The 57,671-nt window shown below is 60.1% G+C and carries 46 protein-coding genes and 2 pseudogenes (1 of these 48 running past the window's edge); 26 read left to right on the top strand and 22 right to left on the bottom strand.

All coding sequences use genetic code 11. The annotated features are described in order from the left end of the window. The first annotated feature begins 446 nt into the window (after nucleotides 1–446). The 5 genes from ACIPL2_RS18605 (at nucleotide 447) to ACIPL2_RS18625 (ending at nucleotide 5,833) form a co-directional block, all read left to right on the top strand. The gene (locus ACIPL2_RS18605; protein ID WP_401358444.1) at nucleotides 447–2,450 is read left to right on the top strand and encodes an aminotransferase class I/II-fold pyridoxal phosphate-dependent enzyme; all 2,004 of its coding nucleotides are present in this window, start codon (nucleotides 447–449) and stop codon (nucleotides 2,448–2,450) included. A 28-nt stretch (nucleotides 2,451–2,478) separates the two neighbouring features. Continuing rightward, nucleotides 2,479–3,261, top strand: coding sequence for a transporter substrate-binding domain-containing protein (locus ACIPL2_RS18610; RefSeq protein ID WP_401358445.1), 783 nt, complete (start codon nucleotides 2,479–2,481; stop codon nucleotides 3,259–3,261). Between the two features lie 150 nt (nucleotides 3,262–3,411). Beyond that, nucleotides 3,412–4,125 carry an ABC transporter permease gene (locus ACIPL2_RS18615; RefSeq protein WP_401358447.1) on the top strand — a complete coding sequence of 238 codons (714 nt, stop codon included), beginning with the start codon at nucleotides 3,412–3,414 and terminating at the stop codon, nucleotides 4,123–4,125. Between the two features lie 5 nt (nucleotides 4,126–4,130). Continuing rightward, nucleotides 4,131–4,829 carry an ABC transporter permease gene (locus tag ACIPL2_RS18620; protein WP_401358639.1) on the top strand — a complete coding sequence of 233 codons (699 nt, stop codon included), beginning with the start codon at nucleotides 4,131–4,133 and terminating at the stop codon, nucleotides 4,827–4,829. Continuing rightward, entirely contained in the window at nucleotides 4,829–5,833 is a 1,005-nt protein-coding gene (locus ACIPL2_RS18625; protein ID WP_401358449.1) for a DMT family transporter, read from the top strand. Before ACIPL2_RS18620 ends, ACIPL2_RS18625 begins: the two co-directional genes overlap by 1 nt. Here the strand turns inward: ACIPL2_RS18625 and ACIPL2_RS18630 are convergent. Beyond that, a pseudogene (locus tag ACIPL2_RS18630) lies at nucleotides 5,789–6,328 on the bottom strand (TetR/AcrR family transcriptional regulator); the annotation flags it as partial. The gene ACIPL2_RS18625 and the pseudogene ACIPL2_RS18630 sit on opposite strands and share 45 nt — an antisense overlap. A gap of 108 nt (nucleotides 6,329–6,436) precedes the next feature. Here ACIPL2_RS18630 and ACIPL2_RS18635 point away from each other — a divergent pair. Next, nucleotides 6,437–7,453, top strand: coding sequence for a succinylglutamate desuccinylase/aspartoacylase family protein (locus ACIPL2_RS18635; protein ID WP_401358450.1), 1,017 nt, complete (start codon nucleotides 6,437–6,439; stop codon nucleotides 7,451–7,453). A 130-nt stretch (nucleotides 7,454–7,583) separates the two neighbouring features. Here ACIPL2_RS18635 and ACIPL2_RS18640 read toward each other — a convergent pair whose 3' ends face one another. The 7 genes from ACIPL2_RS18640 to ACIPL2_RS18670 form a co-directional block, all read right to left on the bottom strand. After that, nucleotides 7,584–9,008 carry a gamma-aminobutyraldehyde dehydrogenase gene (locus tag ACIPL2_RS18640; RefSeq protein ID WP_401358452.1) on the bottom strand — a complete coding sequence of 475 codons (1,425 nt, stop codon included), beginning with the start codon at nucleotides 9,006–9,008 and terminating at the stop codon, nucleotides 7,584–7,586. A gap of 256 nt (nucleotides 9,009–9,264) precedes the next feature. Next, a complete protein-coding gene (locus tag ACIPL2_RS18645) occupies nucleotides 9,265–10,800 on the bottom strand; it encodes an APC family permease (protein WP_401358453.1) in 1,536 nt (511 codons plus the stop codon). 256 nt (nucleotides 10,801–11,056) lie between these two features. Then, a complete protein-coding gene (locus ACIPL2_RS18650) occupies nucleotides 11,057–12,097 on the bottom strand; it encodes a heme-dependent oxidative N-demethylase family protein (protein ID WP_401358455.1) in 1,041 nt (346 codons plus the stop codon). 17 nt (nucleotides 12,098–12,114) lie between these two features. After that, complete coding sequence (locus tag ACIPL2_RS18655; RefSeq protein ID WP_401358456.1) at nucleotides 12,115–13,083, bottom strand: PDR/VanB family oxidoreductase; 969 nt, start codon at nucleotides 13,081–13,083, stop codon at nucleotides 12,115–12,117. After that, nucleotides 13,080–13,682: a dimethylamine monooxygenase subunit DmmA family protein gene (locus ACIPL2_RS18660; protein WP_401358458.1), complete on the bottom strand. Its 603-nt coding sequence runs from the start codon at nucleotides 13,680–13,682 to the stop codon at nucleotides 13,080–13,082. Before ACIPL2_RS18660 ends, ACIPL2_RS18655 begins: the two co-directional genes overlap by 4 nt. Nucleotides 13,683–13,926: 244 nt before the next feature. Continuing rightward, nucleotides 13,927–15,363: a sigma-54 interaction domain-containing protein gene (locus ACIPL2_RS18665; RefSeq protein WP_401358459.1), complete on the bottom strand. Its 1,437-nt coding sequence runs from the start codon at nucleotides 15,361–15,363 to the stop codon at nucleotides 13,927–13,929. Next, nucleotides 15,360–16,490 (bottom strand): PAS domain-containing protein, encoded by a 1,131-nt coding sequence (locus ACIPL2_RS18670; RefSeq protein WP_401358461.1) that lies wholly within the window; start codon nucleotides 16,488–16,490, stop codon nucleotides 15,360–15,362. Before ACIPL2_RS18670 ends, ACIPL2_RS18665 begins: the two co-directional genes overlap by 4 nt. A gap of 532 nt (nucleotides 16,491–17,022) precedes the next feature. On the opposite strand from ACIPL2_RS18670, the gene ACIPL2_RS18675 reads away from it, so the two are divergent. The 8 genes from ACIPL2_RS18675 to ACIPL2_RS18710 all read left to right on the top strand — a co-directional run bounded on the left by ACIPL2_RS18675 (nucleotide 17,023) and on the right by ACIPL2_RS18710 (nucleotide 25,511). Beyond that, nucleotides 17,023–17,916 carry an amidohydrolase family protein gene (locus ACIPL2_RS18675; RefSeq protein WP_401358463.1) on the top strand — a complete coding sequence of 298 codons (894 nt, stop codon included), beginning with the start codon at nucleotides 17,023–17,025 and terminating at the stop codon, nucleotides 17,914–17,916. 35 nt (nucleotides 17,917–17,951) lie between these two features. Then, entirely contained in the window at nucleotides 17,952–18,926 is a 975-nt protein-coding gene (locus tag ACIPL2_RS18680) for an alpha/beta hydrolase family protein (RefSeq protein ID WP_401358464.1), read from the top strand. A gap of 249 nt (nucleotides 18,927–19,175) precedes the next feature. Next, entirely contained in the window at nucleotides 19,176–20,171 is a 996-nt protein-coding gene (locus ACIPL2_RS18685; RefSeq protein WP_401358466.1) for a GlxA family transcriptional regulator, read from the top strand. A 345-nt stretch (nucleotides 20,172–20,516) separates the two neighbouring features. Next, a complete protein-coding gene (locus tag ACIPL2_RS18690) occupies nucleotides 20,517–21,206 on the top strand; it encodes an ABC transporter permease (protein WP_401358467.1) in 690 nt (229 codons plus the stop codon). Continuing rightward, nucleotides 21,203–22,201 carry an ABC transporter ATP-binding protein gene (locus ACIPL2_RS18695; protein ID WP_401358468.1) on the top strand — a complete coding sequence of 333 codons (999 nt, stop codon included), beginning with the start codon at nucleotides 21,203–21,205 and terminating at the stop codon, nucleotides 22,199–22,201. Before ACIPL2_RS18690 ends, ACIPL2_RS18695 begins: the two co-directional genes overlap by 4 nt. A gap of 2 nt (nucleotides 22,202–22,203) precedes the next feature. Continuing rightward, the gene (locus ACIPL2_RS18700) at nucleotides 22,204–22,872 is read left to right on the top strand and encodes an ABC transporter permease (protein ID WP_401358469.1); all 669 of its coding nucleotides are present in this window, start codon (nucleotides 22,204–22,206) and stop codon (nucleotides 22,870–22,872) included. Between the two features lie 53 nt (nucleotides 22,873–22,925). Then, entirely contained in the window at nucleotides 22,926–23,807 is an 882-nt protein-coding gene (locus tag ACIPL2_RS18705; protein ID WP_401358470.1) for a glycine betaine ABC transporter substrate-binding protein, read from the top strand. Nucleotides 23,808–23,966: 159 nt separating this feature from the next. Then, a complete protein-coding gene (locus ACIPL2_RS18710; RefSeq protein WP_401358471.1) occupies nucleotides 23,967–25,511 on the top strand; it encodes an amidase family protein in 1,545 nt (514 codons plus the stop codon). Between the two features lie 3 nt (nucleotides 25,512–25,514). Here ACIPL2_RS18710 and ACIPL2_RS18715 read toward each other — a convergent pair whose 3' ends face one another. Then, nucleotides 25,515–26,399, bottom strand: coding sequence for a LysR substrate-binding domain-containing protein (locus ACIPL2_RS18715; protein ID WP_401358472.1), 885 nt, complete (start codon nucleotides 26,397–26,399; stop codon nucleotides 25,515–25,517). A 159-nt stretch (nucleotides 26,400–26,558) separates the two neighbouring features. On the opposite strand from ACIPL2_RS18715, the gene ACIPL2_RS18720 reads away from it, so the two are divergent. After that, nucleotides 26,559–29,582 carry an FAD-binding and (Fe-S)-binding domain-containing protein gene (locus ACIPL2_RS18720; protein WP_401358474.1) on the top strand — a complete coding sequence of 1,008 codons (3,024 nt, stop codon included), beginning with the start codon at nucleotides 26,559–26,561 and terminating at the stop codon, nucleotides 29,580–29,582. A 48-nt stretch (nucleotides 29,583–29,630) separates the two neighbouring features. Here the strand turns inward: ACIPL2_RS18720 and ACIPL2_RS18725 are convergent, their stop codons facing one another. The 3 genes and pseudogenes from ACIPL2_RS18725 to ACIPL2_RS18735 all read right to left on the bottom strand — a co-directional run bounded on the left by ACIPL2_RS18725 (nucleotide 29,631) and on the right by ACIPL2_RS18735 (nucleotide 31,555). After that, on the bottom strand, nucleotides 29,631–29,897 hold the full coding sequence (locus tag ACIPL2_RS18725; RefSeq protein WP_401358475.1) for a FecR/PupR family sigma factor regulator: 267 nt from the start codon (nucleotides 29,895–29,897) through the stop codon (nucleotides 29,631–29,633). A gap of 145 nt (nucleotides 29,898–30,042) precedes the next feature. Then, nucleotides 30,043–30,534, bottom strand: a pseudogene (locus ACIPL2_RS18730) (sensor histidine kinase); the annotation flags it as partial. 334 nt (nucleotides 30,535–30,868) lie between these two features. Beyond that, nucleotides 30,869–31,555, bottom strand: coding sequence for a response regulator transcription factor (locus ACIPL2_RS18735; RefSeq protein ID WP_401358477.1), 687 nt, complete (start codon nucleotides 31,553–31,555; stop codon nucleotides 30,869–30,871). Nucleotides 31,556–31,808: 253 nt separating this feature from the next. Between ACIPL2_RS18735 and ACIPL2_RS18740 the strand changes: the two genes are divergently transcribed. Next, a complete protein-coding gene (locus ACIPL2_RS18740) occupies nucleotides 31,809–32,114 on the top strand; it encodes a hypothetical protein (protein WP_401358478.1) in 306 nt (101 codons plus the stop codon). Between the two features lie 169 nt (nucleotides 32,115–32,283). Continuing rightward, the gene (locus tag ACIPL2_RS18745) at nucleotides 32,284–32,964 is read left to right on the top strand and encodes a class I SAM-dependent methyltransferase (protein WP_401358479.1); all 681 of its coding nucleotides are present in this window, start codon (nucleotides 32,284–32,286) and stop codon (nucleotides 32,962–32,964) included. Nucleotides 32,965–33,112: 148 nt separating this feature from the next. On the opposite strand, the gene ACIPL2_RS18750 is transcribed toward ACIPL2_RS18745, so the two are convergent. Beyond that, nucleotides 33,113–35,620, bottom strand: coding sequence for an ELM1/GtrOC1 family putative glycosyltransferase (locus ACIPL2_RS18750; protein WP_401358480.1), 2,508 nt, complete (start codon nucleotides 35,618–35,620; stop codon nucleotides 33,113–33,115). Nucleotides 35,621–35,716: 96 nt separating this feature from the next. Here ACIPL2_RS18750 and ACIPL2_RS18755 point away from each other — a divergent pair, with 96 nt between their 5' ends. Next, a complete protein-coding gene (locus ACIPL2_RS18755; protein WP_401358482.1) occupies nucleotides 35,717–36,526 on the top strand; it encodes an NTP transferase domain-containing protein in 810 nt (269 codons plus the stop codon). Nucleotides 36,527–36,545: 19 nt separating this feature from the next. On the opposite strand, the gene ACIPL2_RS18760 is transcribed toward ACIPL2_RS18755, so the two are convergent. The 7 genes from ACIPL2_RS18760 to ACIPL2_RS18790 all read right to left on the bottom strand — a co-directional run bounded on the left by ACIPL2_RS18760 (nucleotide 36,546) and on the right by ACIPL2_RS18790 (nucleotide 43,835). Continuing rightward, a complete protein-coding gene (locus ACIPL2_RS18760; RefSeq protein WP_401358483.1) occupies nucleotides 36,546–37,382 on the bottom strand; it encodes a metallophosphoesterase family protein in 837 nt (278 codons plus the stop codon). 46 nt (nucleotides 37,383–37,428) lie between these two features. Next, nucleotides 37,429–38,403, bottom strand: a complete 975-nt coding sequence (locus tag ACIPL2_RS18765; protein WP_401358485.1) for a hypothetical protein — start codon at nucleotides 38,401–38,403, stop codon at nucleotides 37,429–37,431. After that, on the bottom strand, nucleotides 38,396–39,580 hold the full coding sequence (locus tag ACIPL2_RS18770; protein ID WP_401358486.1) for a CDP-alcohol phosphatidyltransferase family protein: 1,185 nt from the start codon (nucleotides 39,578–39,580) through the stop codon (nucleotides 38,396–38,398). The genes ACIPL2_RS18765 and ACIPL2_RS18770 overlap by 8 nt, the downstream gene beginning before the upstream one ends. Nucleotides 39,581–39,656: 76 nt before the next feature. Next, the gene (gene lptG, locus ACIPL2_RS18775) at nucleotides 39,657–40,739 is read right to left on the bottom strand and encodes an LPS export ABC transporter permease LptG (protein ID WP_401358487.1); all 1,083 of its coding nucleotides are present in this window, start codon (nucleotides 40,737–40,739) and stop codon (nucleotides 39,657–39,659) included. Beyond that, on the bottom strand, nucleotides 40,736–41,806 hold the full coding sequence (gene lptF / locus ACIPL2_RS18780; RefSeq protein WP_401358489.1) for an LPS export ABC transporter permease LptF: 1,071 nt from the start codon (nucleotides 41,804–41,806) through the stop codon (nucleotides 40,736–40,738). Before lptF ends, lptG begins: the two co-directional genes overlap by 4 nt. A 72-nt stretch (nucleotides 41,807–41,878) precedes the next feature. After that, a complete protein-coding gene (locus ACIPL2_RS18785; RefSeq protein ID WP_401358490.1) occupies nucleotides 41,879–42,709 on the bottom strand; it encodes a nucleotidyltransferase family protein in 831 nt (276 codons plus the stop codon). After that, nucleotides 42,693–43,835, bottom strand: coding sequence for an N-acetyltransferase (locus tag ACIPL2_RS18790; RefSeq protein ID WP_401358491.1), 1,143 nt, complete (start codon nucleotides 43,833–43,835; stop codon nucleotides 42,693–42,695). The genes ACIPL2_RS18785 and ACIPL2_RS18790 overlap by 17 nt, the downstream gene beginning before the upstream one ends. Before the next feature lie 421 nt (nucleotides 43,836–44,256). Here ACIPL2_RS18790 and ACIPL2_RS18795 point away from each other — a divergent pair, with 421 nt between their 5' ends. From ACIPL2_RS18795 to treS, 6 genes are all read left to right on the top strand, one after another. Then, on the top strand, nucleotides 44,257–46,002 hold the full coding sequence (locus ACIPL2_RS18795; RefSeq protein ID WP_401358492.1) for a fatty acyl-AMP ligase: 1,746 nt from the start codon (nucleotides 44,257–44,259) through the stop codon (nucleotides 46,000–46,002). Next, on the top strand, nucleotides 45,999–46,916 hold the full coding sequence (locus tag ACIPL2_RS18800) for an NAD-dependent epimerase/dehydratase family protein (RefSeq protein ID WP_401358493.1): 918 nt from the start codon (nucleotides 45,999–46,001) through the stop codon (nucleotides 46,914–46,916). Before ACIPL2_RS18795 ends, ACIPL2_RS18800 begins: the two co-directional genes overlap by 4 nt. Nucleotides 46,917–46,953: 37 nt before the next feature. Next, a complete protein-coding gene (locus ACIPL2_RS18805; RefSeq protein ID WP_401358495.1) occupies nucleotides 46,954–47,217 on the top strand; it encodes an acyl carrier protein in 264 nt (87 codons plus the stop codon). Then, nucleotides 47,204–48,406, top strand: coding sequence for a serine palmitoyltransferase (gene spt / locus ACIPL2_RS18810; RefSeq protein ID WP_401358496.1), 1,203 nt, complete (start codon nucleotides 47,204–47,206; stop codon nucleotides 48,404–48,406). Before ACIPL2_RS18805 ends, spt begins: the two co-directional genes overlap by 14 nt. A 57-nt stretch (nucleotides 48,407–48,463) precedes the next feature. Continuing rightward, entirely contained in the window at nucleotides 48,464–50,161 is a 1,698-nt protein-coding gene (locus ACIPL2_RS18815; protein ID WP_401358498.1) for an ABC transporter ATP-binding protein, read from the top strand. 124 nt (nucleotides 50,162–50,285) lie between these two features. Then, on the top strand, nucleotides 50,286–52,352 hold the full coding sequence (treS, locus tag ACIPL2_RS18820) for a maltose alpha-D-glucosyltransferase (protein ID WP_401358500.1): 2,067 nt from the start codon (nucleotides 50,286–50,288) through the stop codon (nucleotides 52,350–52,352). Between the two features lie 67 nt (nucleotides 52,353–52,419). Here treS and ACIPL2_RS18825 read toward each other — a convergent pair whose 3' ends face one another. After that, a complete protein-coding gene (locus ACIPL2_RS18825) occupies nucleotides 52,420–53,709 on the bottom strand; it encodes an MFS transporter (protein WP_401358501.1) in 1,290 nt (429 codons plus the stop codon). A gap of 304 nt (nucleotides 53,710–54,013) precedes the next feature. Between ACIPL2_RS18825 and ACIPL2_RS18830 the strand changes: the two genes are divergently transcribed. Both ACIPL2_RS18830 and ACIPL2_RS18835 read left to right on the top strand, forming a co-directional pair. Beyond that, nucleotides 54,014–55,141 (top strand): MFS transporter, encoded by a 1,128-nt coding sequence (locus ACIPL2_RS18830; RefSeq protein WP_401358641.1) that lies wholly within the window; start codon nucleotides 54,014–54,016, stop codon nucleotides 55,139–55,141. A gap of 56 nt (nucleotides 55,142–55,197) precedes the next feature. Beyond that, nucleotides 55,198–56,313 carry a LacI family DNA-binding transcriptional regulator gene (locus ACIPL2_RS18835; RefSeq protein WP_401358502.1) on the top strand — a complete coding sequence of 372 codons (1,116 nt, stop codon included), beginning with the start codon at nucleotides 55,198–55,200 and terminating at the stop codon, nucleotides 56,311–56,313. Between the two features lie 103 nt (nucleotides 56,314–56,416). Here the strand turns inward: ACIPL2_RS18835 and ACIPL2_RS18840 are convergent, their stop codons facing one another. Beyond that, nucleotides 56,417–57,671, bottom strand: partial view of a GMC oxidoreductase gene (locus ACIPL2_RS18840; RefSeq protein ID WP_401358504.1) — the 3' portion only. It continues 356 nt past the right edge of the window; 1,255 of the gene's 1,611 nt are visible here — the last part of the coding sequence; the start codon falls outside the window, past its right edge; its stop codon occupies nucleotides 56,417–56,419.

The raw sequence follows: 57,671 nt of genomic DNA on the forward strand, positions 1-57,671 counted from the left end.
CAAGCCAAACACGCATCAAAAACAGTATTGCAGAAAAGGGGGTAACCATAGATGTAGCAGCTGGCGAAGCCTGCGTTCGGCTGCGCAGCAGTCGTCAAACCTGAGCACGCGGTAATGCTGAAGGACCGCGTTGCTCGATTTCACGACTGCTGCGCAGCCGAACGCAGGCTTCGCCAGCTGCTACAGGGGGATGCGTTGCTGGTGAAATTGCTTGGCGGATCGCAGGGGAAAATAGCCTCGGCGACCTGTGCGCGCAGCGGGGTCGTGTGAACGAGCCGCTACGCAAAAAACGGCACCACTGTCTTGAAAACGACCTGTTTACGCTGAACGCGAACCTTCATCAGTTTTCTGTTGAACGAGTGTTCAGCTTGGTCTATGTTCGTTTTCACATTCTCTCTCCCGGTTGGTTGCGGGCTTGCGCTCTTCACTTCGAACGAGGCACTGGCATGCGGTTTTCACCCTTTGTTGAGCGGATCTCAGGGCAAGGCGTTGCTGCCTGGGATATCCATTACGCCGCGTTTGAAGCACGAGGCCGTGGCGAGGATGTCATCATTCTGAGTGTCGGTGATCCGGACTTCCCCACGCCCGACTTCATCACCGACGCCGCCATCCAGGCGTTGCGCGAAGGTGACACCCACTACACCGAAATCGCCGGTCGCCTGGCCTTGCGCGAAGCCATCGCCGCGCGCTACGGCAAGCTGTTCGATCGCCCATTGCACGCCTCAAACGTCATCGCCGTGGCCGGGGCGCAAAACGCACTCTTTGCCGCGTCGATGTGCCTGCTCAGTGCCGGCGACGAAGTCATCGCCTTCGATCCGATGTACGTGACCTACGAAGCAACGCTCAAGGCTTCCGGCGCCACGCTGGTGCGGGTGGCCTGCTCGGCGGACGATGATTTCCGCATTGATGCCGCCGTGCTGGCTAAGGCAATCACCCCGAAGACCCGGGCGATTTTCTTCTCCAACCCGAACAATCCCACGGGCGTGGTGATGAACCGCGAAGAGCTGCAAGCGATCGCCGACTTGGCCATCGCCCATGACCTGTGGGTGGTGGTCGATGAAGTCTATGAAAGCCTGACCTTCGAGCGCGACCATCTGAGCCTGGCGGCGTGGCCCGGCATGGCTGAGCGTTGCGTGGTGATTGGCAGCCTGTCGAAATCCCATGCCATGACCGGTTGGCGCATCGGCTGGATCGTTGCCAATGAAGCCCTCGTTGCGCACGCCGAAAACCTGGTGCTGAGCATGCTCTACGGCTTGCCGGGGTTTGTCATGGAGGCCGCGCTCAAAGCCGTCGAGTCCCACGATGAAGTGACCCACGGCATGCGCGGCATCTATCGTCGGCGTCGTGACCTGGTGGTGGCAGGGCTGTCGGATTGCCCGGGCATCAGCGTGCTCATACCGGATGCCGGCATGTTCGTGCTGGTGGACGTGCGCGCCACCGGCCTGACTTCGCTGGAGTTCGCCTGGCGGCTGTTGCGCGAGGCCCGCGTCTCGGCGCTGGACGCCGCCGCGTTCGGCGAACCCGCACAAGGTTTTGTGCGCCTGTCTTTCACCCTGGATGAAGAGCGGTTGGCCGAGGCCTGTCGGCGTATCCGCGATTTCGTCCTGGTGCTCAGCGGCGAAGCGCCGCGGCCCGTCATCGCACGCGTGGCCCGTGAAGCCGTGGCGGCGCCCGTTGCGGCGCGGACCATGATCGAGGTCGACCAACTGCACAAACGCTTTGGCAATATCGAGGTGCTCAAGGGCGTATCCCTGACTGCCTGCGAAGGCGAGGTGATCTCGCTGATCGGCGCCAGCGGTTCGGGCAAAAGTACCTTGCTGCGCTGCATCAACATGCTCGAAGTGCCGGACCAGGGACGCATTCTGGTCGACGGCGAAAGCATTCACCTGAACCATACCCGCCCCGGCGCGCCGCTGGTGTCCGATGCCAAGCAACTGGTTCGTATCCGTTCGAGCCTGGGCATGGTGTTCCAGAACTTCAACCTCTGGCCCCATCGCACGGTGCTGGAAAACCTCATCGAAGCGCCGACCCAGGTCCTGCGTGAAAGCCGTGCCGAAGCCACTGAACGAGCCGAAGCCTTGCTCGAACGTGTCGGGCTTGCGGCCAAGCGTAACGAGTACCCGGCGTTTCTTTCCGGGGGACAGCAACAACGGGTGGCTATCGCCCGGGCCTTGGCCATGCGGCCCAAGGTCATGCTGTTCGATGAACCCACCTCGGCACTCGACCCGGAACTGGTCGGCGAAGTGCTGCGGGTGATCCGCTCTCTCGCGGAAGAAGGCCGGACTATGATCCTGGTGACCCATGAAATGGCCTTCGCACGCGATGTCTCTTCCAAAGTCGCTTTTTTGCATCAAGGGCTGATCGAGGAAACCGGTTCGCCGGATGAAGTGTTCGTACACCCACGCAGCGAGCGTTGCCGACAGTTCGTCAACGCTCATCAGACTCGCTAATACATCATAAAAAGACGGGGAAAAAATCATGGGGCATCGACGTTTTGCAAACTGGTTTACCGGCGTGGCCTGCGTATTGCTGGCCGGCATGAGCGCGGCACAGGCTCAGCCGATCAGGTTCGCGGTGGCGGCCGAACCTTATCCGCCGTACACCGAGAAACAGGCCAACGGTGAGTGGAAGGGCTTTGAGGTCGACCTGATCCACAAGCTGTGCAGTGAAATGAAAGCCGAGTGCGAGATCAAGGAAGTGGCGTGGGACGGGATCATTCCGTCGCTGCTGGCGAAGAAGATCGACGTGATTTTCTCCTCGATGTCGGTGACCGAAGAGCGTGAAAAACAGATCGCCTTCAGCGACGCCTACTACGACTCGGTGATTGCCATTGTCGGGCCGAAGGATGCTTCAGTGAAAAAGTACCCCGACGATCTCAAGGGCAAGACCATCGGCGTGCAGAACTCGACGGTGAGCGCCAGCTACCTGAAAACGTATTACGAGAAAATTGCCGACGTTAAGTATTACGACACTCAGGACTCGGCCAACGCCGACATGATTGCCGGTCGAATCGACCTGATGATGGCCGACGGCACGGCCATGACCGCCTTCGTCAAGACGGCGGATGCGAAAGACCTGGCCTACCTCGGCGCCGTCCCGTACGACCCGATTTTCGGCAAGGGCGTGGGTGCCGGCCTGCGCAAGGACGACGCTGAACTCAAGGCCAAACTCGACAAGGCGATCAAGACCTTGCTGGCGAGCAAGGACTATGACGACCTGTCCCAACACTACTTCGGTACCAGCGTAAAACCGGCGTTCTGACCTCAGCACAAATCCCTGTGGGAGCGGGCTTGCTCGCGAAAGCGGTCAGACATTCAGCAATGATGTTGACTGACACTCCGCCTTCGCGAGCAAGCCCGCTCCCACAAAGGTGCGCAGCAGGCAGATGAAGTATGCCAACGGGAGAGTGAAATGCCAGCAATGTTCGATTTGATCAATTTCACCGAACAGGGATGGGGCGGGGCGCTGTTGAAGGGGCTCTGGATGACCCTGCAGATATCGGCCGGGGCCTTTCTGGTCGGGTTGGCCATCGGCTTGGCGGTCGCTTGCCTGAAACTGGGCGGGCCAAAACCGATCGCGGCCCTGGCGCGCGGTTACACCACCGTGTTCCGGGCGGTGCCGGAGTTGTTGCTGATCCTGCTGCTGTACTACGTCGGTTCCATGCTGCTCAATTCCTTGATGGCATCGCTCGGCTACGACGCGGTGAACGTCAGCGGTCCGCTGGCGGCGATCCTGGTACTGGGCCTGGTGCAGGGCGCCTACGCCTCGGAGATTTTTCGCGCGGCGATCCAGGCCATTCCCTACGGCCAGATCGAAGCGGCCAAGGCATTCGGCCTACACGGCTTCGGGCTGTTCCGGCGCGTCACGCTGCCGATCATGGCGCCGTATGCGATGGCGGGGATGGCCAACCTGTGGATCAACCTGATCAAGGACAGTGCCCTGATCAGCGTGGTCGGCACCAACGAGTTGTTGTACACCGCCAAGCAAGGCGCGGGTTCGACGCGTCACTACCTGTTGTTTTACCTCACGGCTGCCGCGCTGTATTACGCGGTGACGTTGCTGTCCAACTATCTGTCGGGCCGGCTAGAGCGACGCATTCGTCGCTGGATGCCATTGGCTGAGTGAGTGAAATGATTCCAGCGTGGATAGTTGAATACGCGTCGTTGCTGGTCCGCGGACTGCAGACGACCATTGCCATTCTGTTGATTTCCAGTGTGTTCGGTTTTGTGCTCGCGGTGTTGGTCGCGCTGGCGCGGATCTCGAAGAACAGGCTGATTGCCAAGCTTAGTCTGTTCTACACCAGCGTGACGCGCGGTACGCCGTTGCTGATCCAGATCTACATTTTCTACTACGGCCTGGGCAGCTTGTTCGCGCAATTTCCGCTGATACGCGGCAGTTTTTTCTGGCCCTATCTGCGCGACGGTTACTGGTACATCGTGTTTGCCTTGGTGATCTCGGTAGGGGCGTACGTGGGCGAAGTGATTCGCGGTGGCCTGCTGGCGGTGCCCAAAGGTGAAATGGAAGCCGCTTCGGCGTTTGGCATGACGGCGCGCCAGGCGTTGTTACGGGTGCGTTTGCCCCGGGCCCTGCGTTTGCTGTTGCCGACCCTGGCCGGGGAGACCGTGATGCTGCTCAAATCCACGGCACTGGCCTCGACCATCGCCGTGATCGACTTGCTGGGCGCGGCCAACGTGGTGCGGGCGCAGACGCTGCAGGTGTATGAACCGTTACTGCTGGTGGCCGGTGTGTACGTCTGCCTGACGTTCCTGATCGAGGCGTTGTTTGCGTTTGCCGAACGGCGGGGAACGCCAGTGCGCAGGTCCGCATGATGAATAAGCCCGTGGTTGACCGCTCGCTGCAAGGCATCGGCCTGTGCACCTTGGGCTACGCATTTCTGTCCTTGCAGGACGCGGGCATCAAGTGGCTGGTGGACGATTATTCGGTGTTCACGATTCTGTTCTGGCGCGCGGTGGTGGTCGCGGTGGCTTGTTTGCTGGTGGGCCGCCTGGCATTGGTTCGGCGGGCGTGGTGCTCGTCCAGTCGGCGGTTGCTGGTGGTGCGCGGCTTGCTGTCGATCGCCGCCTGGCTGATGTATTACACCGCCGCACGGGACCTGACGCTGGCGGAAATGACCACCCTGTATTTTTCGGCACCGATCATGGTGACGGTGCTGGCGACGGTGATTCTCAAGGAGCGCGTCACCGGTTGGCAGTGGTTCTCCCTGATGATCGGCTTCGTCGGCGTGGTGATTGCCTGTCGCCCCAATAACCTCACCGCCCCGTTGCCGATTGTTCTGACGTTGCTGGCGGCGATGTGCTGGGCGATTACCTACATCCAGTTACGCCAGGTGGATGACCAGACCTCGGTGCTGGAACAGATGCTGATCACCAATGTGGTGTTCGTCATCTGCATGACGGTGGCGTTGCCGTGGACCTACACCCCGACACCGACGCCTGCCTGGTTGGGCATGCTCGGCGCAGGGCTTTTGGGCGGTATCGGGCAGTTTCTGTTGTTCGCCAGTTTCCAGCGCGCCACCGCGACCGTGCTGGCGCCGTTCGAGTACACCGGGCTGATCTGGGCGTTCCTGCTGTCGAGCCTGATCTGGGGCACGCTGATGGATGTGTCGCTGATGATCGGCGCCGGTCTGATCGCGGTCAGCGGCACCCTGGCGATGATCTTCGGTCGGCACCCGTCACAGGACGTCGTCGGCTCCGAATGCTCCGTGTCGCAGCCCCTTTATCCAGCAGCGGCAGATGTGGAGGCCGTTGGCGGGGCTGAAGGTCTCGGGGTTCAGGCACCACTCGATCCAGAGGCCGTCGAGCATCGCCGATAAACCGATGGCGGCAAGGCGCGTGTCGTGGATCGTGAAACCTTCGCTGGCCGCCAAGTCATCGAGCAACTGGCGCAGCAGGTCGAGGTAGGCACCGTAGCTTTTTTCGTGGGCCTTGCTGACGTGATCGGAGTGGCGGATCAGGCTCCAGAACACCACCCAGGCACCCAGCAGTTTCGGGTCCATGACCCTCGGTGAAAAAGAACCGACCAGGAAGGCGTCCATCTTCTGCGCCGGTGTTCCGGCCTGGTGGATTTCGTGGAGCAGAGCGGTGGTGAGTTCGCTGGCGAGCTTTTGGTAGGTGTCGGCGATCAGCGCATCGATGCTGCCGAAATGGTGATTGAGCAGGCCGACGGACACACCGGCCTCGGTCGCGATGCGCCGCACGGAAATCCCGGAGTGGCCATCGCGAACCAGACAGCGCAAGGTCGCGGCAATCAGCAGTTCGCGGCGTTCGTCGGGTTCGGCACGGCGGTTTTTCGGGGCAACGGTGGTCACAAAGAGTTCCTTGGCGTAGTTCCACGTTGGCGAGCTTAGTTGAACAGATGTTCAATCTCCAGTATCGGCAGCGACGATGTTTAACGGTCATCACGGGAGGGCAAACACATGGTGCAGGACGTTTCGTTCAACATCCCCAACAATAACGGCGACGCGGTGCAGGTCAGTGCCTGGCGTTTCGTCGGCGACGGCCACGGGCCGACAGTCCATCTACAGGCCGGGGTGCATGCCGACGAAATCGCCGGGATGCTGGTCTTGCATGTGTTGATGCAGCGTCTTCACGTGGCGCACGCGCAGGGCCGGCTCAAGGGCAGTGTGACCGTGGTGCCACAAGCCAATCCGCTCGGCATCGGGCAGTTTTCCCAGGGGCGGATCCTCGGGCGATATCACCATGCGACCGGCCAGAACTTCAATCGCGGATTCGACCGGTCGGCGGCGATGGAACGACCTTCGACCAACGTTCAGCAGTGGCAAAAAAAACTGGTGCAACTGGCGGCGCAGTCGGACCTGATGCTCGACCTGCACACCGACGACGCAGCGCTGCCCTACCTGTATGTACACCGCAGTTTCTGGCCCCGTGGCCGTGAATTGGCGGCGGCGATGAAGATGGACGTGGCGATCATCTGGGACGACGGTGACGATGGCTCTTTCGAGGAAACCATCATTGCGCCGTGGTTGCGCGACGGCACCACCGATCAGCACATGGCCGCGACCCTGGAGCTGCGCGGGCAGGGCGACGTCAGCGATCGATTCGCCGAGCAGGACGCCGAGGGACTGTATGCCTGGCTCTGTACAATCGGGGTCATCGATGATGCGGTGTCAGCGGCAGACTGGCCCGTCGAAGCCGTGGAGATGGGGCACATGGAGACCATTCTTGCACCGCAACCGGGGGTGCTGATCTTTGAAAAAGAACTGGGTGATGTCGTCGAAGAAGGACAGCGTTTTGCGCGCATCCTGCGTCGCCCGGGTGACCCGGACTCCGAAGTGGTGCTGTTGGCCGAACAGACCGGGCGGCTGGTTACCTGCTGTCGGGATCGATTCATTTCCCAGGGCATGGGGGTGGCGAAGTTCACGGGTACACGCCCGTCGCGGAACTGGAGCGGAGGGTTGCTGGACCCGAACTAGGTCGATTATTTCTGCCTTGAAATAGCGGTGACGCCTTCGCGGGCAAGCCTCGCTCCTACAGGTTTTGTGGTGCGCGCCGATCATGTGAACGACACAAAACCTGTAGGAGCGAGGCTTGCCCGCGAAGCTTTTAATGCTTGAACATCACATGCCGCACGACGGTGTAATCCTCCAATCCATACACCGACATGTCCTTGCCATAACCGGACAGTTTCTGACCGCCATGGGGCATTTCGCTGACCAGCATGAAGTGCGTATTCACCCACGTGCAGCCGTACTGCAACCGCGCTGAAAGACGATGCGCACGGCCGACGTCCGCGGTCCAGACCGACGACGCCAAGCCATAGTCCGAATCGTTGGCCCAGCCCAGCACCTGGGCTTCATCGATGAATCGGGTCACCGACACCACCGGCCCGAACACTTCGCGACGGACGATTTCGTCGTCCTGTTGTGCGTCGGCCAGCACCGTCGGCTCAAAGAAGAAACCATTGCCTTCAACAGCCTTGCCACCGGTGATCAAGCGGATATGCGGCTGCGCCACGGCGCGCTCGACGAACCCGGCGACGCGGTCGCGGTGTTGCGCGGTGATCAACGGCCCCAGTTCGGTCGAGGGATCATCCTGCAAGCCGTACTTGATGCTGCTGACCGCTGCGCCAAGCTTCTCGACGAATTTTTCGTAGATGCCGGCCTGGGCGTAGATGCGGCACGCGGCGGTGCAGTCCTGGCCGGCGTTGTAGAAACCGAAGGTGCGAATGCCTTCCACGGCCGCCTCGATGTCGGCGTCGTCGAAGATGATCACCGGGGCTTTGCCGCCCAGTTCCATGTGCATGCGTTTGACGCTGTCGGCGGTGCTGGAAATGATATTCGAGCCGGTGGCGATCGAGCCGGTCAGCGACACCATGCGCACTTTCGGGTGCGTGACCAGCGGGCTGCCGACCGTAGGACCCCGGCCGAATACCAGGTTGAGCACGCCGGCCGGGAAAATCTCCGACGCCAGTTCGGCCAGGCGCAGGGCGGTCAGCGGGGTTTGTTCCGACGGCTTGAGCACCACGGTATTGCCGGCGGCGAGGGCCGGGGCGATTTTCCAGGCGACCATCATCAGCGGGTAGTTCCACGGCGCGATGGAAGCGATCACGCCGACCGGGTCACGACGGATCATCGACGTGTGCCCGGCCAGGTATTCACCGCCGGCCGAACCGCTCATGCACCGGCTGGCACCGGCGAAGAAGCGGAACACGTCGGCAATCGCCGGGATCTCGTCGTTTAGCGCGGCGCTGTAGGGTTTGCCGCAGTTGTCCGATTCCAGTTTGGCCAGCTCTTCGCCATGGGCTTCGATGGCGTCGGCGAGTTTGAGCAGCAGCAGCGAGCGTTCTTTCGGCGGGGTTTGCGACCAGCTGTCGAACGCCGCATCGGCGGCCCGCACGGCGGCATCGACCTGGGCTTCGCGGGCTTCGTTGATTTCGATCAACACGCGGCCGAGGGCCGGGTTGAACACCGGTTGGGCGGGGCCGTCGCCGTCAATCAGTTGGCCGTTGATCAAGAGTCTGGTTTGCATCTCAATATCCTCGCGATGCCCTTGTAGGAGCTGTCGAGTAAAACGAGGCTGCGATCTTTTGATCTTGCTTTTTGAAGACAAGATCAAAAGATCGCAGCCTCGTTTTACTCGACAGCTCCTACAGGGGGATTGTTTTTGTTCTGTAGGAGCGAGCTTGCTCGCGAAAAACGTTAACGATGACAAGGGCTATCTGGATAAACGCGGCGCCCTTACGTCCTTCGCCAGTTCAAGCTCGCTCCTACAGGGATGGTTGTTATCAGATCGAGGTTCGGCTGGCCGATGCGCCGGAAACTCCAGCGGGTTTGGCAAGCGGTTTGGAGAACTTCCAGGCATCACCGGCCGGCGCCGTGCCTTTGTCGTAAGGCTTGCCGAGCAGCATGTACACCAGGCCGGCGCCCATCACCACCAGTGTGGTCAGGATCATCGAATAATTGATGTACCACGGCGCATCCGGCGAACGCGGCCAGACCATGTTGACGATGGCGCACACGCCATACACCAGCGCTGCCAGGTTCACCCAAAGACCCCAGGCGCCGAGGGTGAATTGACCATTCGGGCGCCAGCCCTTGGCGCGAGCGATCAATGCCGCGACGACGATCAACTGGAACGCGACGTAGATCCCGATCGCCGCGAAGCCGACGATGGTCGCCACGGCATCGGCCATGAACATGCCCAGGCAGACAATCGCCGCGGGCACCAGCCCGCTGATCAGCAAGGCGAACGACGGCACATGGTTGCCCGAGAGGCGCTTGAGCAGCGAACTGCCAATGATCATTTCGTCGCGGGCATAGGCGAACAACAGACGGCTGGCCGCTGCCTGCAGGCTCAAGACGCAAGAGATAAACGACACCATCACCACCGCCATGACCAGCCGCGAACCGACCGGGCCAAAGGCGTTCGCGAGGATGGTGGCCACCGGATCGGTGTCTTCACCGGCCAGCACCTTGGCCATGTCCGGCACTGAAAGAATCAGCGCCAGGCAAGCGAACATCGCCGCCGCACCGCCGATGTAGATCGTCATGCGCATGGCTTTGGGGATGCGCTTGCCTGGGTTCGGGGTTTCTTCGGCGACATCACCGCAAGCCTCGAAGCCGTAGTACTGGAACAGGCCCGCCAGGGACGCCGCGAGGAACGCCGGCAAGTACGAGCCATTGACTTCAAGGTTGAAGGTGTCGAACAGCACGCTGAATGGCTGATGACGCTCGAAAATCAGCAAGTAACCACCGACGAGAATCGCCCCGACCAACTCGCAGAGAAAGCCGAACATGGCGACGCGTGCCAGCAGTTTGGTGCCCACCAGATTCAGGCAGGTCGAGAGCAGGATGATCGTCAGGGCAATATAGATATTGGCCTCGGGACCCGGATTGAAGCCGAGCATAATCGCCAGATAGGGCCCGGCACCGACCGCTACGCCAGCGATGGTTGCACACAAGGCCCACGCATAGACCCAGCCGACCATCCACGCCCAGCGCTTGCCGACCAAACGGCGAGCCCACGGATAGACACCGCCGGAAATCGGGAATTGCGAAACGATTTCACCGAAAATCAGGCACACCAGCAGTTGGCCGGCACCGATCAGCAGGTACGACCAGAACATCGGTGGGCCGCCGGCGGCCAGGCACAAGCCGAACAGGGTATAGACACCGACAACCGGCGACAGGTAAGTGAAGCCCAGGGAAAAGTTCTCCCACAGACTCATGCTGCGATTGAAGTCCGAACTGTAGCCGAGGGCGCGGAGTTGTTCCGCGTCCTGATCGGCGACGCTTGCACGCGCGTTGGGTAAGCCACTCATTTTATTTCCTCATTATCAATGGCAGTTGATTTGCAGTACTGGCGGGTGGTCCCGCCATTGCTCGTTTGAGCTTGTTGTTTTGTTCAGGCCTCGCACCTGTAGCAGCTGCCGAAGGCTGCGTCCGGCCGCGAAGCGGTCGTAAAACCTGGGTGCAGGGTGCTCATGAAACACCGCATCGTCTGATTTCACGACCGCTCCGCGGCCGAACGCAGGCTTCGCCAGCTGCTACGTTCAGTGGCGCAGTGGGCCCGCATTTTCAAGCCTGTTTTTTGGTCTCGGCGTCACGCCCGTCGTCGTAGTGGGAGAGCCATTCGACGGCCGCATCGCGGTAGCGGCTGAAGCCCTTGTAGTCGACCAGTTGCTGGTTCAGATCCCGCAGGACCCGATGCATGCGTCGGGCCCACGCCGGGTTGGTGGCGATGTCTTCGAGGCTCAACAGGTAGGTACGAATCGGGAAGACGATGGCGTTACTGCGCGGCAAGCGATGCAGCGGCTGCAACTCGATACGCAGGTAAACCAGCTTGCCGGCGTTTTCCGCGGTCACGATGGTGCGGTCCGGTGCCCATTCCGGCAGGCTTTCGGCCGACACTTCGAGGCGCGGGTTGACGGTCAACGACCAGTTCAGGCGACGCACCGGGTGGCCCGTGCGCAGGCGCAGCAGAAACTTCAGGGCGCGGTCGAGCATGCCGATTTCCTTCACCAGCGGCACCGGTCCGTGGAACTCTTCCCAGCTCATGCCGAGGTTGAAACGCAAGGAGTAATCGGCGCGCTGGGTCGCGATCCCGGCCCCCCAGTACAGCGTGCCGTCGCGTTCTTCCTGCAGCACCCAATCGCCCTGCGCCTGACGGGTCACATACTCCATGGGCTCATAGGGCAGGGTGGTCGGATCGCCGAAGGTAAAGTGGTCGTCGATGTCCAGCAGACGGTTGGTCCAATGCCACTGCCGACCTTCACGCGCCAGGCTGAAGTACTGCGGATAATCCCGGGCGTAGGACTCCATGATCAACTCAAGCAAGTCCCATTGCGCCTCCATCATGTGCGGGGCCGAGACGTAGTGCATGCCCGGATCTTTTTCGAGGGTGATCGCACGGTCGCGGCACTCGCTGATGTAATGCTCATCGAAGTCGAAGGCGGCGCGAAACGCACCGTCGCCGACCGAGACATGCGGCTCGAGGTTCATCGAGTACATGTAGTCGTCATCAGGGAACGGGAAGGGCGCCCGCGCGATCGTTTCCGGACGGTTGGCGAAGGTGTAGTCGTCGCGGTAGGTTTCGTCGGGATTGAATTGGATATTCATTGTTATGTCTCCGTCGATCAGAGGTCGATGACCAGGCGATTGCATTTGGCGCGGGATACGCAGGGCATGATTTTCTTGCGGCTGGTTTTGTCTTCGTCGGACAGCCAGTCATCGGTGTGCAGCAGCTCGCCGTCGAGTTCCAGTACCTCGGTTTCGCAGTGACCACAGGCGCCGCCACGACACAGGTAAGGCATGCTGTAGCCGGCGGCCTCCACGGCTTCGAGCATGGTCTGGTCCGGTGAGACGTCGATGGTTGCGCCACTGCGGCCGAGGGTGAAACTGAAGGCTTCGCCGCCGCTGCTTTGTTCAAGGAAGCGCTCGAAGTGCACATGACTGTCGGTCCAGCCAAGGTCGCGGGCACAGGCCAGGGTGGCGTCGATCATGCTGTCCGGACCGCACGCATACACGTGGCTGCCCAGCGGACGGTCCGCGAGGATCCGGCCTATGTCCATGCGCGACTCGATGCCTTTGCGGTACAGGTGGACCTGCTCGCCGTAGGTGGCTTGCAACTCTTTGCCGAGCTGCGCGTGCGCTTCGCCGCGAACCGCGTAATGCAGTTCAAACGGCACCTTGCTCAGCCGCAGTTCTTCCAGTTGGGAAATCACCGGCGTGATGCCGACGCCGCCGGCGATGAACAGGTGCAGGCGTGCCTGTTTGATCAACGGGAAGAGGTTGACCGGTGGCGTGACTTCGATCAGATCGCCTTCTACGACGTTGTCGTGCAGCGAGACCGAACCGCCGCGACCGCTTTCTACCCGGCGCACAGCAATCTGATAGCTGCTGGTGTCGTAGGGTGAACTCAACAGCGAGTAAGGGTTGCGCAAGGTGTTGTGTTGATTGCCGATCAGCACCACAACGTGGCTGCCACCGGAGAACGCGGGCAAATGCGCGCCGGTCGGCGACACCAGGGTGAAGCGTTTGATTTCCGGGGTGACCGATTCGATTCGGGCCACGCGCAGATTCAACGTCCCATTGTTCTGGCTCATGTGTCGAGCTCCTCGGCTTCGGGCAATTCACCCGGGACTTCGGCATCGGCCTTGACTGCCTGAAAGGCCGCCAGCCGCCGGGAATAGTGATCGCGCACCACCAGCGTCAAACCGCAACCGGGGCAGTCGTAAACGCGTTGGGTGACATTTTCGGTGTAGGTGTCGCAATGCACGCACCAGACTCGGCGGACCAACGTCCCGGAGTGTTCGCGCAGCACTTCGTCGCGATTCAGGTCGAAATGCGTGGCCACTTGCATGGCACTGCCCAGGAAACTTTCAGAACCGGCGAGGTAAAGACGGGTGCCCATACGCGCTTCACCGAGCAGCGTCTTGAGCTCGTCGATCAGTGCCTGGTTGGACGCATGCACGTGCAGTGAGTGTTCGCGGTGCTGCTGCAATTGGGCCAGGTAGTCCTGGCCGGAAAACGACTCCTGGGAGTACAGCAAGGTGATCGGTCGATCCAGCCCTGCCATATCGCCCAACAAGCGCAACATGGCGCGACCGCCGCTGCCTTGCCCGGCAATGATGTGCCGAAGGCCTCCCGGCAGCGGTTGCAACTGGTCATAGACCGGTCGGCTTTTGATCCCGGTGATCAACATTTTTATTATTCCTCCTGGCTACCGGCTCGGCTGATGGAAGCCGGCCCTGATGCAAAGCCCAATGATGATGGGGTGCAGATAGCAGGAGCACAGGTCGTGCCAGATTATTAACCAATTGAATTTAAAGGTTTTTATAGTTTTGTGAGTGTGAGGTGCAGGCAGGAATGGCCACGGCTGTATGCGTTTTTGCAGCGCTTCAGGCGAAAAAGAAGGGGCATTGGACACATCCCTGTGTCGGGGAGATTCAGTCGCGTTGGAGCTTGCGGATCAGCGTACCGATGTCGATACCCAGGTGCTGCGCTGCTTTGCGCTTGCTGCCGCACAGGTGCACGGCCCGGAGGATGACCTGGCGTTCGAAATGCTGGACTTGAAGCTTGAGATTGCGCTCTGGATTGTCCTCCGGTTCTTCGTCCGCAACCTTGGTTTTCAAACGCTCCTGAGGGCGCACCGGCTCGAGCAATTCGGCCGGCAGATGATGCTCCTGTGCTTCATCGTCGGCGAGTACCGCCAGCCGTTCAAAGATGTTCACCAACTCGCGGATATTGCCCGGATAGTCATAGCTCATCAGCCGCTGCCGGCAACCGGCAGACAGGCTCAGGGAGGGCTCGCGATCACCGTTGATACGGCTCAACAGAATGTCGATCAGAAACGGCAAGTCATCGCGGTGCTGGCGCAACGGCGGAATTTCTACCGGCAGGACGGCCAGGCGGTAGTAGAGATCGGCGCGAAACTCACCCAGGCTCACCAGGTGACGCAGGTCCTTGTTGGTGGCCGCAATCACTTGCACCTGAACCGTTTTACTCAGCGGCGAACCGACCGACTGGATCGTACTGTCCTCAAGGAATTTCAGCAGTTTGGCCTGGACATGCAGGGGGATTTCGCCGATCTCATCGAGGAACAAGGTTCCGCCCGAAGCGGCCTCGATGTAGCCTTGCTTGCCGCCCTGCAATGCGCCGGTAAAGGCGCCTCGTTCATAGCCGAACATCTCGGATTCGAACAGGCTCTCCGGAATGCTCCCGCAGTTAACGTGAATAAAAGGGCGATCACCCCAGCCGGCTGCACGGTGGATATGCCGTGCGATGGCCGTCTTGCCGACGCCCGGCTCGCCCAGCAACAACAACCGTGCACGACGTCGAAAGGCGCGCACGCCGGTGTCGGCGATGCTCGAGAGTTGAGGAGACAGATGCAGGGCGCTGTCCTGCGGATCGCGCAGACCTTGCGGCTCCACGGGCCGGTTGCCTAGCGACGCTCGACGCTGCGGCTGACTGCCGTCGAAGTCTTTCTGGGTCAACATCCTGAACGGTTTTTCGTAGGCGCCCGTGGGGATGGCATGGGTGCTGCTGAGTAGCACCCGACCTTCCCGTGAGCGGGTCAAGGCGCTGTTGCCGCCTCGGTTTAGCGCCGTGATCAAGTCGTCGTAATTCAATGCCGAGCGTTGGTAAAACTCTTGGTCGGACAGCCCGACGGCTTGCTGTTTGGACAGTCGATTAACGCGCTCGGCGGCCAGATTGAGAAAGCGCACCCGGCCTTCACCGTCGGTCACGATCAGCGCTTCGCTGAAGCTATCGAGCAAGGCGTGCAGCGAGGGTGTTTCCAGCAAGGCGCCGAGCACCTCGCTGCTGACATTGACCGATGAGCGCATGCCCATTTGCAGCGTGGGTGGCAGGTTCTTGTCGTTCATGGGTGCAACTCTTGCGCACGGCGTACGCCCTGGCTTTCACGAAACACCGCCACTCGCCACGCCACGCCTTCGCGAATCAGGATGCGCGAACAATGCACATTGAAGTTCAAGTCTCGCCCGCTCAGATCCGGCAACGGCAAGCTGTGCCAGGTGCGCTCGGGCAGGGCGTTATCCATCAGCAATCGAGCGATGCCGGCGCCATGGGTAATGCCAAACGTCTCTTCGAAGGCTGCGTTGCGCCATTGCGGTTGCAGGTGTTCGTCGATCACCAGCACCGCGTCCGGCACCGCATCGAAGACCCGGCGCAAGGCATCGATGCGCTGCTCGGCGTCGTGTTGCATGCGCAATTCCTGGCTGACGTCGCGAATGCTGCCCCACATGCGCAGCAGATGGCCGTTGACGATGGTCGCGCGGACATCGTTTTCGACGTAGGCCGGTGAGCCATCGTGACGACGGTCCACGGAGAGTGCGCAGTCGACGCTGAAACCGGCTTCGATCAAGCGCCGCACAAACTCCTCGTTGGCCGGGCTGCGAGGCCAGTACAGACGAACCGGTTGCTGGTTGAAATCGACATCCGACGGCATCTCATAGACGTCGGCCATGGCCCGGTTGCACAGCCGCCAGTGCGAGTCGTTTTCGAAGACCTGGCGGACGATTTCATCAGGCGACGTGTTGATGTCCACCGCCTCGGCGAACTCGATGCACCAGTAGGCCACCTTGGCGCTCTGCAGCATCTGGCTCATGACTTCATTGGCGTTGTGCATTTCCCGCAGCCGATGGCCCAGCGATCCGAGCGCAATTTTCAGCAGGTGCAGGCGCGCCGGTTGCACCGAGCGCCATTCCAGCAGGCCGCTGGCGACGACGTGCAGCAGACCGCCGTTATGGCGAATCAGCGTCAACTCCAGGCTGTGGACCTGCTCGTCGGCAGAAGGATTGGCGAACAGCAACTGCAAGGCCCGCACCGACTCGACGCTGTAGATACGTTCAATCGGCTGATTCAGCAGCTCCTCTGGCGCATAACCCAATTGATCGCTCAGGCTGGCGGACAGGCTGACGAGTTGCCCGTCAGCGTTCACGGTGCTTGAAAGGGGCTGGATTTTGTTGACCAGTAAATTCAGGGTATCCATCGATTGATCGGCTCGATTTGGCTTATGGGTACCTGATTGAAAACACTCAGGCTTTTGAAGCAAGGGGCATATCGCATGCCAACTCATCGGCTGGTAAACATTGAGGTTCGAGGGCGTGAGCGCGAACCTGTGCTGTGATAGTGCAGCATGTTATGCATTGTTGCAGCGCTTAACGCCCGATGGCTTGCTCGCGATGGGACTGAAAACACCGCGGGTGGTCAGGTTTTCAGCGTTATCTTTGACGACCATCGCGAGCGAGCTCGCTCCTACAGGTGCTACAACAAAATTTCGCCATTTCTCACATCTGACCGATTTAGCGAAGTTTCATTTCTGCGACGGTGAACCCCCGAAAACTCTGTAGTAGAGCGGCTCATGGACTATTCAGGCCATTCAAACCTGAGCCGCAATCCCCAAATCCTCCCCACCCAAACATCGCACATGGCGAAATTTTGATACTACACGTCGAGTTGGCGGGAGCGACGGAGCGCTGGCGACGATTATTGTTTTCGCACAAAAGCAGGAAACAAAAATCATGCTGCCGTCGACCAAAAGAATAGACAGTCACGTTCATTTTTATACCGCGCAGGATCTGCATCGGGTGGCCGGTTCGCTGCCCTATACGTTGCCTGAGCCATACCCGCTGACGGCTTATCTGGATGCATTGATCGATGCCGGAATTGCCCCGACGCTGATCAATAACGTCCATCTGAGTATCCTGCCGGATTCGGAAAACGTGTTCGCCTCCTTCGAGGAGCTGAAGAACCTCCAGGCGACAAACCCGCTGCGTTACGGCGGCGTCAAACTGGTGGGCACGATCAAGGCAGAGCCTGCTTACGCAACCTCGCAACGGCTCGCACATCCGCAGGTGATGGGCGCCCGCATCGTCCTTCACGATGCACGGCCTGAAACGGTTTCCGATACGCAGTTCAGCGATGGGCAATGGTCGGCGTTTTATGCCCGCCTGCTGCCGCATCAGCACCTGCATATCTACGCCAAAGAAGCCGAGACCAATCTGCGGGTGTTGCGCCAGATCCCACGCGACGTGCGGGTCATCATCGATCACCTGGGCACCTGTCACCCCGAGCGGGACATCACCGAGCCGGCTTACATCGCGCTACTCACCGAAGCGCGAGAGCGGGGCAACGTGTGGTTCAAAGGCCCCGGCTATCGCACCTCTGTGCACCCCGAGGAAACCGCCCGATTCGTCATGCAGATTGTGTGCGCGGTCGGCGCTGACAAGCTCCTTCTGGAAGCCACCGATGCCCCTCATGTCGGCACCGACAACCAGGGTGCGCCGTATGCCGGACGGTTTGATCCGAGCAACGCTTTTAACTTCGTTGATGCCGTTGCACAGCATGTTTCCAAAGAAACCCGAATTCCTGTTGACCAGCTTCTCCGAGGAGCCGCTGGCCAATTGGCAAGTTGATCTACGCCCACGCTCCCACTTCGAGATATTTAGCGATGACGACCATTACAACAAAAGAAATCAACTTTACCGTCAAGTACGGCGACGACACCCTGAGCCTCAAAGGCACGGTGTTTCAGCCTGGACAATCTGACGCCGCGTCGAAAAAACTGCCACCCGTTATTTTCAACTCCGGCTTCACCGGCGGCGTGACGATGTACGGCCAGCTGTTCGGTCGCGCCTTGGCGGCCCGTGGTTATCGCGTCATGACCTACGACGTGGCGGGTTTCTTTTCCAACAAGCACATCCGCAATACGATCCAGGCTGGAGACATTGAGATCACCAATGTCATCCTCGAAGACCAGAAAGACGAGGTTCTGGGTGCCGTTGAATGGGCGCGTGAGCATTTCGGCGAGATGCCGGTGGTCGCCTCGTGGGCGATGGGCTCGGTCGCGAGCCTCGGTGCAGTGGCTGAGCTGGCCGCGGCCGGTGGTGAACAGATCCGTTTCTGGGTGCCGATGAGCTACACCAGCATTCGCAAGCTGCAAGCCTTGCGTGCTGATCAGGTGGCTGCTGACGCCGCCATCCACCTGCTCGCGGATGACGCGCCGATCCCGCCGTTCGACACCGGGACTGACGCGACCCGCCTTGGCTACTATCCGCTGGACCCGGAAACCCAGGCCTATGTTGATCAGCAACTGGGCGGCTACACCGAAGCGGGCGGCGCTGACCGCTGGCCGGGCTGCACCCACGTGACGGCGAAGTCCTACAAGTCCTACGTGGCGTATGACCCGGAGCAGTCCATCGAAGGTGCAACAGGCTTCCCGCCGGCACTGATCATCCATGGCGCCGACAACACCCTGCACATGCCTTCGGAATCGGTGCGTCTGCACCAGAACTATCCGGGCGATGCCGGCCCGAGCGCACTGATCATTTCGCACATGCAACATGGCCAGCAGAATCAGGTCGACAGCCCGGTGTTCCAGTCGATGATCCAGAGCATCGATGAGGCCATCCGCGCACGCGGCTGATCCTCCGGGCAATTGCCTGTGAGACCTCGTGTGCCGAGGTCTCACAGCGATTGTTCACCTTCCCCGAGCGACGTTTACCCGATCGCTGCGAGCCATCGCACGGCGTCGGGTTTACCCTGCGCTGTCCCAAAGATCAATCTGGCTGAATGCGTGCCCAGGCCCTAACATAGCGTGTCCAAAGCCACTCCTCCGGGCTGGCCTAAGCGGTTCACTTGAACGGCTGGAACCACCCATGACAAGGATCTGGCAATGACGGCCCCCGGTGAATCAGCGACGTCTGTGAATAGCTACACCACCAAGCGAATCGGGCTGCTCATTCTCCCTCAGTTCTCCATGATGGCCCTGGCCGGCGCCAGCGAGCCGTTGCGGGCGGCGAACCGGCTGTTTGGCAAAACCCTGTATGAGTGGACCCTGCTCACGGAATCCGGTGGGCCGGTCAGCTCCAGCAGCGGTATCGAAATCCAGACCGTGCCGGTTGATCAGGCCCCGGAACTGGATCGGGTTTTTGTCCTGGCAAGCCTCGACATCGAGCACCAGAAACCACCGAAAATGCTGCGCTTCCTGCAACGCGCGGCGGCGCGCGGGATCACCGTTGGCGCACTGAGCACCGGTACGTTCATCCTCGCACGCGCCGGCTTGCTGGAAGGCAAGCGCTGCACCTTGCACTGGGAATCCATCGGGCAGTTTTCGGAGGAATTTCCGACCATCGAAGTGACCAAAGAGCTGTATGTCAACCATGGCAATCGCTGGACATGTGCCGGAGGGACGGCGGCCATCGACCTGATGCTGGCGCAAATCGCGCTTGATTTCGGCAATCAACTGGCCGCGAGCATCGCCGAGCAATTCCTCCACGCCCGCATCAGAGCCCCGGAAGAACATCAGCGGATGTCGATTCAGTGGCGGTTCGGGATTCACGATCGCCGGCTGACGGCCGCCATCGCCTTCATGGAAGACAATCTGGAGAACATTGTCGGCATCGAAGAAATCGCCGGCCGCTGCAACCTGTCCCATCGTCAACTGGAGCGGCTGTGGCATCAGCACTTCGGCATGACGCCGAAGAAGTTTTACCTGGAGCTCAGGCTGAACGAAGCGCGGCGCCTGTTGCGTGAAAGCACCCAGCCCATCGCTTCCATCGCCTACAGCTGCGGATTTGTCTCGGCGTCACACCTCGGTGCTGCCTACCGTCGAGTATGGGGATGTACGCCCGGTGAGGAACGGCGGAAATTTGATGATGCGCATTCCTGAGGGCCGTCGTTGAACAGGCGGGTCAATCAACGCCAATCCCCTGAAAAACCACACAGTCGGTCCGCGTTATAAAACCGCATAGCAAGCTAATGACTCGGCCCGACAGGCGGTGCGCTCCGGCCAACCTTGGGAAATGGGCGATCCTGCATACTTCCTTCCTCAATCAACGCTTCACCTGGCATTGCATGCTTGAGTGCCACGTGACGTCGATTTTTTGATAGAAATCGTCGGGCGCAAAGCTCAGGCTGCCGACGGTAGCGCGGTAATGTTTCCTACAGATCCGGCGTTCACTTCCAGATGCACGACCGATAAAAATAACAATGACGTACAGAAGGCATATCAACCATGGAAACCTTGAGTTTCATTCTGGAAAACGGCGGGCTGATCAGTCTGCTCCTCGGGCAGCACCTGCTCATCGTGGCGATAGCGGTGGGGCTGGCGATTCTGACCGGCGTGCCTGTCGGGATCGCGATCTCCCAGCACCCCAGAACGCGCCGTTGGGTCCTGGCGTTCGCCGCTGTCCTGATGACCATTCCTTCTGCCGCGCTGTTCGGCCTGATGATTCCGGCCCTGTCGCTGATCGGCTACGGGATTGGCATCGTACCGGCGGTGATTGCGCTGTTTCTCTACTCCCAATTGCCCATCATCCGAAACACCACCACCGCGATTTCCAACATCGATCCTGCCTTGCGTGAAGCGGCGATCGGCATGGGCATGTCGACCTGGCAGCGCTTGCGCAAGGTTGAGCTGCCGATTGCGGTGCCGCTGATCATGGCGGGCGTCAGGATGGCCACCGTCATCAACATCGGCATTGCAGCCATCGCGGCCTACATCGGCGCCGGCGGCCTCGGTAGCCTGATCATTCGCGGCATCGCGCAATCGGATACCCGCCAGCTGTTGGCCGGCGCAATCGTCATCAGTGTCATCGCCATTGCGGCCGATTACGCACTGTACGGCTTGCAGCGCCTCCTGACGCCAAAAGGCTTGAACAAGAACAAAGTGGCCACTGGCCGAATGAAGGAAGCGACGACGTGATCCAGATCGAAAACCTGAACAAGCAATTCGGCTCAATCACTGCGGTAGAGGATGTCTCTTTCAATGTTGAAGAAGGGCAGATCTGCGTACTGCTGGGGCCGTCGGGCTGCGGCAAAACCACGACGCTGAAAATGATCAACCGACTGATCACGCCCACCTCCGGCACGATCAGGATCGGCGGGCGCGACACCTCCGAACTGGACAGCGTCACTCTCAAGCGTTCAATCGGCTATGTGATCCAGCAAGTCGGGTTGTTCCCGAACATGACCGTCGAGGAAAACATTTGCGTCGTGCCTAATCTGTTGGGCTGGGACAAAACCAAGAGCCGCAAGCGCGCGGCGGAGTTGCTCGAAGTGGTCGCACTGGACCCGTCCAAATTCCTCAAGCGCTACCCGTGCGAACTGTCGGGCGGCCAGCAGCAGCGCGTCGGCGTGGCCCGGGCCTTGGCCGCGGATCCGCCGGTCATGTTGATGGATGAGCCGTTCGGCGCGATCGACCCGATCAACCGGGAAGTGATCCAGGACGAATTCATGCGCATCCAGCGCCTCGTCAACAAGACCGTGCTGTTTGTCAGTCACGACATCGATGAAGCGGTGAAGATGGCGGACTGCGTCGCGCTGTTCCACAACGGCAAAATCCAGCAGTTCGGCACCTCGGATGATTTGCTGGCACGGCCCAACAGCGAGTTCGTGGCGAACTTCATGGGCGGCGACCGCATCATGAAACGCTTGCGTCTGCTGCGCGCGGTTGACGTGGCCAGCAAGGTCCCGCCACGCGAACACATGCAGGTCGTCGGCGGCAACAGCAGTGTGACGTCGCACACGCACTTGATCGTCAAGCCCGGGGATGACCTGCGCCAGGTGCTCTCGCAACTGTTGGGACGCGGTCAGGACTGGGCACTGTGCAACGACAGCGACGGACGCTTTATCGGCTATGTCCACCAGGCCGACATCCTCGCACGACTTGTTGAAAACATTACGCCGGTGGTGCACTGACGATGTCTGACTTACTGAGCAGAGTGTGGCAAGGGCTGCAGTTTTACTGGGGCGACATCAGCTACCTGACGGTCCAGCATCTGCAAATCGTGGCGATCAGCGGGGCGCTGGCGTTGGCCGTTGCGCTGCCGTTGGGCGTGTGGATGAGCCGTCCGGCGAACCAGCGTTACGCCATGGTCAGCATGCAGGTGCTTAACGTCGGGCAGGCGATTCCCAAGCTCGCGTTGCTGGCATTGGCCATGAGCTTCATTGGTGTTGGCAGCGGCTCGGCCATCATCGGTTTGTTTGTCGCCACCTTGTTGCCCGTGGCGGTCAACACCTATGAAGGCCTGCGCGCCGTGCCGCAGCACCTGGTCGAAGCGGCCGAAGCCATGGGCATGACGCCACGGGAAACGCTGTGGAAAGTCGAAATTCCCAATGCGATGAACGTGATTTTCGCGGGCATCCGCACGGCGCTGGCAATCAACGTCGGCACCGCACCGCTGGCCTTCCTGGTCGGTGGCGGCGGGCTGGGCGAGTTGATCTTTACCGGAATCGACCTGAACGACTTCGGCATGATGCTGGCCGGCGCCGCAGCGACGGCGCTGTTGGCGATTGCCGTCGATCTGGGTTGCGGCTTGATCCAGAACGTTGCCGTGTCACGGGGCTTGAGGCTGGCCGGGCGCGAATGAATCTGCAGACCAACGACAAAAACCAATAATAGAGGTGCACGATGATTTATCGAATGCTAGCCAGTCTGATCTTTACCCTGAGTCTTGTGTCAGGTGTCGTGGGCAGCGCGTCTGCCAACAGCACCATCGTGGTTGGCGGCAAGAAGTTTACCGAGCAACAACTGGTCGCCGAGATGACCGCTCAACTCTTGCGCGCCAATGGCTACAGCGTCGATAAACGCCCGGACCTGGGTTCGTCGGTATTGCGCGCGGCGCAAGAGAACGGCCAGGTCGACGTGTACTGGGAATACACCGGCACTTCGCTGATTACTTACAACAAGGTCACGGACAAACTCGACGCTGAGCAGACGTACAAGAAGATCAGCGAGCTTGACGCGCAGAAGGGCATCACTTGGTTGAACCCTTCAAAGGCCAATAACACCTACGCTTTTGCCATGCGCAAGGAAGAGGCCGAGAAAGATGACGTCGTCTCCATCAGCGATCTGGCGAAGAATATCCAGGGCGGCAAATCCTATAAATTCGCCTCCAACGCCGAGTTCTTCTCGCGCCCCGATGGCCTGCGTCCTCTGCAAGACACCTACAAGTTTGAATTCGAGCGCAAGAACATCGTTCGTATGGACGGCGGGCTGACCTATCAGGCGCTCCGGGATGGTCAGGTCGATCTGGCTTTGGTGCTGTCGACGGATGGGCGGATTCCGGCCTTTGGCTTCGTCGTGCTGAAAGACGATAAAGGCTTCTTCCCCAGCTACGCGCTGACGCCGGTGATTCGCACTGAAGTGTTCAAAGAGAACCCGAAGATCGGCGAGTTGCTCAACGCGCTTTCTTCCACGTTGGACGATGACACCATTGCCGGCCTCAACTCCCGGGTCGACGTTGGCCGTGAATCCATCGAGAGCGTGTCCAAGGAATTTCTGCAAAAGAACAAGCTGCTCTAGTGATTGCGCGGTGGCGGTGACGTCACCGGGTTTGATCACGACTGTCCGGGCCAGCTGAAAATCGCTGGCCTCTTTTTATCCTGCCTATTTGTATCGCTCGCCCCAATAGCCTGGGGCCTGAGCTCATTCCGTTCGCCTGTACTTACTGGAGAATTACCCATGCAGTTGAATAAAAAGTTTGTGGCGTGTTCGTTGCTGGTGTTGGCGGCAAGTGCTCAGGCGGATGACGGTATCGAGCGCATGACCCTCGCCGATATGCGTCAGGCGTTGAATAACGGGACCCTCAGTTCCGAGCAACTGGTCCAGCACTACCTGGATAACATTCAGGCGAACAATCATCAGGGCCAAAAGATCAATGCGCTGGTGACCCTCAATGAACAGGCGCTCGATCAGGCCCGAAAGTGGGATGCGCAACGGGCGAAAAACCCCACTGCCCAGTACGCACCACTGGCCGGCATTCCGTTCGTGGTGAAGGACAACTTTGACACCGCCGGTATGGTGACCTCCGGCGGTTCCTACGTGCTGCGTTCGTCGGTGCCGAGCCAGGATGCGTTCACCGTCAAGAAGCTGATCGACGGCCAAGCGATTCTGCTGGGCAAAGCCAACCTGTCGGAACTGGCCGCATCGTTTGGCTGGTTTGGCTACAGCTCGTTTGGCGGCCAAACGCTGAATCCGAAAAACACCCGGCGTGATGCGTCGGGCTCCAGCAGCGGTTCTGCGGCGGCGGTGGCGGCAGCCTTTGCACCGTTTGCATTGGGCTCGGACACCAGCGGCTCGATCCGCGCACCGGCCAGCGTCACCGGTACGGTGGGGTTTCGCCCTTCGCTGGGGCTGATCAGCCGTAGCGGCATTATTCCGCTGTCGCTCGCGTTCGATACCGGCGGCGTCATTACCAACAGCGTGCTGGATCAGGCCATCGTGCTGGACGCGATCAAGGGCCAGGACAACACCGATCCAGCCACCCTGGACATTGTCGCGGACAAAATACAGTTCGAAACCGCCCTGAGCCGTACCTCGCTGCAAGGCAAAACCATTGGGGTGATCACTAACTTCAAAGGCGCCAACCCGGAAGTGGATGCGGTGTTCAAGTCGGCGCAGGAAACCCTCGGCGCACGCGGTGCACACATTGTCTCCATCGAGCTGCCCAAAGCCTTTGAAACCCTATGGAGCGACGTACTCGGCCCGGTGGGCGAGAGTGAATTCAAACCGCAATTCGAACGTTACCTGGCCACCCTCAACCCGAGCCAGCCGCGAACGCTTGCGCAGTTTCTCGACCTGGCCAAGAAAAATCAGGCGCAAAACGGACCGCATGGCATGAACCCGGCGCGCCTGGCCGGACTGGAAACAGTCGCGAATGCCACCAGCACCGATTCGCCGCAGTACATCTCGATCCTCTCGCGGAAGATCCCGCAATTGCGCCAGCAACTGATGGGCATCATGAAGCAGAACAACGTCGACAGCCTGTTCTTCGCGACGATCAATTGCCCGGCGTCGGTAGTGCACGGGGTGACCGATGACAGTTACGTGTGCAAGTCAGGCGATACCTACGCCTCGTCGTACATTGCCTCCGCGACCGGATTCCCCGAGATCACCGTTCCGGCCGGCACCATCAAGGGCAACCTGCCGGTCGGTGTTTCGTTCCTCGGCGGCTACGGCGAAGACGCCAAGGTGGTCGGTTTTGGCTACGCGTTCCTCGGGCGCTGATCGTTAGATCTGTTGCAGCAACCAGGTACGGAACGCCACCAGCGACGGCAGCATTTCGTTGCGCGGCGGATAGGTCAGGTAGTAACTGCGCTGGCTGGCGAAGGGCTGATCGAGGCTGATCAGCTCGGCGTTGGCCAGCTCGTCGGCCACCAGGATTCGCGGCACCAGGCCGATGCCGATGCCGGCCCGGACGGCCTGGATCAAGTGCGAGGTGAGTTCGAAACTCGGCCCCAGCCGCATCATGCGATGGGGCAGGCGGTGGTGGCTGAACCACTCGCCCCAGACGTTGGCGTTGCTGGCGACGTTGAGCAGCGTCTGGCCGCCGATGCGTTCCGGAGTCCATGCGTCATGGGCCTGGGCGGCTTCTGGAGAGATGATCACCATCAGTTCTTCGGTGTGCAAACGATGGCTGATCAACCCTGGCACGTCGGCGCTGCCCACGACGATGGCGGCATCGATGCCGCTGGTTTCGAAGTCGATGGCGTCGATCCGCGAGTTGATGTGCACCAGCATGCCGGGGTGGGTTTTGTAGAAGTCATGCAGGCGCGGCAACAACCACTTCGAGCCGAAAGTTGGCAAGGTGGCCAGGCGCAAAGTGCCGCTGCCGGACTGATAGGCCATCGCCTGCAACGTGGCGCTGCGGATGCGTCCGAGCGCTTCACTCATTTCCCGCTGATACAGGCGACCGACGTCGGTCAGTTGCACTTGCCGGCCTTCACGGCGAAACAGCGTCAGACCGAGTTGCTGCTCCAGCGCCTGGACCTGCCGGCTCACGGCACTTTGGGTCAGCGACAGTTCCATCGCGGCGCGGGTGTAGCTCTCATGGCGGGCGGCGGCTTCAAAGGCCAGCAGCAACGACATCGAAGGGGTGAGGTGACGGTAATTCATTCGTAAAAGTCATCGATAGCGGCAGGATTATCCGTTTGTCCCACGCCAGGACCTGCAGGATCATTGGCGTAGCCGACGACCTGAGGCTGACCCATTAATGCTCAGGCGACAAGTGTTTTGATTTTTCCCGTGATTAGACCGACAAGAGAACAGCCTGCGATGATCGCCCAGTTGCCCACCGTTGCACTCGCGGCAGACTACCCCGAATTCCTTCAAGCCCTGCGTGCCAGCGGCTTTCGCGGCCAGCTTAGCGCCGACTACGCCACCCGCACCGTGCTGGCGACCGACAACTCGATTTACCAGCGCCTGCCGCAAGCGGCGGTATTCCCGCTGGACGCAGACGACGTCGCGCGCATTGCAACCGTGATGGCCGAACCGCGCTTTCGCCAGATCAAACTGACCCCGCGCGGCGGTGGCACCGGCACCAACGGCCAGTCATTGACCGATGGCATCGTGGTCGACCTGTCGCGGCACATGAACAGCATCCTCGAAATCAACGTCGCCGAACGCTGGGTGCGGGTGCAGGCGGGCGTGGTCAAGGACCAGCTCAATGCCGCGCTCAAGCCTCATGGTCTGTTTTTCGCCCCGGAGTTGTCGACGTCCAATCGCGCCACCGTCGGCGGCATGATCAACACCGACGCCAGTGGCCAGGGCAGTTGCACCTACGGCAAGACCCGCGATCACGTTCTCGAATTGCACAGCGTACTGCTCGGCGGTGAGCACCTGCACAGCCAGCCGCTGTCCGATGCGGAGCTGGAAGTTGCCTGCGCGCAACCCGGTCGAATCGGCGAGGTGTACCGGGTGGCGCGGCACATTCAGGAAACCCAGGCCGACCTGATCGAGTCGGTATTCCCCAAACTCAACCGCTGCCTGACCGGCTACGACCTGGCGCACCTGCGCGATGAACACGGGCGTTTCAACCTCAACAGCGTGCTGTGCGGCGCGGAAGGTTCGTTGGGTTACATCGTTGAGGCCAAGCTCAACGTGCTGCCCATCCCGAAGTATTCGGTGCTGGTGAACGTGCGTTACGGCAGCTTCATGGATGCACTGCGTGACGCCAATGCATTGTTGGCGAACAAGCCGTTGTCCATCGAAACCGTAGACTCCAAGGTGTTGCTGCTGGCGATGAAAGACATCGTCTGGCACAGCGTTGCCGAGTATTTCCCGAGCGATGCCGGGTGCCCGACGCTGGGGATCAATCTGGTGGAGTTCAGCGGCGACGACGTGGCTGAAGTGAACCTGCGCGTGGCGGCATTCGTCGCACATCTGCAAGCCGACACGACCATCGAGCGCCTCGGTCACACATTGGCTGAAGGGGCCGACGCGGTGAGCCGTGTCTACACCATGCGCAAGCGTTCGGTCGGGCTGCTGGGTAACGTCGACGGCGAGATTCGCCCGCAACCTTTCGTGGAAGACACCGCCGTGCCGCCGGAAAAACTGGCGGATTACATCGCCGAGTTCCGTGCATTGCTCGACAGCTATAACCTGGCGTATGGCATGTTCGGCCACGTCGATGCCGGCGTGTTGCACGTGCGCCCGGCGCTGGACATGAAAGACCCGGCCCAGGCCGCGCTGGTCAAGCCGATTTCCGATGCCGTGGCCGAGTTGACCCAACGTTACGGTGGGCTGCTGTGGGGCGAGCACGGCAAGGGTTTGCGCTCGGAATACGTGCCCGGGTTTTTTGGCGAGCTGTACCCGGCGTTGCAGTCGCTCAAGGGCGCGTTCGACCCGCACAATCAGCTCAACCCCGGCAAAATCTGCACTCCGCCGGAGGCCGCCCAAGGCTTGCTCAAGGTCAATGAAGTAACGCTGCGCGGTGATCTCGATCGGCAAATCGACGAGCGCGTCTGGCAAAGCTTCGGTACCGCGATGCACTGCAACGGTAACGGCGCTTGCTACACCTACGACCCCAACGATGCGATGTGCCCGTCGTGGAAAGCCACCCGTGAACGCCAGCATTCGCCGAAGGGCAGGGCGTCGTTGATACGCGAATGGTTGCGCCTGCAAGGCGCGGCCAATGTCGATGTATTGCAAGCAGCGCGGGGCAAGTTGGCGTGGCTGAGCGGGTTGCCGGAACGCTTGCGCAATAACCTGGCGCGCTCGCGTGGCGAGGCGGATTTCTCCCATGAAGTCTACGACGCGATGGCCGGCTGCCTGGCCTGTAAATCCTGTGCGGGGCAATGCCCGGTCAAGGTCAATGTCCCGGAATTCCGCTCGCGTTTTCTCGAGCTGTACCACGGTCGCTATCAGCGCCCGCTGCGTGACTACCTGATCGGCTCGCTGGAGTTCACCATTCCCTACATGGCCTGTGCGCCGGGCCTGTACAACGCGGTGATGGGCTCGAAATGGGTGAGCCGCCTGCTTGAGCGACAAGTCGGCATGCTCGACAGTCCGCTGATCCATCGCCATGACTTGCAGGCCACCATGACCCGCTGCAAGGTCGCGGTCGCGAGCGTGCCAGCCCTGCGCGAACTGACCGCGGCCCAACGTGAGCGCAGCGTGGTGTTGGTGCAGGACGCCTTCACCCGTTACTTCGAAACCCCGTTGCTGGCGAACTTTATCGAGCTGGCGCATCAGTTGGGTTTCCGGGTATTTTTGGCGCCTTACAGCGCCAACGGCAAGCCGTTGCACGTGCAGGGTTTCCTGGGTGCCTTCGCCAAGGCAGCAATTCGCAACGCCACTCAGCTCAAGGCGCTCGCCGATTGCGGCGTGGCGCTGGTCGGGCTGGACCCGGCGATGACGCTGGTCTACCGCCAGGAATATCAGAAAGTACCGGGGCTCGACGATTGCCCGAAGGTCTTGCTGCCTCAGGAATGGCTCGTCGACGCATTGCCCGAAAATCCGCGTACCACGACCGAGACCTTCCGTTTGCTGGCGCACTGCACCGAGAAAACCAATGTCCCGGCCAGTTCTGCGCAATGGCAAACGGTGTTTGCCCGGCTAGGGCTCACGCTGGTGACGGAGGCCACCGGCTGCTGCGGCATGTCCGGAACCTACGGCCACGAAGCGCGAAACCAGGCCACCTCGCGGACCATTTTCGAGCAGTCATGGTCCGGCGCGCTGGATAAAAAAGGTGAGGCGCTGGCCACGGGGTATTCCTGCCGCAGTCAGGTGAAACGCTTGGCCGACAGGCAGCTGCGTCATCCGCTGGAGGTGGTGTTAGAGCATGTGCGCGTGAAGTAGCTGCATTCATTCCGCAACGGGTGGGCCCGCCGAGCGTGTGCCTTCAAGTTACATTTTGCGGACGCCGTTACGCGGAGTCGAAGGGTCGGTCAGCAGCTTTTTCGATGTGCTTTGCTTGTTCGGCAGTTCGTCGCTGAGGTCCCAGATCTCCAGCATTTTGGCGTATTCGAACGGGTGGCGAGGATCGTCTTGAATCCACCTCTGAAAGTCCAGACGCTCTTCGGTCGTACAGGTGTCATCCTGCAACCGCATGCACCAATGGGCGGCTTGAGTGAGGATTTCGTCGTCCAACGCGCAAGGGTGTGGCGGTGTCATTGGCAGCTACCTGTATGGCTGGGCAGGCCACTCTACGAGGCAGTTTGGTAAAAAAACGTCAAAAAGAAGTAGACATTGTCGTGGTCGTTCAGTGAATCAGGAGCGTGAAGTCAGCCCTGCACAGGGGATTCAACGCTTGCCTGTTTCACTCTACCGAAACACATAATCCACGCTTGTTCATCTCGTCCGCGTAACTTAATCGAACGCGTGTTCCCGTACGATCGGCTATCGCTTTGACGATCGAAAGGCCCAACCCGGAGCCTGCTTCATCAGTGCCCAGGCAGCGATAAAACGGATCGAACACACGCGATTGTTCCTCTGCCGTGATACCTGGGCCTGAGTCCTCGACCTGCAGGATTGCGGCCTCTTGTTCCCGCTCGACCGAAAGGTCGATCCGTCCGCCATGGGGCGTGTATCGGATAGCATTGTCCACCAGATTCCTGACCAGGATTAACAGGTCCGTTTCGTTAAGGGTGACCTGCACGTCCTCGACACTCTCGACGCCAATGTCGATGTGTTTGCGTTCTGCCAGGGGTAATAAATCTTCCAATACACGTCGATAGACTTCATGGACTGAAACGGCTGTCTGTGGTCGGTCCGCGTTCGATTGTGCGGTTGCCAGAGTCAACAGTTGATCGTTGCTGCCGTCGGCCAGGTATTGCACGATGACCCGGGACTCTTCGTTGTCGTCATCGACCGCATTACCTGCGCGATAGTGCAGGGTCATCTGCTGTGGATCAAACAAGACGGCCACCTGACGCAAGGTCTCGTCCTGCATTTCGTGGGTAGCGCGCGATGCGCGCGGGAGAGAAGGTATGCAACGAAACTTAGCTGAGCCTGGGGGAAACAAATTGGCGGAACAGGGCTTTCTCTGGTTCAGCGAATCGGTCACAGGCAGAACGGGCGAGTGGCGCTCTCGAGTCTTGAACCCAACGGCTGTTGTTTTACCGTTGAGCTGACACGGGCCGGGGCTATTGAAGTGCAGTGTTCAGGGCGCAGAGCTTGTACCCAATCCCGTGTACGGTGTGCAGCAGTGGTTCCTCAAAGGCTTTATCCAGTGCGCGTCTCAACATGTGGATATTACTGCGAAGGCTGTCGCTGCTCGTTGGATGTCGCCCCCAGATGAGATCCTCGAGTTCGGTCCGTTTGACAACATGCGGGCTTCTGCGCATGAGGGTTTCCAAGAGTTTCATGCACGTAGGATTCAACTTGATGGGGATGCCGGCGCGAGAGATTTCCATGGTGTCTAAATTGAATTGCAGATCGGCCACAACCATCGTCCGATTCATTTTGCCAACGCGGCGTGATACGACGGCTTCGATCCTGGCAAGAATCTCGGACATGGCAAAGGGCTTGGTGACGAAGTCGTCAGCGCCGACCTTGAAACCGGCCAGGCGATCTTCCAGTTGGTCTCGTGCGCTCAACATCACAATGGCAATGTCGGATTTTGAATGCTCGCGCAAACTTCGGCAGATCTGGTTGCCGTCGATGCCCGGGAGCATGACATCCAGAACAATGGCATCGAACTCTTTCGAAGCGGCTAGATGAAGCCCGCTGAGTCCATCCAGTGCGCCTTCGACGGCGTGGCCCTTGAGCGCGAAAAACTCCATCAGATTGTCGTGAATGTCGCGGTTGTCCTCGATAATCAATATCTTCATTGCATAGCCTTTGGGCGTCTCATCAAGTTGGACAATCTCTGACTATCGTGGAGGGAAAGTGGATCTTCCTTTCGGGTCACGATATACGCGGGAAAGCCTCAATCTTGTATTCTGCCGCGTTTCAGCGGCCGCTAGCGAATGATTCGAGTAAACTTTTCGCGCTCACATTGGGGGTGACAAACCGTTATTTAGCACAATGGCTACGCTTGAGACGGTGAGCAGTAAGAGCGCATTTTAAAAAGGAGAAGTGGGTATGCATGGATACGGAATGGTGGGGGATTTGCTTCATCTAGCCCTTTATTTGGCGACCATTGCTTTTTGGGCGCTGTTTTGGATGGTCTGCATTTTCAATGCCAAGGGGCGCTTGAAACGTCTCTTGGGTGCTCACGCATTGATGATTTGTATTGTCTTGTTCCCGCTGTTGCCCGCGACGTTTATAGGTGGGGCGTTGATTGCCTTCGGTGCCGAAGGCTTGATCTGGAGTCTGTGTATTACAGGGATAGGATTGCCGATTGCGGGCATGCAATGGGTCCAGCGCTATGTAAAGAATCGACCCTGACAAGAAGGGAAAAATCAATTCTGTCGCCGGGCTTAGACCGCAACAACAATGCGCGCAAGACTAGCATTTGGCCGGCCTTAGAGTCTGTTTTACGGAAAATTCACATCTCGTTGACCTTCCAGCGACAGGCAGGTGATTAACCTGAAAGTCTGGCCACTGGAGAACGCCAATGAGCGCCCCTGTCAAACTTAAATTTTCCGAAAAATACGATAAAGATCACGCGAAACAGTACTACCTGAAGCATCAGGATGGTCTGTCACGCAAGTTGTCCCATTATCGGGATGTTCAGATGGCGCGCGCGGCGTTACACAAGGCAGGAGACCCAGGGCTGGTTCTCGACCTTCCATGCGGTGCAGGGCGGTTCTGGCCTTTGCTCGCAGAAAACCCTAATCGAATCATCATTGGCGCCGATAATTCGCCGGACATGATTAACACTGCACTTGAGAACCAACCCGCCGACATCGTCAAGCGTGTGAAGCCACTTGAGACTTCTGCGTTTGCCATCGATCTGCCGGCTAATTCAGTCGACAGTATTTTCAGCATGCGGTTGATTCATCACATTGGTGAATCTGCGCATCGATTGGCGATGCTGCGAGAGTTTCACAGGGTCACGCGCGACACCGTCATCCTGTCGATGTGGGTCGATGGAAACTTCAAGTCATGGAAGCGCAAGCGCCACGAACAGCGGCGTAAGGCCAGGGGCGAGCAGACTGAATACCAGAACAGGTTTGTTATTCCTCAATCCGTCGCAGAGGCTGAGTTCAAGCAGGCCGGTTTCGTCATTGACAGCAAGTCGGACTTTATCCCGCTGTATGCAATGTGGCGTGTTTACGTCCTGCGCAAGATTTAAGCGCTGGGCGAGGTGCCCGGCTGTCTCGGTGCAAGCCGAACAACGCAACTGCGGCGTAGAGCTGAGCGTGACATAACGATGATTGTGGTTGTTGCAATCAGCCCGCTTGCCGACAGGGGTTTGAGAGGGCCAACGTAAACGCCAGCCTTCACTCTCGGCTTGCGCCGCAAGAACGTTCTCCGGTCATCAAGCCGCGAATGGCGCTGATGGCACGTTCGCGGGCGTTTTCCAGTAACTGCGTGGAGAGCGTCGGCGGTTGGTCGAGGCCCTGTGGCAACGGGCTGACGCCGAGCGCGATATGGGCCTGGTCGAACTGCCGTTCCCGTCGTATGACTCCGGCCGACACCAGTTTGAAATAGAGCCTTGCCAAGCGATCCTGCTGCCTGGGCGTCCCGCGCGCACTCAAGGTCCGCTCGATCACCCCCAGTCGCTGCTCCAGCGCGTGACGGAGCCGGGCTTTGCCCTTGCGTTGGATCGGCAAAGGGAATACCGCGACGGGACGCCCTGTCATGCACGCCTCGGTCAGCATTGAAAGGCTGTCGCCGGTGACGATAAAGCGATCCGCCAGCGCCAGAAACGCGGGATAAGGATTGTCTTGCGCGCCATCGAATCGGTAACAAAAGCATGGGACGTCGATGGCCGACCGTATCGCATCGAGGGTCTTCGCGGAGGAGCGCGGACTGCTCGACAACAAAATCGAACCCCCCAGTGCCTTGACCGCCGCAGCGGCTTCAGTGCCGAGCCGAGCGCCCGCGCTCGGGTCCAGGCAATAGGGTGTGCTGCTGGCGCCCACGAGAACCGCTACCCAGGGTCGAGGCAAGTCGGCGAATTGCTGGCGCCAACGCTCCAGTTGCGGCGGGTTCAGGGACCTGGGGTTTATGTAAGGGGCCGGTAGATCCACCACATTGTCGTTCAGCGCAAGGCCGTATTGCGGGGTCGACAGGACGAGGTCGAAGCGCCACAACGGGGCTTGGGCGCGCCCGACATGGACGAGTCGTGTCTTCCCGGCGGAGCGCTGTTTGATCCATTGGGCAACCTGCGCGCAACGCCGCCCCGAACTCAAGACCATGTCAGGCCAGGGCTCGCTCAGGCCTGGTATCGGGCTTCGGGGCGACAGGGGCCCGAATAAAGCGTCCAGCAGGTAAGGGCGAGGTTTGACGGCGATGCGCTTGCATTCGTAAGGCCAGGGCAGTGCGTCGGCCATGGCCAGTAGCTGCGCGTTATCGCCGGCATGTTGACTCAACAGGACCCAGATTTTCGGACTCTCGGCCGTCTGAGCCTGCAACGCAAAGTCGGCGACGAAGCGATGGGTGTGTCCTGTTTCATCCTCGCAATCGAGCCTCCAGCAACGATCCGGATAGCGCTGCGCCACGCGGTGCAGGAGTCTGCGCCAGCCGGCGACGGAGCTGATCATCGAACCGTCACGGCTCACTTTGGCCTGGATGTACAGCAAGCGGGTGGCCAGGCTGAACAGGCGATCCACAACCCAGGGCAGATCTTCCGCCGGCAGCGTTTCAAGGCCATGGGCCGCGATGAAATCCTGGCCGGGCAAATCGGTCTGGCGCAGTTGGGTAATCTCGTAGTGCCTGATCTCCTGGTCGAGTGCTTCCGTCTGTTTCCACGGCCCAATCAAGCCGATCGTGGTCGTGCGCAGCGTGTGGCTCAGCTGCTTGACGTCCTCCGGGATCAGCGCCGTCTGCGTGATGGTTGATCGGCAGGACTGGATGAACGCGGGGCTGGGTTGAGCGGCCGTGTAGAGCTCATACCCGGTCGCATCGGCCGCCTGTTCAAGGCTGAGAAAAAATTCGGCGTAAGGATGGATCAGGTAGCTGTACTGGGCGGGCAGCGGTCGCCAGGGCTGTAAATGCAGCGTGGTGTAATGCAAGAGCCGGGATTCACCATGCTTATATTCCATGTCCCGGGCGTGCCAGACAGCATCCAGTGTTCCCCAGCAGTCGGGTATCGCGGCCGCCAGGGCATGCAGGGTTTTTTTGCGTTGAGTGGCTGCACCTTCCATGTTCCAGCATTGGTGCATCCGCTCGCAGTCGATGAGCATGACCGCGGTCTCCTTGGGAGACAGCGCCAAGTAGCCATGCTCGCCCATCGGTTGGTCGAACAAGGGAGCCGGGTCGGCGGTGTAGATCTGATCGACGTCGTTGTAGAGCGCGCGACCATGGCGCCCCGCGAGGTCCGGGATAGCGAAGCGGTAATTGGTGAAGCCTGTACGCCAATCCGTCTGGACGAATCCGGGCAGGCTGGTCATCCGGTAAATCTCATAACGGCGGTCCGGGTTTCGCACGTGTGCCAGCGCATAGACAAAAATGCGCTCGGCTCGGTATTGCGCAGGTTCGGTGCCCAGAAATATCCGCACTGCCGGTGCCTGCGGCGCGCCGGCGCGGGCTGCCAATACGATTGGCTCGATACGGGGAATCGCGACCGGCGCCCCGGTGCCGCACCCGACAACCGGGTGGCGGGCATCGATGCTGGAGGATGACGGCAACGAACTTTTCAGCCACGACTGGATTCCGCGGCGCATTGGCAGTTCCTCGGAAAAAGTACTGCTCAGAAGCATAGAAGGTAATTGGCAGACGGCGAGAACGAATTGCCCCTCAATGCATTTCTTGATCCAGGCGATGGCCGGGTGTCGAAAGGACACGCCAAGTTCAGGTATTGATCTAGTCTTGCAAGCAAACCCTTGATGATCGTTGGGGTTCCTGGCAATCCAATCCTTAACCTGAGGAGCCTGGGAGACATGGGTCAATTCGAACGACGCACACGAACAGGCGCCATCATCTTGAGTGCCGGCCAGGGGCGGCGACTCCTTCCGTATACGACGAATTCTCCCAAATGCCTGATCGAGGTCGGTGGGCAGCGGGTCATTGAATGGCAAATCGATGCCTTGTTGGCGGCCGGGATAACGCGGATCACCGCGGTGGTCGGCTACGGGGCCGACCAGGTCGAACGGGTGTTGAACGACCACTATGGCCCGGGCGTTATTTCAACGATTTTCAACCCGTTCTTTGAAGTCGCCGATAACCTGGCCAGTTGCTGGATGGCGCGGCATGTCATGGATGACGATTTCATCCTGCTCAATGGCGACACCTTGTTCGACTTGCCGGTGCTGGAGAGGCTGCTGGAAGCTGCGCCAAGGGCGATTACCCTGGCGGTCGACAAAAAGCCGGTCTATGACAGCGACGATATGAAAATCCGCCTCGACGGTGATCGGATTTGCGCCGTCAGTAAGCAGATTCCGCTCGATTGTGTCGATGGGGAATCTATCGGCATGATGCATTTTCAAACCGGCGGCGGGGCACTTTTTCGCAGTGCGCTCGAAGAAAGCATGCATCGCCCGCAAGCCCTGCAGCAGTGGTATTTGAGCATCATCGATTACTTGGCGGGGACCACCGGACAGGTCTTCGCCCAGTCAATTCAAGGACTGGGCTGGAGTGAGTTGGACTTTCCTGCCGACCTTGAGGCCGCGAGAGCGTTGGTCAGGCCTTGGGCAAGCCGAATACATGGCGCAGAACCCTTCTTCGTTCAGGGCAAAGATGTACCAACCTAGGCCGGCGACCCACAACCGCTCAACCGATCGGCTTCGCGGCGGCAAGCCGTGAACAGTCACAATGGAAATTGGCGTGTCGCACAAAGGTTGCGCCAGAGACCGCATAGTCCCAGCGCTCGACGGTGACCTGCCTGGTCTGTTGATCCAGATGGATGCGGTTGAAGGAATTGGGGATGCTGCCGCGTAACCGTGACGAGAGCGTGGTGCCCGCTTGCACGAGCCAGATTTCCTTGGCCAGCCCGGCATATTGAGTGCTGAGTGGCAGTACATAGGGAAGATGAATATGCCCACCCATCACCAGATCCAGACCTGAGGCTGCCCAACGTTCCAGTGCGGCCCTTGCGCCAATCTGCAGGTTGCGCAGGTCCGAGGCGACGATGGAGCCGAACGGCTGGTGAGCCACGACAATGCGCAGCTTTTTCGGGTCGCAATTGTGCAGCCGCTCAGCCACTTCCTCAATCTGCCGCTCAGTGACCTTGCCGTCTTTTCGCCGCTTGGGGTGCGTTGTATTCAACCCGATGATCAATGCATCGTCGTTCTCGAAAACCGGCGCGAGGTTGCTGTCGATGTACCGACGGTAGTAGCCGTAGGGTGAAAACAATCGCGCGAACAGATTGAACATGGGGATATCGTGGTTGCCGGGTATCGCCAACACCTGAGGAATACCATGGTTTTTGAGGCGATTGATGAACGCCTGGGCTGAGGCGTACTGGGCATTTCTCGCCCGTTGTGTGATATCGCCGGACAGTATGACCAGGTCGGCGCCATGCTCGATGACGTGCGCTTCCAAGGCTTGCATGACCGGCATCTGCTCGGTACCGAAATGCGTATCGGAGATATGCAGAAGTTGGGTCATGGTCACAAGGTGTCCTTTATACGAGGCGATTTCAGGTGCAACTTCATCAGCGTAGACGACGGCTTCTCAGCAGTCGCCAGAGCAACGGCCAGCCGAACACCAGCGGGTAACGGCGCAGCCGCTGAGTCACGACGATAGGCTCATCCAGATGGCGTTCGAGCTTCCAGATCAGGTAGTCGACACCGTTTTCGAAGGTGTAGAAGGATTTGACCAGCCGCGCCACGTTCAAGGTCCTGCCCTGAACTCGCCTGAATCGCCACAGCAGCGCATTGCGCCGGCGCATAGATGCCGGGCACAGGTTGCGATAGCGATCCTCTTCGCCCGTACATTCAAGGTGCTTCACGGCGGGGGCGGCGGCGCGGGTGATGCGCGAATAATAGGCCCTGTCATGCCGGACCAACTGCCCGGGGCGATCGGCTGGCTCGGGCCGCAACTCGGCGCCATACGCCAGCGTCAGGGCCTTTTCCCACAGGGTAAAGCTGTCGAATTGATCCGGGAGCATGGCAATACAGCGGCTGATCAGCGTGATCACGGCGCGCGCCAATGCCAGGCAAATACGATGCTGCGTAGCCGGGTCCTTGAAATACACCAGCCGTGACGGCTGGGCGAAACGGGCCCAGAGATAGCTTTGAAACCATGAATCGGTACCCGCCTCGAAATCCTGCAACGACACGATGGCGCATTTGGCCTGCAGTTTCCGCCCATCGGGCGCATTGACCCTGACGAGAATCACGGTGGGGGGCAGCCAGGCATTGGACAGCTGTGCCAAGCGCTTTTGATGAGCGTGAGCGTAGCTGTCGACCAGTGCATACATGTCGATCATGCCATCGCCGAGGTTGCCATCGCGCAAGCATGAACCGTGGAACAGCAGCGCCGCCAATGCGCCGCCCAGGCGTGTGCGCAACGCCTGGACGAGGCCATCCAGATGCTCGGGCACCGGCAGCGAGCACTGCGCCCTGATGTGTTCCAGCAGGTCCGCGGGCACTTCGCGGCCTGTCGAGCGCCCTGGGGCGCTATGCATCGTTGAGGCCCGAACGGGGCGCAAACAGCCGGACGATCAAACGATCGCGCTCGGTGGCCATGTCGATCCGGCTAAGCCAGGGCTGCACCGGGTGTCCGCGGCGCTTCAACAGCAGAGCCGAAACCGTGCGCACACCCAGAATCAGCGTCGAGACGCACGTCCACACCGCCACGAGAACCAGTCCCATGTCATCGGCGTCAACCGCCCACGACCAGGTCAGAATCAGCAGGTTGGGATTACGCCGCGCCGTGACGAGCCTGTTGATCGAATCGAAGGGCCGCCAGAGAAACAGTGAGAAGGGCGCGACGAACTTGAAGGCGCCTTCGCACAGCCGACCTGCGACATAGCCCACGAACATCAACCAGAGCACCAGGTTGAGAGAGACATCCAGCTGCCAGGTCGCTTCAAGCCCGATCCCCCACGCGAAATACCAGAGCGGTGGGTGAATCAGGTCCAGGCCGTGGTCGAAAATGTTGCCGAATCGGGTCGACGTCACGGTGACGCGCGCCAGTTTGCCATCGACCGTGTCCAGAAACGTCATCAACCAGCCAGCCAACAGTCCCGCACCGAACAGCCCATGCCAGAACAGAAAGCCTGCCGCGATGGCCAGCACATAACTGGCCGCAGTCACCTGATTGGGGCTCAGCCCCCACCGCACGCACCAGACCGTGGCCCAGTGCGCGGGTATGGGCCAGATGCCCCGGGTGATGAAGTCGGTCACACCTTTGTAGGAACCGTTGAACAATGACTTGCTCAAGTACGCCTGGTTGTCAGGCGTTATCCGCGCGACCCACGGAGGATCGAACTTACGCAGTTGAATCTGAATCGAGGTGGCCACGCTGTCAGGAACCACTGTGCGCAGTTCGGCGACCGCCGCACTGTCCAGGCTGGCCTGGTGCGCCAGTCGATCGACGCTGGCATGGACGGCGACGATAGTGTCGGTTCGGGGATCCTTTAACGCGACCTCGTGCATCTCCATCAGGCCCCGGAGCACGCGGTCGTCGTAAAGGTAATCCTCGCGCAGCAAGACGACTTCACCTTGCGCCGGCAAGGGTTCGTCTGCGTCGCAGAGGCGGGCGTTGGGTATCTTTGCCAGCATTCGACCCAGGCGCTCCCTGGACGTCAGGTCCCAGAGCCGTACCGGGCAGCTGTGGAGCAGATAGACAGGTGTTTTCATTGTTATGCCTGCGTCGAGTCTGATTGGTGAAAAGGAGGGCCGCAGCGTCTCATCCGTAGAACGAGCCTGTGCGGTTTCAGCGACGGCCCCGGTCCAGGTAAACCACGATGACAATAGCCACTCCCAGCAAAAACACGGCGGGCCCCAAGGTGGTGATTAACGTGTTGAGCTTCAGCAGCAATCCAAGGTTCACAATGATTTGGTTGCTGACATAGACCAGCAGCCCGATCAGCGCACCCACGGCAAGCCGGGCACCGAGGCCGGGCGAGCGGGGTTGTGAAACGGCAAACGGGATCGCCAGCAATATCATCGCCAGGGTCAGGATCGGTCGCCCGAGCTTCTGCCACATGGCCATTTCGTACTGCGCCCAAGGCTGGCCCGAGGCTTTGAGATATTCGACGTAACGGTACAGCTGGCGCGCGGAAAGGCTGTCGGTCGGCAGCGTGATGTCGCCCAATCTTGATCCGCCGAATATCGAATGCCAAGGAAGATGATCGAGTTGTTCCGCCGTTTCAGTGCCCTGGTCCCAGCGTTTCACTTGCACATTGTTCAGGCGCCACATGCCTGCGTCCTGAATGTCTGCCGTTTGTGCAAAGGTGTAGGACGTCAGGGAGCGGTCTTTGCCAAACCTGAAAATTTCAATGTCCGTGGGCAAGCGCTTGTGCTCCAGCTTGCCGATGCGAACGACCTGATCGTCCTGTCGAGCCCACAGACTGCCTTGATCGTTGCTGGCCTTCGCGCCCGCCGCTATGGCTTCAGATCGCAGTTCCAGGCCATTTTGCTGCAGTGGCGAGGCCACCCATTCATCCAGCGCGCCCCAGGCCACCGCCAGCACCAGCCCGGCCAGCATCGCCGTGCAGCTGATCCGGGCAATCGACAGCCCGGTGGCGCGCAGGATGGTCAGCTCCTGGGTGGCCGACAATTGACCGAGCGCGGCAATGCCGCCAAGCAGCGCAATGAACGGGCCCAGTTCGACCGCACGGCGTGGCAGCGTCATCAATACCACTTCGATGGCCTGGTCCAACCGGTACCCACCGGGTGTCACGTCGTCCAGTTCACCCACCAGGTCGAGGGTGGTGAACAGCGGCAGCAGCAGCGCCGCCGCTGCCGCGAAGCCGAAGAACACATGACGGGTAATGTAGCGATCGACGATTTTCATCGGTAGCCGAACCGGAAACTGGTGAGGTCGCGAGCGATAAACACCAGCAGGGCCAGGCTCATCAGCAGCGGCACTGTCCACATCCCCGGGAATAAGGGCAGTGTGTTGTTACCCACCATTGTCTTGCAGATGTCCCCGGCATAGAAGACCAGGGCGAAGACGGCGGTCACCGGCAGCAGGGTGGAGAATCGTCCCTGCCTGGGTCGGGTGCGGCTCAACGGGATGGCGAGCAGTGCAAGCACCGTCGCGCTCAGGCCTCGGGTCTCGCGCCATTGTAATTCGGCCTGGTCCTGGAGGGCGTCGGACGCCTTGAGCGTTTTGCTGGACGAGGCCTTGCGCTTGACGTCCGCGCTCTGCTCAATGGGTTGCAGATGAAGGCGCATGCTGGCAAACGTTTCTGATATGTCGCGTGTTGCATTGTGCTGGAGCCAATAGGAGTGGCCTTGCTTGAGCTCCACGATCGGATCGTCTGGATCGGGGTTCAGGATGCGGGCTTCATCCGCGCGAAATACGCGGGTTCTTGCACCCGGGTCATAGATCAGCACATCGTGCAGCCTGCCGTCGCTTCGGTCGATCCGCTCGGCCAGAATCATCCTGCCGTTATCGTCGTTCAGATTGAACCGTTGCGGCAGCAGGTGATTGACGTCCAGGTCGGTTTTGGATTGCTGTTCAAGGGCGTAGGCCTGCGTATAGGCCCAGGGACGCCCGTAGAGCGAAAGCATGGCCACGGCCAGCGAGATCGGCACTGCCAGCAGCAGGATAGCCCGGTAAATCCGCAGTGGACTGGCGCCCGAAGCGGCTATCGCAGTGATTTCGGAATCATGGCACAGGCGGCCGACCGCGATGGACACCGAGGCATACAACGCAACGGGCACCAGCACTTCGAGGGCAATCAGGACCTTGTAGAACACCATGTCCAGCACCGCCGGCAAGCCGAGCGTGCCCATGGCCGCCTCAGCGAGATAACGCTCCGCCGAATAGCTGGCAAAGATGAACACCAAAATGCTGACCATCACCAGAACCGGCCGCCCGGTCTCTGCGATGACGTAGCGTTCGATCAGGAACATGCCACATGCCTTGATTTTTCGCAGCGACCGCAATGCGCTCTGGCGCTGGTGGACCTTTGCCGTCCCAAGCCATCAAGCGTCGCGCGGTATTGATTGGGTTCTCTGGGCATGGAGCTTCTCCACTGTTTGATGATCCTGCGGCGAATCGACATCGATGGCGGCCTCCGCGAAGGGCATGATCACCGCGCCGATGTTCATGCCCAACTTGGCGGACATTCGTTGCAGCGCCTGTTCCAGGGTCAGCCGACCCGACACGTAACGCAGTATTCCTGCAAGGCCCAGAGCACCGGCGATGACCCGCCGGGGATGCTTGCGATCCTGTTCGACCCGCTGCCAGAAACGGGCCAGGCGTCGGGCGTCTTCTGTCATGAAAGCGAACAGGTTGCTGCCGCAGTACGGACCGCCGCGAAGCCGAATCCCTGTGCGGCGGGTCCCGGGAAAGCGCGCGAGCACCGTGTCAAGCGGTGTCACCGCGACGACCATGTCACAGCCGCTTGCGGTCGCCTGCTGAAGAAAGTAGTCGATCATTTCCCGGCTGAGCAGCGCGTGATCCGCTGTGGTCACCAGCACGGGCTGGCCTGCGGGCTGGCGTGCCAGGCCCATCGCCGCGCTGGCGCTGGGAGAACCGGCGGGTTCCAGCCAACTGACGCCGGGCGAGTCGAGTAAATGTGCGGTCAGCGCATCGCGCGCCAGCAAATGCTTCGCGGGCCCCAGGAGTACGATGTGGCCGATCCGGTCGCTGGACGCCAGCACTTCGACCACGCGACGGACCATGGGCACCCCAGCCACAGGCACCAGTGCCTTGCAGCTCGCTCCGGCCATCGCGGCCACCGGATCGGCCGGGCCCCTGTCCGCAGCCAGGACCAGCGCAGTGAACCGTGGAGCTTCAAATGTGTTTTTCATAGATCCGGTAGCGCTTGTAGGGCAGGGCACCGATGCGTTCAAGGATCTTGCGCATGACTGCATTTGATTCAAGGATCCAGGACATTTCCAAGGCTTCGATGCCGCGCTTGATGAAGGGCGGTTTGAGCGCTTCGATCAAGAGTAGAGCGAGCGTCGGGCCTAATCGACTGAACTGATAACTCTGCTTGACGCCCATCAGCGGCACCCGTGCCGTGCGGGTACCTTTGACGCGTAGCCGCCACAGCAGCCGCAGCCAGCCAAAGGGCAACAAGCGCCCCTTGAGGGGGGCAATGGCCTCGTTGATGTTAGGCATGGCCACGATAAACGCACAGGGGTCGCCTTCGACTTCTGCGATGTACAACAGGTCTTTGGGGACCAGCAGCCTCAAGTGAGTACCCAGCTTGAAAAACTCGCTTTCGGTAAAGGGCACGAAGCCCCAGTTGTGGCGCCAGGCATCGTTAAAGATTTCTCGCAGAAAACCCATGTCTCGCCGGAACCGACGAGGGTCCAGAGGCCTGATCACCACGCGCTTTTGCTCACGCGCCATCAGCGCCGACAACACCGGGGGAAAGTGCAACTGATCGGTGCGCATCCAGTAGGCGAGCAGATCCTTGGCTTGCCCGTAGCCCTGCGCCTTGAGCCGGTGATCATAAAAGGGTTGGCCGTGTCCCATCATGGCGCTGGGGGGCGTATCGAAGCCCTCCACGAGCAGGCCGCTTTCCTGGTTGATGGTCAGGTTGAACGGACCTGTGATGCGGGTCGCGCCTCGCTGCCGCAACCAGGCCTCCGCCGCTGCGAACAGGCTGTCGAATACGGCAGGGTCGTCCACGGCTTCAAGCATCCCGAAGTGCCCCGAATCACTGCCGTGCAATTGCCGATGAAGCGTGTCGATCTGTGCGGTGATACGCCCCACAACTTCGGTACCCGACCACGCCAGCCACGCCTGCCATGTCAAATGAGACGCCGCCGGATTCTTTGACGAAAGAAGTTCGAGGCGTTCGGAATGAAGGGGTTCGACCCAGCAAGGGTCGTTACGATAAAGGGTGCCGGGAAAGCTGATAAAGGTTTTTAGATCCAGATTGTTGGTGACGGGGCGTGTAATTATCGGCAGCTGGTTAGTCTTCATCGTTTGGCCACACAAGTCGGTGGAAGTTGAATTCGTACCGCTTGAACAGTGCTTTTCGAAGTCTAGCTTAAGTATTGGATAAGGGGAGGGCACCTAGGCGACTGAGCACATTCGCTGCGTAAGCCCTTATTTCTGCTCAACTTTATAGCGGGTTACACGTTTGGGAATGAGTTGCTTTGGCTGTCACGAACTAGCCGGTCGTCGCTCTCCTTGGAAAAAATTTGCGAACACCCGGATGCCGATTAGTATTGCGTTAGGCCTTGAATTTACTGGGGTGGGATAAAACAAACGGTCGGCGGACCCGTAAATCATAGAATCACCGATTGACGGAGAAGACATAGGAGGCAATGAGGCCGCACGTATTAAGTTGGCGCAGCTGTACTGAGCGCTATTTGGCTGGTCCTGATCTGGACTTAAAAATATGGCTAATCTTTATATGTCTTCGACCCTCGCAAAACATGAACTAAATCATCGTTTGGCTGACTTCCCCACGTTGGTGGAAGCCCTCGACTATGCCGCCTTGGGCGAGACCGGCATGAATTACTACGACCGGCATTGCCACTTGAATGCGGCGGTCCAGTACGGGGCACTCAGAGATAATGCTGTCGCAACGGCCAAGCGGCTACTAGGGCTCAAGTTGAAGAAAGGCGACCGGGTCGCGCTCATTGCCGATACGGACCCAAGCTTCGTCGAGGCATTTTTTGCCTGTCAGTACGCAGGCCTGATCGCGGTGCCTCTTCTGGTGCCTTCCAACCTGGGAAGCCATCGTTCGTATGTGGAAAAATTGCGCGGGCTGCTCGCCAACTGCGCGCCGGCCGCCGTGCTGGGGCTGGAGGACTGGCTTCCCTTTGTCCGGGAGGCGCTGGGCAGTACCGCGAAAATGTTCGTCGGGACCCTTGAGCAACTGAGTACCTCGCCTGCGGTGGAGGAGCTTCCCGGCGTTTTTCCGGACGATGTCGCCTACCTGCAATACACCTCCGGGAGCACCCGTTTCCCTCGTGGCGTGATCATCACCCAGCGTGCGGTGATGGCCAACCTGCGCGGCATCGTCGTGGACGGTATCGGCGTTCGCGCGGGCGACCGATGCGTTTCCTGGCTGCCGTTTTATCACGACATGGGGCTGGTGGGTTTTGTCCTCGCACCCATGGCGGCGCAACTGTCTGTCGACTACCTGCGCACCCAGGATTTCGCCACCCGGCCTGGACAATGGCTCAAACTGATCAGCCAGAACCGGGCGACTATTTCGGTGGCTCCGCCGTTTGGCTATGACCTCTGTACCCGGCGCATCCGGGACCCGGAAAAGGCTGCACTGGATCTCTCCAGTTGGCGTGTCGCAGGGATCGGCGCGGAGCCGATTCGGGCGTCGGTCTTGAACCGCTTCGCAGATCGTTTCCTCGACTGCGGATTCGACCCGCTCGCTTTCATGCCCTGCTACGGTCTGGCGGAAAGCACACTGGCCGTCAGTTTCGCCCGTCGCGGGGCAGGGGTCCTGGTGGACCATGTCGATCGCCAGATGCTGGAGTATCAATCCATTGCGGTGGCCTGCAGCGCCGAAGATCCCGGAAGCTGCGTCTTTACAAACTGTGGCGCCCCTTTGCCGGGCCATCGCGTAGAGATCCGCAATGCGGCCGGGCTAGTCGTTTCCGAGCGGGAAATCGGGCGGATATTCGTGCAGGGCCCCAGCCTGATGTCGGGTTATTTCAAGGACCCGGTGAGCACGCCGCTGGCGTTGCACGGCGACTGGCTGGACACCGGTGACCTGGGCTATCTGTCCCAAGGCGAAATCCATATCACGGGCCGGCGCAAGGATTTGCTGATTGTCCGAGGCCGGAATATCTGGCCGCAGGATATTGAATTCCTGGTGGAGTCCGAGCCGGAATTGAGGCCGGGTGATGCCATCGTGTTTGTCGTTCCGAGCGATGACGAGCCGCAGGTCGTGGTCCAGGTTCAATGCCGCATCCGTGAGCAGGAGCATCGCGAACACCTGATCCATACCCTGGTGGCGAAGATCACCAGCGAGTTCGGGCTCACTGCCAACGTGCACCTTGTGCCGCCTCACTCTCTGCCACGCACGTCATCGGGCAAGCCTTCCCGTGCCGAAGCCCTTGAGCGATTCGTGGCCCAGGACAAGGCCGATTCTTCTTATCTGGCCTTGGGGGGGGCGTGAGCGCTCGCGTTGTTTCGCTCACCGGCGCGACCGGCTTCATCGGCAGCGTCTTGCGTCAACAGCTTGCCGCCTGCGGGGTGGAACTGCGTGCCTTGGGTCGCGACAAAAGCGGAACGGCCGCGGATGGAACCCAATGGATCAGGGGCACACTTGAAGACGAGCAGGCCCTCGTCAAGCTTACTCATGGCGCGCACGTGGTCATTCATTGCGCGGGAAGGGTCAGGGGCCGGGACGCCCGGGACTTTGACTCGGTGAACGTGCAGGGGAGCAAGCGCTTGATGGACGCGGCACGGCTCAGCGGCAGTTGCGAGCGTTTTCTGTTGATGTCTTCACTGGCCGCGCGACACCCGACGTTGTCCTGGTACGCCGCCTCAAAATCCGAAGGCGAACGGCAAGTAACCGCCGCGGCGGGGGCGGTCGCCGTCAGTATTTTCCGGCCTACCGCCGTGTATGGGCCGGGTGACCGGGAGTTGCGTCCCTTGTTCGATTGGCTCCTGCGCGGGTGGCTGGTGACCCTCGGCCCCGGTCATTCACTGCTCAGCTTTCTCCATGTGTACGATCTGGTCGAGGCCGTCATGCAGTGGCTGGATGCCCCTGCCATGCACGCGCAGACCTTTGAATTGTGCGACGGTCGGCCACAGGGCTACAGCTGGGCAAGCCTGGCCGGCATCGCTTCTGATGTACGCCACGGACCGGTACGGCAAGCGACCGTTCCGGCCGCATTATTGAAGGGGCTCGCACGGGCGAACCTGGCGCTGTCTCATTTCACTCGGCGCGCGCCCATGCTGACCCCCGGTAAAGTCAACGAACTGATGCATCCCGACTGGACCTGCAGCAATGCCCGCATCAGTGCGGCGCTAGGCTGGGAACCGCGGATTTTGCTGCGCCAGGCCTTGCAGGATCGCCTGTTCTAAGCGGACTACAAACCACCGAACTCAAGGAGAATCCACAATGATCTCGCAAGAGGCGATACTCGAGAGGGTGATGCAGTTCATCGGACAACTTGTGCCTTCCGAGACGCCATTAGGTCCCAATACTGACCTTCTTCAGGACCTCGGGTTGGATTCGGTGAAGATGATGGACTTGGTGATGGAACTGGAAGACGAGTTCGACATTTCGATCCCTATTAATATCCTGATGGATGTGCGGACCCCTGAGCACTTGGCCGACACAATTGTTACCCTGATGGAGAAACAAAAATATGGGGCTCTTTGACAAGTTCGGTAAGTTGGCAGCCGAGCGCGCCAGTCTCGGGGTCTCGCAACTCCTGCCATTCGGTACTCGTATCGATGAAATGTATTCGCCGACCGAGGGCTGTATTCAGGGCAGGAAGGTAATTCTTGCCGGTACCAATAATTACCTCGGGCTGACCTTCGACCCCACGAGTATCAAGGCGGCGCAGCGCTCTCTGGAGCTCGAAGGAACCGGCACCACTGGCTCGCGCATGGCCAACGGCAGCTACGCCGGGCACATGGCGCTGGAGGCGGAACTGGCCGACTTTCTCGGCCGACCTTCGGTGATCGTGTTCTCGACGGGCTATGTCGCCAACCTGGGCGTCATCGGCACGCTGGCCGGGCCGAGCGAAGTGGTGCTGCTCGACGCCGATTGCCACGCAAGCATTTACGACGCCTGCAAGCTGGGCGGCGCAGAAATTATCCGCTTTCGCCATAACGATGCCGCTGACCTTGAACGCCGCATGGTGCGCCTCGGCGACCGCGCTCGAGAAGCCATCATCCTGGTGGAAGGCATCTACAGCATGATGGGGGACCAGGCGCCGCTCAGGGAAATCGTCGACATCAAGCGTCGGCTCGGCGGCTATCTGCTGGTTGACGAAGCCCATTCCTTTGGCGTCCTGGGGGCTAATGGCCGTGGGCTTGCCGAAGCGTTGGGCGTGGAATCGGAAGTGGACATCGTGTTGGGCACGTTCAGCAAGAGCCTGGGCGCCTTGGGAGGATTCGCCGCATGTCACGACCCGCAAATGGATGTGCTGCGCTACGCCAGCAGGCCGTATATTTTCACCGCTTCGCCGTCTCCCTCGGCGATTGCCTCGGTAAGGTCGGCGTTGGCGGCCATCCGGGCTCGCCCCGAACTGCGGCGCCAGTTGTGGTCGAACGCGCAACGGCTTTATCAGGGGTTGGCAGGGGCTGGCTACCGGGTCGGGCCACAAGCCAGCCCGATTACTCCGGTGATGCTGCAGTCGCCTCAGGAGGGCCTGGCCATGTGGCAAGCGCTGATCGGCAAGGGCGTCTATGTCAATCTGGTCCTTCCGCCGGCGACTCCCGGCGCAGTCACGCTGGTGCGTTGCAGCGTCAGCGCCGCCCATAGCCTTGAACAGATAGACCATATCATCGAGGCCTTCGCTTCATTGCGCGGGCCGATGGGCATCGCTGCTGCAGGCGCTTGATCGTTGTCTAGGATAACGGGGAGCGACTCTTTACCCATTGCATAGCGAACGACATTCATGGGGATTATTTTTGCCTTTGGCCGCTCTTATCCGGGCCGTACCGTTTTGATGCTGCTGAGTCTTCTGTTGGCGGGGCTGGTTGAGAGCATCAGCTTGACCACCATGCTTCCGCTGATATCGGTGATGCTTGAAGACCAGCCCCATTCGCGGCTGGCGACCCATGTCTTCGAGATTATGGTCTCGATCGGCCTGCAGCCAACCATTCCAACCATGCTGGTGGTCATTGTCGTGGGCCTGACACTCAGCAACCTGTTGATATTGCTAGGTAATCGGCAGGTCGGCTATACCGTCGCGCACGTGGCAACCGACCTGCGCGTGGACCTGATCAAAGCGTTGCTGGGGAGCCGCTGGGAGTATTACCTGCGCCAACCCGCCGGAGCGCTGGCCAACGCAGTCGCCACCGAAGCCTATCGTGCTTCCACCGCGTATGAGCATGCCGCCAATATGCTCGCGCTGGGTATTCAGGCAGTCGCGTATGCCGCCATCGCGCTCGTCGTCTCCTGGCAGGCCGCGATCATTTCGCTGCTGGTCGGCTTTGCACTGCTGTCGGTCTTGCGGGGCCTGGTAAAGGCATCGCGGCGCGCCGGCAAAAGCCAGACCAGGCTGATGCGCGAACTGCTGGTCCAACTGACGGATACGCTCGGCTCGGTGAAACCGCTGAAAGCCATGGCCCGTGAAGACATCGCCGATTCATTGCTGCGCCATCACGCCGGTGAGCTCAACACGGCAATGGAGCGCGAAGTCATGAGCCGGGAAACGTTGCGGGCGTTGCAGGAACCCATGCTGGCGGTCCTGGCCGCAGCGGGTCTCTACATGGGGTATGTACTCGGTGGACTGCCGCTGTCTTCGGTGATGGTGCTGATTTTCGTGGTCGTGCGCATGCTGGGATTGCTGCACAAGGCCCAGCAACGCTATCACCGGATGGCCGCGCAAGAGAGCGCCTACTGGGCCATCAACGAGTCGATCGACTGCGCCATTGCCGATGCCGAGCCCGTCGGCGGGACCCGCGCTCCCACCTTGAAGCGGCAGATCGTTTTCGACAATATCCAGTTTGGCTACGGCGACCGGCAGGTTCTGAAAAACGTATCGATGCGCTTCCCGGTGGGCTCTTTTACCAGCCTGATCGGGCCTTCGGGCTCCGGCAAGACCACCGTCCTCGACCTTCTTTGTTCGCTGCTCATTCCGCAGTCCGGACGCATCTGGGTAGATGACATCGAAATCCAGGACCTGGACAGGCGAAAGTGGCGACGCTTGATCGGTTATGTCACTCAGGAAACCTTACTGCTGCACGACAGCATCCTGGCGAACGTGACATTGGGAGACAAGGCCCTGACGGCCGCCGATGCGGAGCGCGCGCTGCGTCAAGCCGGGGCCTGGCAATTTGTGCAAGAGAGTCCCGACGGGTTGCACGCCATCGTCGGTGAACGCGGTGCCAAGCTGTCCGGCGGGCAACGGCAGCGTATCGTCATCGCCCGTGCGCTGGCTCATCGTCCAAGGCTGCTGATCCTCGACGAAGCCACCAGCGCGCTCGATCCGGAATCGGAGGCCGCCATCTGCCAGGCGCTGAAAAGCCTGACACCTGAAATCACCATCATCGCGGTGTCCCATCGCCCAGCCATGATCCGCATTGCAGACCAGATTCTTGAACTGCGCGATGGCAAGGTATCAGCGGTACAACACGCGCTTCGGTCCTGACGGCATCCGTTCGATGCAACGAATGTCACTTCAGGGCCTCATATGAAAACGAACGGTGCTGTCGGTGAAACTTCAGATGCGATTGCCGTGATCGATTATTTCATGACCGGAGGTGACTGTTTTCATGACGGCGGCTGAGAAAAACCATGTGGACTGGCTGGTCGAGCAATCGATGCTTCATGCTGCAAGACAACGGGCCAAGCTCTATTCGGGGCAGGGGCGATTGTGGCAACAGCCTTACGCGCATACCCGACCTCGTGACGCTTCGGCGCTGGCGTCGGTGTGGTTCACCGCCTATCCGGCGTCCATTGTCACCCGCGAAAATGGCACGGTGCTGGAGGCCCTGGGGGATGAAACCTTATGGCACGCGCTGTCCAGAATCGGTATCCAGGGGATTCACAACGGTCCGCTGAAACGGTCTGGCGGTCTTTCCGGCACCCAGCACACGCCGACGATTGACGGCAACTTTGACCGCATCAGTTTCGACATCGATCCACAGTTGGGCACCGAGGCACAGCTTCAAGCGCTGGCTCGCATGGCCGCCGCGCACAACGCGGTCATCATCGATGATGTGATCCCGTCGCACACCGGCAAAGGCGCCGACTTTCGCCTGGCCGAAATGGCGTATGAAGACTATCCGGGGCTCTACCACATGGTGGAAATCCGCGAAGAGGACTGGCCGCTGCTGCCCGACATTGACGAGGGGCGCGATGCGCAGAACCTCAGCCCGCAGCAGGTAGATGTTCTGCGCGACAAGCATTACATCGTCGGCCAGTTGCAGCGGGTTATTTTCTTCGAGCCCGGGGTCAAGGAAACCGACTGGAGCGCCACGCCGATTGTGCTGGGTGTCGATGGCAAGCCGCGACGCTGGGTTTACCTGCATTATTTCAAGGAAGGGCAACCCTCGCTGAACTGGCTGGACCCGACCTTCGCCGCGCAGCAGATGATCATCGGCGATGCCTTGCACGCCATCGACGTCATGGGCGCAAAAATCCTCCGGCTGGACGCCAACGGTTTTCTCGGCGTAGAACGCAAGCTCGACGGCACCGCCTGGTCGGAAAGCCATCCGCTATCGATCACCGGTAACCAGTTGCTGGCCGGCGCGATTCGCAAGGCCGGCGGTTTCAGTTTTCAGGAACTGAACCTGACCGTTGATGACATCGCCGCCATGTCCCACGGCGGGGCCGATCTCTCGTATGACTTCATCACCCGACCCGCTTACCAGCATGCCTTGTTGATGGGCGACACCGAATTCCTGCGGCTGATGCTGCGCCAGATGCATAACCTCGGCATCGATCCGGGCTCGCTGATCCACGCCTTGCAGAACCATGACGAACTGACCCTGGAACTGGTGCATTTCTGGACGCTGCACGCCCATGACACGTTCCTCTATCAGGGGCAGACGTTCCCGGGGAACATCTTGCGCGAGCACATTCGCGAGCAGATGTATGAACGCCTGGCCGGCGAGCACGCGCCTTATAACCTGAAATTTGTCACCAACGGCGTGTCCTGCACCACCGCCAGCATCATCACGGCGGCGCTGGGCATTCGTGATCTTGAGGCAATTACCCCGGCGGATATCCAGCAGATACGCCAGGTCCATTTGCTGTTGGTGATGTACAACGCGATGCAGCCTGGCGTGTTCGCGTTATCGGGTTGGGACCTGGTGGGCGCACTGCCGTTGCCGGCAGAGCAGGTCGCGCATTTGATGCTCGACGGCGATACGCGCTGGATTCATCGCGGGGCCTATGATCTGGTTGACCTCAACCCTGCGGCGGAGCTTTCCGAGGGGCAGATGCCGCGCCCGAAAACGCTGTACGGCAGCCTGCCCAGCCAGTTAAAAGACCCCGACTCGTTTGCCTCGCAGCTGAAGAAAATCCTTGCCGCGCGGCGTTCCTACGACATCGCCGCCAGCCGCCAGATCCTGGTGCCGGATGTGCAGAATCCGGGGCTGCTGATCATGGTGCACGAACTGCCGGCCGGCAAAGGCACGCAAATCACCGCGCTGAACTTCGGTTCGACACCCATCACCGAAACGCTGCACTTGCCCAACATTGCGCCGGGCCCGGTGGTCGACATCATCAATGAGCGGGTCGAAGGTGATCTCACGCCGGAAGGCGAGTTCACCATCACGCTGGATGCGTTTGAGGGGTTGGCGCTGCGGGTGGTCAGCAGCTCGCCGTTGATCTAGGGCTGCGTTGGAGGTTTCGAGGTGGTTAAGTGCTTAACCACCTCGACGGTATTTCAAACTCGGTTCATCACGGTTGGGTAACCTGCGTCGCGCCGTTGCAGGTCGGCAGCGGTGGTTTTTCGGGCGTGATGCGTTTAGGTGCGCGCATCAGCAGCGGGCCAAACAGGGCCAGCAAGCCGAGCATGATCAACGGGAAAAACATCAGCTTGCTCAAGCCGAAATTGCTGACGATCACAGTGATGGCGGCGGGACCCACAAGCATCCCGGAGAAGCCGATGCAGTTGACGATGCCGATGTTGCGACCTGCATGTTTCGGGTCCCTGCGCCCCGCGGCGGAGATCATCAGGGGCGCGATGCAGGACAGGCCAAGGCCGAACAGCGCGAAGCCGACAATGCCGGTCACTGCGGTGCCCCCGACGAGGGTGACGACCATGCCGAGGACGCACAGCGTCCCGCATCCGAAAACCACTTTCGCATTGCCAAACGCCGCCGCCAGGCGGTCACCGAAGAGCCGTCCGACGAAGGCCGCGCCGACAAAGATGGACACTGCCATGCCGGCCATCGAGGTCGACGTCGAGAACTCACGGCGAATGTATTCCTGACCCCAATCGGCAATCGCATTTTCCCCCATCATGCTGCCCAGCAGCAGGGCGCCCAGGGCAATCATGACCAGCAGCGTTTTGGCCGACGGACCTTTGCCGACTTCATCAAGCGACTGCGCGCCGGTTTGCCAGTCGCTGGACGACAGCTGCGGCACATCATGTTTGCCCAGCAGCCATCGGCTGAAAAAGCAGCCGACGATAAACAGCGCTAAGCCCAGCACGGTGTAGGGCACTTGCACACTGTCGGTGTAGAAGCCGGTCAGCCAGCTGCACACCATCCCCAACAAAAAACCGCCCAGTGAATAGAACGCGTGGAAGCCAGACATGATCGAGCGCTGATAGAAGCGTTCGACCTGGACGCCATGGGCATTCAACGCGGTGTCCATCGCCCCGCGCAGGAGCCCGAGCACGACGCCGAAGCACAAGGCGAACCAGAAACCGCTGACGAACCCCAGCGGAATGATGGACAGGGGATAGGCGAGCGCGCACACCGTAATGACTGGTTTTGCACCGAAGTTGTCCAGCAAGCGGCCCACCCACAGCGCACCTGCCGCAGAACCCACACCGACCCCGAGCGCGATCAGGCCGAAGTTCGCGTCCCCCGACTCACCGGTAAAGCCCAGTTGCGCTCTAAAGACGCTCACGCCCGTCGACCAGATGTACATCATGGCGCCGATCATCATGAAACCCAGGAAAGTCGCGATCCGCGCCTTGCGAATACGGGTGGGTATCGGTGTTCGTTGAAGGTTGTTCATCACGCTGCATCGTCCCTTTTGTTGTTGTGGGGTGTTCGTGCAATTGAGGTATAGCCAGCAAAGAGTTATACGTATAACTCCAGTAAAAATAACATCGGTAGCGGACAGGCTGTCAACAGATTTGTGAATCATGCCCAGATAGGGAGGTGTTTTCTCCAATACTGTGCACGCCGCAGTCGCCCTGCTTTGCGAAGAGGCATTGGCCTAACAGATTATTTTAGGTTATACGTATAACTTTCATGCTCCGAGCACCGAGGTCTCTGTGTCGTCTCAAGAATTGGTATTGCCCTGCGCCACCCCGGATATGACGGCTTATCGGCTGACGTTCCTCCTGTCAGGCCTGTGCATGGGCGCATGGGCGCCGCTGGTTCCTTATGCTCGCAGTCGGGCCGGGGTCGACGATGGGGCGTTAGGCCTGCTGTTGCTTTGCCTCGGCCTGGGCTCATTGGTGATGATGCCGCTCGCCGGCATCCTCAACGCCAGGAAGGGTTGCCGCTTCACCATGCACATCGGCATCGCGCTGGTATTGCTGACACTGCCGCTGCTGGCGACCACTCATTCATTCGCCGGTTTGATGTTCGCCCTGACCGTGTTCGGCGCAGGCTGTGGCGCGGTGGACGTGACGATGAACGTTCAGGGCGTGATGGTTGAACGCGCCACCGGCCGGTCGCTGATGTCCGGTTTCCACGGTTTGTTCAGCCTCGGGACGATTGTCAGTGCCGCCGGTATCACGGCACTGCTGTGGCTCGGCGCTACACCATTGCTGGCGAGCAGTGCCGTCATGGCGGCATTGGTCGCCTTTGTCCTGACAGCCGGGCGTCAGATGCTGGGGCGTAGCGGTGATGACGGCAGTCCGATATTTGTCCGCCCGACCCGCAAGGTTTTGCTGCTGGGCGTGCTTTGCCTGTTCGCCTTTCTCGCTGAAGGCGCGATTCTCGACTGGAGTGCCGTGTTCCTCACGGAGGTGCGCGGGGTTGAACATTCCATTGCCGGACTGGGGTACGCAACGTTCGCGGTGATGATGGCCCTGGGGCGACTGAACGGTGACCGGATTCTGCTGAAACTGGGCTCGCGCGTGGTGCTCGTCGGCGGTGGCCTGGTGGTGATGCTGGGCTTTTTGATGGTCGTGCTGGCAACGGACTGGCTGCTGAACCTGCTGGGCTTCGCGGTGATTGGCGCCGGATTGGCGAACATTGCCCCGGTGTATCTATCGCTGGCCGGTGCGCAACGGACGATGCCCGGCGAGTTGGCCATCGCTGCGGCCACCAGTCTCGGTTACCTCGGTATCCTGATGGGGCCGGCCGTGATCGGCTTCGTCGCTCACTCGACGAGCCTGTCTGCGGCGTTACTCGCTGTTGCCTCGTTAATGATTGCAGTCATGCTCAGTGCGACTCGACTGGTTCCGAAGGTTTCCCGTCAACGGTTACACTGAGTGCATGTTTTTTCACGACCTCGCATGAGGTTTTCAAGAAGATCGGGAAGCAAGCGATGGCATCCGTTTCAATGAAAGATGTAGCACTGGCGGCGGGTGTGTCTCAGCCGGCGGTGTCCTACGCCTACAATCGCCCCTCCAAACTGTCGCAAGCCCAGCGTGAGCATATCCTCGAGGTCGCGGCCTCCCTGGGCTATCCGGGGCCCAACGTGCTGGGGCGAAGCCTTCGTTCGGGCAAGATCGGGGCGATCGGGCTGATGATGATGGACAAATTGTCCCTGGCGTTCGCCGACCCTTGCACCATTGCCTTGTTGCGCGGGATCAGTGAAGTGGGCGAGCTGGAAAACGTTGCGCTGACGTTGTTCCCGCTCAATAACAACCGGCTTGTCGGGCGTGCCCAGGCAGAGAATCACGGCAGCCTTGCCCTGCGCGGGCTGGTGGATGGCCTGATTATCTCGACCCTGCCGGACAATCACCCGGCTGTATTGGCGGTGGTCAAACAGAACATTCCGTTCGTGGTAATCGACTCGCCTCTGGTGGAAGACTCTTTCTTTGTCGGGATCGATGACCGAGGCGCCGCCCGAACCCAGATGCAACATCTGCTGGATCTGGGGCATCGCAAGATCGGCATCATCATTGACCGTCTCAATCCCGACGGCTATCGCGGGCCGATTGATCAGTTGCGTTTCAAAAGTGCCAGTGAGCGCATTGTCAGGGAGCGACTCACCGGTTATGTGGAAGCGGCGAGCGCGGCCGGCCTGGCCTTCGAGGACCTGAGTATTATCGAGGCCGGCGGGCTGGATTCAACCTCCGGGCAAGCGGCCGCGTTTACGCTGTTGACCTCCAATGAGGTCACGGCGGTGGTGGCGTGCTCGGACGTCATGGCGATCGCGTGCATGAAAACCGCACACGCGCTCAATCGCAACGTGCCGCAAACCCTTTCGGTGATTGGCTTTGATGATATTCCCGAGGCGGTTCAGCTTGGCTTGACCACCATTGGCCAGCCGATGGTGGAGAAGGGCGTGTACGCCGCACGGCTGCTGACCGAGCAACTGAATGCACCGGCCGGCACCCGTCTCGAACCTGAGCAGAAAATTTTTGCGACGAAACTGATTGTGCGGACTTCGACGCAGAACCTGCCGCCCACCGATGTTGGAGCAGCTGCACGATAGAGCAAAAGATCGCAGCCTCGTTTCACTCGACAGCTCCTACAGAGGAACGCCTTCGTACCCTGTAGGAGCTGTCGAGTGAAACGAGGCTGCGATCTGTTGTCCCTCAACCCGCCAAGCGCTTGAAACTCGCTGCCACCCGCAAGGCATTGGCGGCGATGGTGAGTGCCGGATTGACGGCCGCCGAAGACGGGAAGAATGAACTGTCGACCACCCAGACGTTATCCAGGTCATGCAGCTTGCAATTCACATCCAGCACGCTTGAAGCGGGGTCCTTGCCCATGACGGCGGTGCCGCACTGGTGCGAGTTGGTGGCGATCCCCATGCGGGCCTTGAGGATCACCGGATAACCCGCCTCGCGCATGACTTTACTGGTCTTGTTCACCAGGCCTTCATGGGCTTTGAGGTTGTTCGGTGTCCAGTGGACTTTGATCGCGCCGCGTTGCTTGTCGTACGTGACCCGGTTCTCCTGTGTCGGCAAATCCTCCGAGGTCAGGTACAAGTCGACGCTGTGGTCGGTGATGTACCGCGATGCGAATTTTGGTAGCCAAGGGCGCATGGCGCTGATCATCGGTTCGCGGATTTTGCCGAGCATCTGCACGTTGCCCAGAGGAAACGAATTCTGCGGGCTGGCGCTGTACCAATCGTTGATGGCCAGGGTCTTCTGGAAGATCACCTTGTTCTTGCGTCGTGGGTCCACCGCCAGCATGAAGGTGCTGTTGTGAACCATGTAGTTGCGACCCAGTTGCCCCGAGCGATTGCCAAGGCCTTCAGGGTGCTGGTCGTTGGCTGACTTGAACAACAGGGCTGCGCTGTTCACCGCCCCGCACGCCAGAACGAAACGTTTGGCCCGAAGCGTCACGTCTCGGCCATTGATAACGCCTTTGGCCTCGGTCACTGTCCGGCCGTCCGGGCTGGTGTTCAGTTGCGTGATGGTGGTGCGGGTCAGCAGCCTGACGGCTCCAGTGCGCATGGCGGGCCGGAGGGCCGAGACTTCAGCGTCAGCCTTGGCATCGACGAGGCAGGGATAGCCATCGCAGGTTGAGCACAATACGCAGCCACCCCCGTCGCCATAATCCACGGCAGCCGGCATCACGAAGGGTTTGAGCCCCGAGCGGCGCATGCTGTGCTCCAGCGGGACCAAGGCCGGGTCGTGTTTGAGCGCCGGTTGCGGAAAAGGTCCCGAGCGCCAAGGCTCGCTGGGGTCGCTGCCCGCCAGGCCATGAACCCGATAGAGCTTTTCAGCTTCGGCGTACCAGGGTTCCAGGTCGGCGTAACTGATCGGCCATGCCGGGGACACACCTTCGGCATGCTGGATTTCGCCAAAATCCTCTTCGCGAAACCGTGGGAGCATGGCGCCG

This window comes from Pseudomonas sp. NPDC086251 (genome assembly GCF_044746405.1).
Taxonomy (GTDB): domain Bacteria; phylum Pseudomonadota; class Gammaproteobacteria; order Pseudomonadales; family Pseudomonadaceae; genus Aquipseudomonas.

Coding starts and splice junctions, on each gene's coding strand:
- ACIPL2_RS18620 (WP_401358639.1), top strand. CDS start 4,131: ATGATTCCAGCGTGGATAGTTGAATACGCGTCGTTGCTGGTCCGCGGA.
- ACIPL2_RS18610 (WP_401358445.1), top strand. CDS start 2,479: ATGGGGCATCGACGTTTTGCAAACTGGTTTACCGGCGTGGCCTGCGTA.
- ACIPL2_RS18770 (WP_401358486.1), bottom strand. CDS start 39,580: ATGAAAACACCTGTCTATCTGCTCCACAGCTGCCCGGTACGGCTCTGG.
- ACIPL2_RS18745 (WP_401358479.1), top strand. CDS start 32,284: ATGAGCGCCCCTGTCAAACTTAAATTTTCCGAAAAATACGATAAAGAT.
- ACIPL2_RS18635 (WP_401358450.1), top strand. CDS start 6,437: ATGGTGCAGGACGTTTCGTTCAACATCCCCAACAATAACGGCGACGCG.
- ACIPL2_RS18680 (WP_401358464.1), top strand. CDS start 17,952: ATGACGACCATTACAACAAAAGAAATCAACTTTACCGTCAAGTACGGC.
- ACIPL2_RS18815 (WP_401358498.1), top strand. CDS start 48,464: ATGGGGATTATTTTTGCCTTTGGCCGCTCTTATCCGGGCCGTACCGTT.
- spt (WP_401358496.1), top strand. CDS start 47,204: ATGGGGCTCTTTGACAAGTTCGGTAAGTTGGCAGCCGAGCGCGCCAGT.
- ACIPL2_RS18830 (WP_401358641.1), top strand. CDS start 54,014: ATGACGGCTTATCGGCTGACGTTCCTCCTGTCAGGCCTGTGCATGGGC.
- ACIPL2_RS18615 (WP_401358447.1), top strand. CDS start 3,412: ATGCCAGCAATGTTCGATTTGATCAATTTCACCGAACAGGGATGGGGC.
- ACIPL2_RS18710 (WP_401358471.1), top strand. CDS start 23,967: ATGCAGTTGAATAAAAAGTTTGTGGCGTGTTCGTTGCTGGTGTTGGCG.
- ACIPL2_RS18790 (WP_401358491.1), bottom strand. CDS start 43,835: ATGAAGACTAACCAGCTGCCGATAATTACACGCCCCGTCACCAACAAT.
- ACIPL2_RS18795 (WP_401358492.1), top strand. CDS start 44,257: ATGGCTAATCTTTATATGTCTTCGACCCTCGCAAAACATGAACTAAAT.
- ACIPL2_RS18705 (WP_401358470.1), top strand. CDS start 22,926: ATGCTAGCCAGTCTGATCTTTACCCTGAGTCTTGTGTCAGGTGTCGTG.
- treS (WP_401358500.1), top strand. CDS start 50,286: ATGACGGCGGCTGAGAAAAACCATGTGGACTGGCTGGTCGAGCAATCG.
- ACIPL2_RS18735 (WP_401358477.1), bottom strand. CDS start 31,555: ATGAAGATATTGATTATCGAGGACAACCGCGACATTCACGACAATCTG.
- ACIPL2_RS18825 (WP_401358501.1), bottom strand. CDS start 53,709: ATGAACAACCTTCAACGAACACCGATACCCACCCGTATTCGCAAGGCG.
- ACIPL2_RS18640 (WP_401358452.1), bottom strand. CDS start 9,008: ATGCAAACCAGACTCTTGATCAACGGCCAACTGATTGACGGCGACGGC.
- ACIPL2_RS18655 (WP_401358456.1), bottom strand. CDS start 13,083: ATGAGCCAGAACAATGGGACGTTGAATCTGCGCGTGGCCCGAATCGAA.
- ACIPL2_RS18740 (WP_401358478.1), top strand. CDS start 31,809: ATGCATGGATACGGAATGGTGGGGGATTTGCTTCATCTAGCCCTTTAT.
- ACIPL2_RS18700 (WP_401358469.1), top strand. CDS start 22,204: ATGTCTGACTTACTGAGCAGAGTGTGGCAAGGGCTGCAGTTTTACTGG.
- lptF (WP_401358489.1), bottom strand. CDS start 41,806: ATGTTCCTGATCGAACGCTACGTCATCGCAGAGACCGGGCGGCCGGTT.
- ACIPL2_RS18690 (WP_401358467.1), top strand. CDS start 20,517: ATGGAAACCTTGAGTTTCATTCTGGAAAACGGCGGGCTGATCAGTCTG.
- ACIPL2_RS18805 (WP_401358495.1), top strand. CDS start 46,954: ATGATCTCGCAAGAGGCGATACTCGAGAGGGTGATGCAGTTCATCGGA.
- ACIPL2_RS18760 (WP_401358483.1), bottom strand. CDS start 37,382: ATGACCCAACTTCTGCATATCTCCGATACGCATTTCGGTACCGAGCAG.
- ACIPL2_RS18765 (WP_401358485.1), bottom strand. CDS start 38,403: ATGCATAGCGCCCCAGGGCGCTCGACAGGCCGCGAAGTGCCCGCGGAC.
- ACIPL2_RS18625 (WP_401358449.1), top strand. CDS start 4,829: ATGAATAAGCCCGTGGTTGACCGCTCGCTGCAAGGCATCGGCCTGTGC.
- ACIPL2_RS18835 (WP_401358502.1), top strand. CDS start 55,198: ATGGCATCCGTTTCAATGAAAGATGTAGCACTGGCGGCGGGTGTGTCT.
- ACIPL2_RS18720 (WP_401358474.1), top strand. CDS start 26,559: ATGATCGCCCAGTTGCCCACCGTTGCACTCGCGGCAGACTACCCCGAA.
- ACIPL2_RS18670 (WP_401358461.1), bottom strand. CDS start 16,490: ATGGATACCCTGAATTTACTGGTCAACAAAATCCAGCCCCTTTCAAGC.
- ACIPL2_RS18645 (WP_401358453.1), bottom strand. CDS start 10,800: ATGAGTGGCTTACCCAACGCGCGTGCAAGCGTCGCCGATCAGGACGCG.
- lptG (WP_401358487.1), bottom strand. CDS start 40,739: ATGAAAATCGTCGATCGCTACATTACCCGTCATGTGTTCTTCGGCTTC.
- ACIPL2_RS18660 (WP_401358458.1), bottom strand. CDS start 13,682: ATGTTGATCACCGGGATCAAAAGCCGACCGGTCTATGACCAGTTGCAA.
- ACIPL2_RS18715 (WP_401358472.1), bottom strand. CDS start 26,399: ATGAATTACCGTCACCTCACCCCTTCGATGTCGTTGCTGCTGGCCTTT.
- ACIPL2_RS18755 (WP_401358482.1), top strand. CDS start 35,717: ATGGGTCAATTCGAACGACGCACACGAACAGGCGCCATCATCTTGAGT.
- ACIPL2_RS18725 (WP_401358475.1), bottom strand. CDS start 29,897: ATGACACCGCCACACCCTTGCGCGTTGGACGACGAAATCCTCACTCAA.
- ACIPL2_RS18650 (WP_401358455.1), bottom strand. CDS start 12,097: ATGAATATCCAATTCAATCCCGACGAAACCTACCGCGACGACTACACC.
- ACIPL2_RS18785 (WP_401358490.1), bottom strand. CDS start 42,709: ATGAAAAACACATTTGAAGCTCCACGGTTCACTGCGCTGGTCCTGGCT.
- ACIPL2_RS18685 (WP_401358466.1), top strand. CDS start 19,176: ATGACGGCCCCCGGTGAATCAGCGACGTCTGTGAATAGCTACACCACC.
- ACIPL2_RS18675 (WP_401358463.1), top strand. CDS start 17,023: ATGCTGCCGTCGACCAAAAGAATAGACAGTCACGTTCATTTTTATACC.
- ACIPL2_RS18665 (WP_401358459.1), bottom strand. CDS start 15,363: ATGAACGACAAGAACCTGCCACCCACGCTGCAAATGGGCATGCGCTCA.
- ACIPL2_RS18605 (WP_401358444.1), top strand. CDS start 447: ATGCGGTTTTCACCCTTTGTTGAGCGGATCTCAGGGCAAGGCGTTGCT.